The organism is Afipia clevelandensis ATCC 49720, assembly GCF_000336555.1.
Taxonomy (GTDB): domain Bacteria; phylum Pseudomonadota; class Alphaproteobacteria; order Rhizobiales; family Xanthobacteraceae; genus Afipia; species Afipia clevelandensis.
On record NZ_KB375281.1, the window covers coordinates 1051898 to 1109568 of the forward strand.

Here is a 57671-nt window from a genome sequence, read left to right on the forward strand (position 1 = left end):
GCGCCGAGCGTAACGGCGCAGCACAATCCCAAGCCCAAAACGAGATTTCTGAAATGAATGCGCATGACAATGCCCCGTGCCCCGAATATGCCGCGCACTATGGACGCAAACAGGCGCGGGACGCAAGCTGAAGGGGCTTCAAAATGTCCCGATTCGCAGGGCTTTCCGGCGATATCCGCTTAGAGAACCGGCGGCAATTCACGCAGCGCGCCGCCGAATACCTCGCGATCGGACGCCGGCAGGATATCGGTCTCGCTCTCATGGAGCGCGCGCGACGCATACGGTGCTGCGAACAGATTGACGCCACGGCTATCCAGCGTGAACAGCGGCAGGAAATGACGCAGGTCCGCTGTTTCCATCGGCGTATCGCGGCGGTTGTCCAGGACGAGCCAGCGCGCATCGAGGCGGACGGCCAGTACGGCGTGATCCTGACGCACGGCGCGATCCTTCACGAGCAGCAGCCGAAGATCGCTCTCGGCGACCCCTGCCTCGCGCAGCAAAGCATACTTGGCGATGGCGTAATCCTCGCAATCGCCCTGCCCTGCGGCCAAAGTCGCCAGCGGGGCGGTCCAGCGGTCGGCGACGCCATGCTGGGCGTAGTCGCTCACGTAGCGGACAGCGTTGTTGACCATCGCATTGACCCGGTCGATCCGCGCCCGGTCCGGCAACGGACGAACGTTGTCGACGATCTCGACGAAGCGATCGGCGGGCTCCGAGCAGGTTTCGCGAAAGATACGGCAGCGCTCGATCTGGTCGCGCTCGGTCGCCATGGCGTCGCCAATCGCGCGCCACTTGGTCCAGAGCAGGCCTTCCGGTGCACGGAAGACAAACAGCCCGAACGGCTCGTCGCTCGTTTCGGGAACGAGCTTGGACGCCGGAGCATCGCTGACGACATCGCCGTAGACGGCCGAAGCGACTCGCGTCTGCGCCGGCGAACCCGCCTTTGCGTCATGCTTGGCGAGCACGCTGTTGATGGTGAAGAAGCGAAGGGGAGCCGGAGCGGCCATCACCGGCGCTTCGTCGATCATTGCCTTGACAGAACGCGACTTGGCGTCCGCGACGCCAACCGCCGCGAGAGAACAAGCCGCGACAAAAATAAAGCCGAACGCGCGCGGAAAGGCCCGCGAGTGCCTGATACGCAACATGACTGACGCTCCACTGTCCGGAGCATCGGCCGACGATCAAGCGTTGGTCCTGCCCCGGATCTTGTGGGGTCAGGCTTAAGGTACGCCCTGCTTCTCCGCGGTTAAGGGACGTCAACCCTTCCGGGTATTGTCGGAAGCAGGCTGAACCGCTGGGAAGCGAAACCTCTCAAATTTTACGAATATCCCTCAGCGTTCGCGCAGGGCCTCATCCCGCAGCACCCGGGCAGGCTTCACCAGATAGTCGAGAACGGACTTGGAGCCGGTCAGGATTTCCACCGTAGCAACCATGCCCGGCAACACCGGCAATGGGTGCTCGGCCGTGCCTAGATGGTTCTTCTCGGTGCGGATCATCACCCGGTAGAAGGTCTCGCCGCGCTCGTTTTTATCGCCTTTTTCGTCAATGATCGTATCGGCGCTGATGCGCTCCACCTTGCCGTGTAACGATCCGTAAACCGAGGAATCGTACGCGCTCAGTTTGACCACGGCAGGATGGTTCGGACGGATAAAAGCGATGTCCTGCGGACGAATGCGCCCTTCGACCAGCAAGGTGTCGTCGATAGGCACCAGTTCCATCAGGTTGGCCGCCGGCTGAACCACGGCGCCAATAGTGTTCACGTTCAATTTGTTAACGATACCCCGGACAGGCGCTTTCAGCTCTGTCCGGCGCACCTTGTCCTGCGCGTACTTGATGTTTTCGTCGAGCACCGCCAGATCGGCGCGCGATTTCGCCAGATCTTCCTCAGCCTGGGCGACGAAACTCGCCCGAGCCCCCGCAATCCGCGATTGGGATTCCTGAATGGCGGTCTCGGTCTTTACGATGGTGGCCTGCACGACGGACAACTGGCCGCGCATGTCGGTGGCCTGCCTGTCGACGCGCAGCATTTCAATTTCAGGAACCACCCGCTGATTGTACAGATTTCGGGTCAGTTCAACTTCGCGGCTCAACAGCTTCAGCGTGCCCGAGAAGCGGTCCTCGGAGGCGCGCAATTCGTCCACTTCCCGACGCTTCTGCGCTTCCTGCTGCTGAATCACATCAATGTCCTGCGCGAGCTTCCTTGCACGCGCGTCGTACACATTGCGCTCCGCGGCAACGGAACGCGGACTATTCTGTTCGAGGGTCTCCGGAAACTTCAACGGAATTCCCTGGGTTTCAGCCTCCAGACGTAAGACTCGCGCAGCCATTGCGGCCTGACGCTCGCGCACCTCGCCGAACTGAGAGGCAAAACTGGTGTCTTCGATCCGCGCCAAAGGCTGCCCCTGCTCGACGATGGTTCCTTCCGAGACAAGAAGCTCGCTGATGATGCCACCTTCCAGCGATTGCACCACCTGGATCTGTCGCGCCGGCACGACCTTGCCGCTGCCGCGCTTGACTTCGTCAAGTACCGCGAAATGGGCCCAGACAACGAACGTCGCGATCATGGCCAATGAGGCGAACAGCAGCATGCGCGCCGTCCGGGGTGTGCGCATCTCAATCGCCGAGCGGATGTCGTTGGAGAAACTGAAATCAGACTGCTGCATTGCCCGGTCCCGGTTGCGGCGCCTTCATGCGCGCAGTGATCTCTTCACGAGGCCCGTCAGCAACCAGTCGCCCGCGATCGAACACGAGGACCCGGTCCATCAGAGCCAGGACCGAGGGCCGGTGTGTCGCGACAATCAGGGTGTCGTTGCTTTTCGCGAGCCCCTGCAACCGTCCCAGAAATTCGGATTCGCTGCGGACGTCGAAATGCGCCGTAGGTTCATCGAGAAACAGGATTTTCGGCTTGCGGATAAGAATGCGGGCAAGGCCGATGGCCTGCTTCTGTCCGCCGGACAGGCTGCGCCCGCCTTCAGCGATCATCATGTCATAGCCTTCCGGATGACCGGCAATGAACGTCTCGACGCCCGCCAGCCGTGCCGCCGCGATCACTTCCTCGTCGGTCGCGCTCGGCTTTCCATAGGTGATGTTGTCGCGCAGCTTGCCGTAGAACAGGTCGGTGTCCTGCAGCGCGAAGCCGACGCCAGCCCGCAGATCGGCCGGATCGTACTGACGAATGTCGACACCATCGACAAGGATGGTTCCTTCGGTGGGCGCATAGAACCCTGCCAGCATCTTGCCGACTGTTGTTTTTCCCGATCCGATGCGGCCGACAATGCCGACCTTCTCACCCGGCTTGATCCGGAAGGAAACATGATCGAGCGCCTTTGCCGGGCTGTTGCCATAGGCGAAGGTGACGTTCTGGAATTCGATGGCGCCCTGCTGGATTTCGCGGGCGACAAAGATCTTCTCCGGCGGACGCTCACGCTCGAGCGACATCAGCCGGTCGATCGAACGCAGGGCCGAGATGGTTTGCGTGCCGCGCGTGATGACCGCGGCGATCCCCGCAATCGGACCGAGCACGCGGCCGGACAGCATATTCGCAGCAACCAGCGCACCGACCGACAGCTTGCCATCCAGGATTAGGAAAACGCCGATCACGATCAGCAGCAGGCTGGTGATCTGTGTTGCGACACTTGCGCTGGTGAGTGCGAGCGACGACCAGAACTGGACGTCTTCGCTGGAACGGGCCGTGGCGGCGACCGAGCGTTCCCAGCCCGTCTGCACCTTCGCCTCAGCGCCGATCGCGCGCACGGTTTCCAGACCGTTCAGCGACTCGATCAGAATGCCATGGCGCGCGGACGACTCCGCCTGCAGCCGTTTCATCGCGCGCGCCAGCGGACGCTGAAGCAACAGCCCTATGCCGATCATGATCGGCAGCATCAGAAGAGGAATCCATGCCAGCGGTCCTGCGACCATGAACAGCGCTGCGATGAAGATCAGCGCGAACAGCAGGTCCGTCGCTGAAACGACCGTCCCGGACGTGAAGAACTCGCGAACGGAGTCAAAATCGCGCATCTGGTTGGCGAGAATGCCGACCGAGGCCGGACGCTGCGAGAGTTTCAGCGCCATGATATGTTCAAAGATATTGGCGGCGAGAACGACGTCGATCTTCTTGCCGGTCATGTCGATGATGCGCGCGCGGACGATCCGCAAGACGAAATCGAACACAATCCCGAGGCCGAGACCGATACTCAGCGCAACGAGCGAAGGAATGGCGCCGTTCGGAATCACGCGATCGTAAACGCTCATGGTGAAGAGCGGCGTCGCAAGCGCCAGAACGTTCACGATGAAAGCCGCAATGGCGACGTGACTGTAATTCGCGCCGAACTGCTTGACGACCGACCAGAACCAGTGCTTGCGCGGAACATCTCCTGCCGCGACGGCGCGCGGATCGGCCACCTGCGCCGGACGGACAAAATAGGCAAAGCCGGTATATTGCGCGGCGACGATCACGAACGGTTCGATGATATCGCGAACAGCATGCGTGGGATCGGCGAGGGTCACGCGGTTGGCGTCACGGTCGATGCCAAGAAGAATTCGCGTTGATCCGTCGTGCAGCAGAATAACAGCGGGAAGCACGAGAGCCGGAATGTCCTCCAGCGCCCGCTCCATGAGTTGCGCTTCGAGGCCGGCACGCGCGGCAGCCCGCTCATAAAGAGCAGGATGAAGGATACCATCCTCGATCGGGAGTCCGGCAAGCAACGCTTCCCGGCTGATAGCACGGCCGAAATGCGCGGCGAGATAGGTCAGGCTGTCGGCTAGACAGTCTTCGCGGACTGGCGCTTTGGCTGAGACCGGACTGGCGGCCGCGACGGCGGCAGTATTGTTTGCGTGCAAATTCACCGAAGGCCTCGAAATAAACGACGACCACCGTGCCGATCACAGCGGTCGACATAAACGGTAAAATTGAACGACATTTATTCCAAAACGCCACCGACCGCCCGTTAATTCGATGTCACGGGCGGACATGGCTTGATTTAGGGTAAACCTGCTGCGCCAGGTTTAGTGCGGGAAAAGCCGCGTCAGCGCGGTACTCCCGTCCATCGGGCCCCGAACGGATCGGCTGCCGGAGCCGCAGGTGCTGCAAATCCCAAAGCAGAGGTGCCGTAGGCCGGACGGGTGCCGTTATCCGAGGTCTGCCAGCGGTCACTGAAGGTCACGACAGCGGGATTGCTCACATTGGTATTGAACGGCGAGTCCCATACGGGAACCCCCGCTACGTTCAGCGGCTCGGGTCCCGGTTCCGGCGCGCTCAGACGGATCGGCGCAAAGCGAAGCGGGAAAACCGCAAAGGGCTTGGTGTCCAGCGGATCGGCCTCCGGCGGCGGCGCCGTCTTCAGGTAGGCCAGCATCTGCCCCATGGCGGCCAGCAACTGATAGTCGGCGAACACCGTGATGCCCCGCGCCGATGTCAGCGAAACCAGCGCGTTGAAGTACTGGTTCTGCGAGTTCAGCAGGTCGATCAGGGTGCGCTGACCCAGATCGTATTCCTTGTTGTAGGCAACGACGGTCTTGCGAGCGGCTTCAACTTCGCGGACCAGCGCGGCAACGCGATCATTGGTGATCGTCCGCGCGGCCCAGGCCTTGTCGATGGACTCGAGCGCCTCGCGCTGCAGCCGCGCATTGCGGTTCTGCTGCTCGATCATGCGCTCGGCAGCTTCATTGCGGCGCCAGGTATTCTGGCCGCCATTGAAAATATCCCAGCTCGCCACAACCTTGCCGCTGACTTCGTCGCGCTGGCCCGGATACGTGATGGAGTCGGAACCGCGCAGCGCCCGGCCTTCGAGCGATACGGTCGGCATGAAAGCGCCGGCGGTCGCATCAAATGCATGCTTTGACGCATCGACATCGGCCTGCGCGGCGCGCAAGGTTGGGTTGTAGCGATAGGCAAGGTTCAGCGACTCTTCCTTGGAATGAGGAAGACCGCCAAGGCGCGTGGGGAAGCGCAGGTTGTAGGGCTCAAGTCCGACCGTCTTGCGATACTTGGCACGCGCGACGTCGAGCTGGGTGCGGAAATCGGCGAGAATGGCTTCCGCAGCCGCGACACGTTCTTCAGCCTGCTGCAGGTCGCCCTCGCCCGCGCGGCCACCCTGGAAGCGCGCGCGCACATTCTTGCGCACCTCGAAGTGGACTTTGATGTTTTCCTCAGCGAGAGAAACTAGGCGCAGGTAGCGCGTGACGTCGATATAGGCTTCGGCCGCGTCGAGGCCGATCAGTTCGGTCCGTTCGAGCACGCGATGCGACGCCGCATTGACGCGAGCGGCCTGACGCCAGACTTCGTTGACGCTGGCAAAACCATCGAACAGCAACTGGCGCACGACCACCGAGGCCTGACGGCCATTCATGTAGTCGCCGTTGCCGATCGGTGTGGGGGTAACGTAGCGGCGAAGAGACTCCGGACCGGCGCTGGCTTCAAGGCGGATCTGCGGAAGCAGCGTGCCCTGGCTCTGGCGCATCTCGGATTCTGTCGCGCGGCGGTTAGCGGTTGCCTCACCGACGCCCGGGTTTGAAATCACTGCCTGATTAATAGCGTCGTTGATCGAAAACTGATCTGCCTGTGCGGCGGTCGCGATGCTAATGCCCAGCAGTATTGTAAATAATTGAAATATATACATAAGCCACCCCGGGAACCGAACTATCACCATTCAGTGAGGCTCGCAACCGAGGCCCGCCGTCGATTGGATATGCCTCATCTCGCTGAGACGGCCGTGCGCGAATATCGCGAATGGCGTTTTTTCCAGCAATGATAGGGGTTTGAGCGCCTCCGGCCGAACACACCCGCGTACCCGTAGCAATGTGCTCAAAATGTCACGCTTAGCCAAACAATTGTGTTTTGAGTGCATCCTCCGGGGTTCGTAATAATGAATTAGGACATCGCCTCCGTGTTGGGCATGAAAATGAGACGACGCCCGTTTGAAGGGTGGCGATTCCCCTCCGAAGTTCCGGCAATACTTTCGGGCACGGCGTGGCGGGGGGATGCGATGATTTGCCGTTCCGCCCCACACCGCCCCGGGTGATGTCTCCATGACCTTCCCGCCCATTCCGAAATCCGGCCAGCGCCGTCCGCGCTCCTTCGGCCATGACACCCGCCGCTGGACGGTTGGCCTGATCGTCCTGATCGGCTCGCTTGGCGTTTACGCGGCAGAGCGCTGGTTCAAGAGCCCCGAAGCTCCGGTGATCGGCACGGCCTTCGTGGCCGATGGCGATACCCTGACCATTAACGGGACGCGGATCCGCCTGATCGACATCGACGCGCCGGAACTGGAGCAGATGTGCCTCGACGCACAGGACCGCGAGTGGCCATGCGGCCGCCAGGCGTCGGCTCGGTTGCGCAGCCGGGTGCGCGGACACGACTTGAGGTGCCAGCCGAAGTCGATCGACAAGTACGGTCGGACGCTCGCCACTTGCACTCTTCCCGACGGGACAGACATCAACGCCTGGATGGTTCAGCAAGGATTGGCGGTGACGTCGGGCCTCGCGCATGTCTACGGTGCGCAGCAGGACGAGGCGCGATCAGCAAGACGCGGATTGTGGACCGGGTCGTTCACGCCGCCGCGCGAGTGGCGGCATCAACATCCGCGCACGGACAACCGCAAGGATTGATCGCGCTGCATCAACCTGCCTTCGCGAGACACGGTTGCGCGCGCAGATGCCGCTCGGTAGAGGCCGGATATTTGCGGAGCATAGCGGCTGGCCTGATTGGACGCGGGACGAAGTTTCCGCTGCAATTCGGACAGGCTCCGCCAAAAACCGTATCGGCACAGGCCGCGCAGAACGTGCACTCGAAGGTGCAGATCACAGCTTCTGCGCTGTCCGGCGGGAGGTCCTTGTCGCAGCACTCGCAATTCGGCCTGAGCTTCATCATCGCGTTTCTCCCTTGCGCAGAGCGTATGCGGCTGACGGATAGGACGCAAGGCAGCCCCGCAAAGCCGAATGCTTGCGCCTTTGCGGCTTTTGATTTTACCTGCGCGCAGAAAAACGAGGAAACGCAAATGTCAAAGGCCGCAACACTCGCTGAATCTCGCTCTGCGGAATCTGAAGTTCTTTACGCGGTCGATGGCAATATCGCGACCATCACGCTGAATCGTCCGGAGCGATTGAACACCATCTCGCGGCCTATGCTTGCGCAACTCGGCGAACTGCTTTTGCAAGCTGACAACGATCCCGCGGTGCGCGTCGTGATCCTCACCGCAACCGGACGCGCCTTCTGCGCAGGACTCGATGTCGGGAGTGCAGCCAGCGGCTCGGGGATCGGATCGCAGAGCGACGCCGACGGTGCACGCACCACGCTCGACCTCAAAACCGCGCCGCCGACAATCCTGTTCAACATGGAGAAACCGACGATCTGCGCTCTCAATGGCGCGGCCGCAGGCTACGGCATGGACACCGCGCTCGGCTGCGATATCCGCATCATGGCCGAAAGCGCGAAATTTGCCGCAGCGTTCGTCAAGCGCGGCATCGTGCCGGAATCTGGCGGGACATGGTTTCTGCCGCGCATGCTGGGCTGGGCGAAGGCTGCCGAGATCATCTTCACGGGACGCACCCTGTCGGCGCAGGAAAGCCTTGAAATGGGCTTGACCAATCATGTTGTCCCGGACGCCGAATTGATGCCCCGCGCCCGTGCGCTGGCAGCGGAGATCGCAGCCAATGCGCCGCTGGCGGTTCAGTCAGCCAAGCGCATGATGCGCGTCGGATTGTCCGAGACCTTCAACGATCATGTGCATCACGTTTTCCTGCAACTGCTTCCGCTGATGCGGACGCAGGATTTCCGTGAAGGCCTTGCATCGTTTCTTGAAAAGCGCCCCGCGGATTTCAAGGGGCGCTGAAATCAAGCCGCGCCAAGCCGTTGTTCTCTGTTCCGCAGCCAGCGGATCGCGGGCAGCGTCAATAACACCATGATGGCCTTGCCCACGATCTGGCCTGCGAGGAATTGCAGGCTGCCGAAGGCAAGCCAGAGGAACAGCAGCGAGTCCGCGATCAATCCGACCAGGCTGCTCGCCGCGACAGCCAGCACGAGTCCGCGCTTCTGCAACGGAGTGTAGACGGCAAAGTCGGCAAGTTCCGACAGCAGGAACGCAACCGCCGAGGCGATCAACAGCGGCGCGGGCGCAAGCGCCGCTGAAAGCAGCGTGCCTGCCCCGATCGCAACTAGGCCGTAAGTGACCCCAAGGCGCCTCTGCACGAGATCGCGCAGCACCAGGGCAAGTCCGGCCATCAGGACACCACTCGGCGCCATCAGGCCGGGGGCAACCGGGATCAGACACGGGCCATCCGGCGGACACGCGGTGCCAAAGTGCTGGATCAGCCAGTTCGCGACTGGAATGCAAGCGATGTAGCCGGTCAGAAACAGAAAGCCTTCGGCACGAAGGCGGCTGCCAAGTGTCATCGCGCTTCAATCTTGGCTTTCGCCGCGTAGGCCACCCAGCCCCTGGCGCGCAGACTGCAGGCAGGACATTCGCCACATCCGTAGCCCCAATCGTGACGTGCCCCGCGCTCGCCGAGATAGCAGGTGTGGGAGTGCTCGACGATCAAGTCAACGAGTCCCCTGCCTCCGAGCGTTTCCGCAAGCGCCCACGTTTCGGACTTGTCGAGCCACATCAGCGGCGTGTGCAACTCGAACGGACGCGCCATGCCGAGATTGAGCGCGACGTTGAGCGCCTTGATGGTGTCGTCGCGACAATCGGGATAGCCGGAGAAATCCGTCTCGCACATACCGCCGACGATGTGCGTGATGCCGCGCCGATACGCCAACGCTGCCGCGAACGTCAGAAACACCAGATTGCGGCCCGGCACGAAAGTATTGGGCAGGCCATCGTCGTTCATTTCGATCGCGGTTTCGCGGGTCAGCGCGGTTTCCGAAACGTCGCCAAGGGTCGGAATATCCAGCGTATGACTGTCGCCAAGCCTCGCCGCCCATTCGGGCCGCAGCGCTGTCATACCCGCGATCAGCTTTCCGCGGCTGTCGAGTTCGATGGCATGGCGCTGGCCGTAGGAAAATCCGATAGTTTCAACGCGCTCGAAACGCGACAGTGCCCATGCCAGGCAGGTCGCGGAATCCTGTCCGCCGGAGAAAAGCACCAAAGCTGCGTTGTTCGGACCCAATTCTGTCATGGGACTGCACTTAGCACCCGAATAACGCGCCGCCAATTGTCTGAGGGCCGGCGTTCCGGCATAGAAGACCCAATCTGTTCAACTTGCGGTGCGCCATGCCCTCTTCTGCCGAAATTCTCAAACTTATCGACATTATGGCCGCGCTGCGCACGCCCAAAACAGGATGCCCGTGGGATCTGGAACAGACGTTTACGACCATCGCGCCCTACACAATCGAGGAGGCCTATGAGGTTGCCGACGCTATTGCGCGTAACGATCTCGATGACCTGAAGGAGGAACTGGGCGATCTGCTGTTGCAGGTGGTGTTTCATGCGCGCATGGCGGAGGAACAAGGCGCGTTCGCATTCGACGACGTCGCCGAGGCAATCAATACCAAGATGATCCGGCGTCACCCGCATGTGTTCGGTGAGCGGGCCGGACGCATGACGCCAGACGAAGTGAAGGGCCTATGGGGCCGGATCAAGGCGGAGGAAAAAGCAGAACGCGCCGCCCGCCGCGGCGAGCCGGTGAAAGTAAATCCCGGATTGCTCGACAGCGTGAAGAAGAGTCAGCCGGCGCTTGCGCGGGCGATGGACCTGCAACGCACCGCATCGACCGTCGGCTTCGACTGGAACGATCCGCGCGCGGTCTTGGCGAAAATCCGCGAGGAAGCCGACGAGATCGAGGCCGCACTGGACAGCGGCAATGACGCCCACATCTCCGAAGAAACCGGCGACCTGTTGTTCGCCGTGGTCAATCTGGCGCGTCATGCCAAGGCCGATCCCGAAATGGCTCTGCGCGCCACCAACGCGAAGTTCGAGCGGCGCTTTGCCTATATCGAACGCACCCTCGCCGCACGCGGCTCATCGCTCGAGCAGGCGACGCTCGCCGAAATGGATGCGCTGTGGAATGAGGCGAAGACCAGATAGCTTCGCTCCAATTCCTATCCTCATGGTGAAGAGGCGTTGTTGCGCCGTCTCGAACCATGAGCGCCATCTAACCCTCATCCTTCGAGACGCGGCTAACAGGCCGCTCCTCTGGATGAGTGGCACGACTTCAACCATTATGGTCACACGCCCGTCTGGATGATGAACGTCGCATTGAAATGCGCTGCCGCCATTGGTCGGATGAATAGCCGCGGCGGGCTTGCGGACAAGCCCCGTGCTGGCGGCAGGCTCACTGCACACTCGGAACAGCGCCGAATTTCGCAATTGTGATATCACGCTTCGAGATATCGACACGAACGGTCATGGCAAACCGGCCATTCTCCAGATGCTTGTCGAGGACCTCGGCGTTGCGGTGCAGCCAGCTAATGCCCGCGCCGTCGGACGGGTCGATGGTCAAATCCAGCGTAACACGCGTCGCGGCGAGCCGATCCTCGATGGCAGCGAGTAGCGCGTCGAGACCCTCGCCGGTTTCGGCTGACACCGGAAAACACGGCCGTTCCGGCGGCCTGCGCGCGGCGATGTTCATCAGGTTCGCGCGGCCGTCTTCATCGAAACGGTCGATCTTGTTCCAGACTTCCAGAATGCGCTGTCCGCCATCCAGGTCGATGCCGAGCTGGCGCAGCACGCCTTCCACGTCGTGCTGCTGGGCTTCCGCGTCCTCATGCGAGATGTCGCGGACATGCAGAATGACATCGGCTTCAATCACCTCTTCCAGCGTTGCGCGGAAAGCGGCGACCAGCATGGTAGGCAAATCCGAGATGAAGCCGACGGTATCCGACAACATCGCCTTGCCGCCATGCGGCAGTGTCAGCGCCCGCAATGTAGGATCGAGCGTCGCGAACAGCATGTCGGCGGCCTGCACATCGGCGCGCGTCAGGCGGTTGAACAGCGTCGACTTGCCGGCGTTGGTATAGCCGACGAGCGCAACAACACGGTACGGCACCCGCTGACGCCCGGCGCGATGCAGACGCCGGGTCGCCTGCACCTTTTTGAGTTCAGATTCGATTTTCGAGATGCGCTCGCTGATCATGCGGCGGTCGGCTTCGATCTGGGTTTCGCCGGGGCCGCCCATGAAGCCGAAGCCACCGCGCTGACGCTCCAGATGCGTCCATGACCGGACGAGGCGGCTGCGCTGGTAATTCAGATGCGCGAGTTCAACCTGTAGCGTGCCTTCGCGGGTCTTGGCCCGGCGGCCGAAGATTTCCAGAATCAGGCCGGTGCGGTCCAGCACCTTCGCCTTCCATTCCTTCTCCAGATTGCGCTGCTGAACCGGCGACAGCGCGCAGTCCATCACCACCAGATCGACGTCATTAGCCTTGATCAGGCCAAGCATCTCCTCGACCTTGCCCTTGCCGAGATAGGTTGCCGGACGGATGTCGCTCAGGGGAGCGATCACGGCTTCCGCGACCGTCAGGTCGATAGCGCGCGCGAGACCGGCGGCTTCCTCAAGCCGCGCCTCCGGATTACGTATTCCATGGGACATCGATGGCGCGTCCGGGTCGCCCCGCCGCACGCGCCTGTAAGGGCCGATGACCAGCACCCGCCCTGTATCGCCCCTCGCCGACCTTGGACGGTCAGCGTCCCCGCTAAAGTCTCGGGGTTCCAAATTAGTTCAGTCTCAAGCTGGCGAATCCTCGCCGCCCTCGAACAACTGGATCGGAGCGCCCGGCATGATCGTCGAGATCGCATGCTTGTAGACAAGCTGCGAGTGACCATCGCGCCGAAGCAGCAGGCAGAAATTGTCGAACCAGGTGACAATCCCCTGCAGCTTCACTCCATTGACCAGAAAGATCGTCAGTGGCGTTTTGGTTTTGCGAACGTGATTGAGAAACGTGTCTTGTAGGTTTTGTGCGCGGTCTGCCGCCATTTTCTTATCCCGCATTCTTGTTTTTGGGCCAGCCTGCCCTCTTCGGAGCGTGGTCTGGCTGCCGGCGTCCCTGAGATCCCCCTCCGGGTGCTGCAAAGACGATTAAAGGGCACGTCCGGTTGTTAGGCAAGACCACGGTAACCCGTTAAGCCGCCAAACGACGGAAAAACTTATGAAAATGCTGAAAACCGGTGGAATTCTTCCCGCAATCGCAAGGCAATAGGCCCAGGCTTGCCATTTCCGATGTCGCGGCCATCGACCCGGACCACGGGCATCACGATCTGGCTGGACGCGGTGACAAACGCCTCGGCGGCCTCATAGGCTTCCGCCGGCGTAAAGGGGCGCTCCTCGAACTTGATCTGCAGCGAGGCAAGAACTTCCGTCAGCACCGCGCGCGTGATGCCGGCGAGAATGCCGCTCTCCGCCGACCGCGTCACGACCTTGCCGTCCCGGGTGACAATCCAGGCATTGCTTGATGAACCCTCGGTGACATGGCCGTCGTGATCGACGAACCATGCCTCATAGGCGTTGTTCTCACGCGCCTGCTGTTTCGCCAGCACGTTCGGCAATAACGACACGGACTTGATGTCGACACGCGGCCAGCGGTTCTCGGGAATGGTGATAACGCCAATACCCTTCGATGCCGTGTCCTGGTTCTTCTGAAAATTCAGGCCGCGCGCCGTCACCACCAGTGCGGGCTTCACCGGATTGACCGGAAAGGCATGATCGCGACGCGCGACACCGCGCGTGACCTGCAGATAGACGATCCCGTAATTGACGCGGTTTCGCCGAACGGTTTCGTGGATTACGACCTCCAGCGAGGTCAGCGGCATTGGCATGTCGATCCGCAATTCGCGCAACGAGCGCTGCAACCGCGCCAGGTGGCGCGGCATGTCGACAACCTTGCCATTCCTGATCTCGCAGACTTCGTAAACGCCGTCGGAGAACTGATAACCGCGGTCCTCGATATTGACGGTGGCGTCCCGCATGTCGCGGTACTGGCCGTTCACATAGGCGATGCGGGACATGAAGTTATCCGACCCCCAACGCCTTGAGCTTGCGATGTAGTGCCGACCGCTCCATGCCGACGAACTCGGCGGTGCGCGAGATATTGCCGGAGAAGCGGCTGATCTGCGCGATCAGGTAGTCGCGCTCGAACACCTCGCGCGCCTCGCGCAGCGGCAGGCCCATGATGTGCTCGCCATTATTGCCCGTAGGCATCGCGGGGATCATCGAGCCGACATCCTGCGGCAGCATGTCCGCTGTAATGGCGGCATCGGGATCGCCGCCCGCCAGAATCATGACGCGCTCGACGTTGTTGCGCAGTTGCCGGACGTTACCCGGCCAGACGTGCGATTGCAGGACCGCCATCGCGTCTTCGCCGATCCGCCGTTTAGGCAGGCCCGTCGCGGACGAAATCTGATCCATGAAGTATTCAACCAGATCAGGAATATCCTCACGGCGCTCGGACAAGGGAGGAACGCGGATCGGCACGACGGACAGGCGATGGTAGAGATCCTCACGGAACTTGCCTTCGGCGATCTCGGCTTCAAGATTGCGCGCCGTCGAGGACACGATACGCACATCGACACTGACCTTGGTGGTGCCGCCTGCCCGCTGGAACGTCTGATCCACCAGAACGCGCAGAATGCGGTTCTGGGTTTCCCGCGGCATGTCCGCGATCTCGTCGATAAACAGCGTACCGCCGTGCGCCTCTTCCAGCGCGCCCGGTTTGCGGCCGGTCTCGCCGTCGGACAATTCGACGCCGAACAGTTCGACTTCCATCCGTTCCGGCGTGATCGCCGCGGCATTGATGACCACAAACGGTCCATCCGCGCGGCTCGACATCGCATGGAGTGTGCGTGCGACAAGTTCCTTGCCGCCTCCTGAAGGGCCGACGATCATGATGCGGCTGTTGGCCTTGGCGGCGCGATCAATGGTCTGGCGCAACTGGTTCATGCAGGGCGACTTGCCGACCAGCGTGGCGGATGACGGCGCATGCTGCTTGAGTTCACGCACCTCACGTTTCAGCCGCGAGGTTTCCAGAGCGCGGTTCGCCACAAGGATAAGCCGGTCCGCCTTGAAAGGCTTCTCGATGAAATCATAGGCGCCGCGCTTGATTGCAGCGACCGCCGTTTCGATATTGCCATGCCCCGAAATCATGACGATCGGCACCTCGGGATGCTCGAGCTTGATCTGCTCCAGCAGTTGCAGCCCGTCCAGCTTGCTGCCCTGAAGCCAGATGTCGAGGAAGATCAGATTTGGGCGGCGGCCCGCAATCTCCGCAAGCGCGCTGTCGCTGTCGCGCGCGGTGCGTGTCTTGAATCCCTCGTCCTCGAGAATACCTGCAACGAGGTCCCGAATATCGGCTTCGTCATCGACGATCAGAATATCGTTGGCCATAAATCACGCCCGTTCTGTCAACTGCCGGTTACGGCTTCTGTTTTTGTTTCGCTGGCTTCTTCGGTGCTGGCATCATTCGCCTTGCCGAAGACAGAGAAGCGCATTCTCACCCATGCTCCCCGCGCACCGGGGCGAAGGGCGGATGCGTCGTTCAGTTCGATACGTCCTCCGTGATCTTCGAGAACACGGCCGACAATGGCGAGTCCAAGGCCTGTGCCCTTCTCGCGCGTAGTCACATATGGCTCAAGCAGGCGCGCGCGGCTTTCTTTTGGCAGGCCGATTCCATTGTCCACAATATCAATGAGGATATCGTCGTTCTCGCGCGCCGCGATAACATCAATGTGTCCGCGTTCGATCTCGCCGGCAGGAACCGCGGCAATGGCCTCGGTTGCGTTCTTGATGATGTTCGTCAAGCCTTGCGAAATCAGACGACGGTCGAACTTCGCATGCATCGGCTCCTGCTTGATATCGACGTTAATGTCGATATCGGGATAACCGACGCGCATAAGGAACACGGTCTGACGAACGGTGTCGGCGACATCTTCGCCCTCGATCACAGGTTTCGGCATGCGCGCGAATTTGGAGAACTCATCAACCATCCGGCGAATGTCGTCGACCTGGCGGATGATCGTATCCGTGCACTGGTCGAACACCGGACGGTCTTCCGTAATGACCTTGCCGAACTTGCGGCGGATACGTTCGGCGGACAATTGAATCGGCGTCAGCGGATTCTTGATCTCGTGCGCGATACGGCGCGCCACATCCGCCCATGCCGAGGTCCGTTGCGCTGTTACAAGCTCTGTGATGTCGTCCAGCGTAATGATGTAGCTTTCGTTGGACTGGCCGGTCTGTTCGGAACTGACCCGCACCGAAAGCTGGCGCTCTATGCTGTCGCGGCTGATCTCGATCTGCCCCTGCAACAAGCGCTGCGCGCTGCCGCGCGCCGTCGCCATCAGTTCGTTCAACTCCGGAACGATCTCGGACAGCGGCTTGCCCAGGACTTCCGATTCCGAATGGCCAATCAGCTTTTCCGCCGAACGGTTGAGAACCGCGATCTTGCCCTCGCCGTCCACACCGATAATGCCGGCGCTGGCGGATGAGAGCACCGCTTCGATGAATCGCCTGCGGCTGTCGATCAGCCCGCTTGCATTGACCAGATCGTCGCGCTGGGTCCGCAACTCCTGCGTCATCTTGTTGAATGTTTCGCCGAGGCTGGCGAGGTCACCTTCCGATTTGTTGACCGGCACCTGAACGTGAAGATCGCCGGTGGAGACCAGATTGGCCGCGCTCATAAGCCGCCGGATCGGCGTAACAAGCCAGTTGGCGAAGTTAAGTCCGATCAGCACCGACGACATCAACACGGTCAGCGCGATCACCGTGAACATCAACGCGAAGGCGACCTGAATTCCGAGGCGGCGAGATTCAAGTTCGGCATATTCCTTCACGCTGGCCTGCGTCTGCTGCAACTGCGCGACAACGCGCGGATCCAGCAGGCGTGCGACGTAGAGAAACGTATCCTGAAATGCGCGCAGGCGAATGACAGCCGCGACATAGTTCTGCTCGATGAACACACCGATCTGCGGCTCGTCTTCCGCGACATTCTTGAGAAAATCCGGCGCGGGTGTCTGGAAATCCTGACGAATGCCCGTCGCCGCGGTTTCAAGGATATGGCGATCCTTGTCGATGATCATGGCGCCGGGAAGATTTCGCGAGGTCGCGCTTGAAGTCAGAAGGTTACGAAATGTCTGGCGGTCCTGATCATAGAGCGGCCGCGCCCGCGCAATGTCGTTCGCCATCCCGATGATGTCGCCGCGAATGAGCTGGGCATGCTCGTAGACATAGGCGTTGGCCACGATGAGCGAATTCTCGATCACCGCGCGGGTACGCACCGAGAACAGGCGGTCGAGACCGCGATCCAGCGTGACGTTGGCCACAATCGACACCAGCACCGCCGGCAGCACGGCGATCACCGAAAACAGGCTGACGATCTGGACGTGGAGCCGTGCCGCGGCCCGCCCCCGGCGGCGGGCCTGAATCACCTGCCAGAGCTCACGGGCGATAATCGCCAGCAGCACCAGGATCGTCGCGCCATTAATTAGAAGGAAGGTGACCACGACCTGGTGGGTCGGCGCGATCGGGGTCAGCCCGGTCAACACCACAAAGGTCAGAAAAGCCGAAAACAGCGCGAGAGCGACGGCAAACGGAGCCAGCAGCCGATGCCAAGGCCTGCTGGCCGGCTCGGCGATGGACGGTTCAAGCGACTGGGCCGACGCCTCTGCTGCGCTCATGCGGGGATCGTGTCAGGCCAATTGTGTGCGGGACAGCGGCGACGGCCGCATCCAGTGATGCATTCATATCACAATGTTGCCCAATTGCGACAATTCCTTGGCGCATTGGACGGCAAAGCCACACCTTCTACGGGTTCTCTACCGGAAAGGGCGTCGGCAGTGCTGCGCAGCCAAGTCCCACATTCGGTGGCGCGGCACGGTCCCGGAATCCGGTTCTAGCTGCCGCTGCGGTAGACCTGGATGTCGAGGTCACGGATCTTCTTGCGCAGCGTGTTCCTGTTCAAGCCAAGCAAGTCCGCAGCCCTGATCTGGTTGCCGCGGTTGGCCGCCAGCGCCGCGGTGAGAAGCGGAATCTCGATTTCCTTCAGGATGCGATGATAAAGGCCTGGCGGCGGCAAGCCATTCGGAAACCCGGCGAAGTGGGAGGCGAGATACATCTCCACCGCGCCGCCGAGATTGTCGACGCTCTGCGGCATGCTGCCGCCGGACACAACGGCAGGCGGCGCCAGTTCGCCTTCGATCACCGAGCCGGTGATGACATCCTGCGGATAAAGCGCAGCAAGACGGCGCGCGAGGTTCTCCAATTCGCGAACGTTGCCGGGCCAGCGATGCTGCTTGAGCCGTTCGAGCGCCTGTGCGTCGAGCTTCTTGGGCGGCAAGCCGTCCTTCTCTGCCAGAGCGAAGAAATGCCGGATCAGATCGGGCAAGTCTTCAATGCGCTCGCGCAGTGGCGGCAGCCGCAGCGGCACCACGTTGAGGCGGAAGAACAGGTCCTCGCGGAACAGGCCCTGCTGGATCAGAATGCGCAGATCCTTGTTCGACGCCGCCACGATGCGCACATCCGTCTTGATCGGGGTACGGCCGCCGACAGTGGTGTACTCACCTTGCTGCAAGACGCGCAGAAGACGGGTCTGTGCCTCCATCGGCATGTCACCGATTTCGTCGAGGAACAGCGTGCCGCCTTCGGCCTGCTCGAAGCGCCCGGTCGCGCGGGCATTCGCGCCGGTAAAAGCACCTCGTTCGTGGCCGAACAGTTCCGATTCGATCAGGTCGCGTGGAATCGCAGCCATGTTGACGGCGACGAACGGGCCGTTGCGCCGCTTGCCGTAATCATGAAGCGCGCGCGCAACCAGTTCCTTGCCGGTCCCGGACTCGCCGGAAATCATCACCGTCAGGTCGGTCTGCATCAGCCGCGCAAGCACGCGGTAGATTTCCTGCATCGCCGGTGAGCGGCCGACCAGCGGAATGGAATCGAACTCACCGTCGTCCTTGGACGCGGCTGGCCGTTCCTTCGGCTCCGACAACGCCCGGCCGACGATGGCGATCAGCTCCTTGAGGTCGAACGGCTTGGGCAAATACTCGTAGGCGCCCCGCTCCGACGCGCGAATGGCCGTCATGAACGTATTCTGCGCGCTCATAACGATGACCGGGAGATTTGGACGCATCTTCTTGATCCGCGGCAGCAGATCGAAGGCGTTCTCGTCCGGCATGACAACGTCGGTGATGACCAGATCACCCTCGCCTTGGCTGACCCAGCGCCACAGCGTGGCGGCGTTCCCGGTCAGACGCACCTCGTATCCGGCGCGTGACAGCGCCTGATTGAGTACGGTGCGGATGGCTGTGTCGTCGTCAGCGACAAGTATACTACCTGCGGGCATTGTTATTCCTCATCTGCATTCTGTGAGGCAGGCGACGGCGTTCCCGGGCGCGCGTCGCCGTTGCTGTGGTTCTGGGCTGGATTGAACATCGGCAACAGCACGCGGAATGTCGTCTTCCGCGGCTGCGATTCACATTCGATGATGCCGCCGTGATCGTTGACGATCTTGGCGACAAGCGCGAGACCGAGGCCGCTTCCCGTCGGCTTTGTCGTCACAAACGGATCGAACAGATTCGGCAGAAGATCGTCCGGAACACCCGGACCGTTATCCTTCACGCAAAACTCGAGCGGCAGCGACACCCGCGATTTCTTGCCCGGAATGGAGAGACGCACACCCGGGCGAAACGCCGTAGTGAGATGAATCTCCGCATCGGTGCCAAGATCACCCACGGCCTCGGCGGCATTCTTCACCAGATTGAGGAATACCTGAATCAGTTGGTCCTGATTGGCAAGGACCGGCGGCAGCGAGGGATCGTATTCCTCGATGAACTTGACGTTACGCGCAAAGCCGGACTGCGCGAGCCGCTTCACATGATCGAACACCGAATGGATATTGACCGGCCCGCGCGCCACGGGCCGCTCGTCACCGAATACTTCCATGCGATCGACAAGGGTGACGATGCGATCCGCTTCATCGCAAATGAGCCGGGTGAGTGTGCGATCTTCCGGAGAGGCAGCCTGTTCAAGCAACTGTGCCGCGCCGCGAATACCCGACAGCGGATTCTTGATCTCATGCGCCAGCATGGCGGCCAGCGCCGTCACCGATCGCGCGGCGCTGCGATGGGTCAACTGCCGGTCCATCTTGTCGGCGATCGAGCGCTCCTGAAGCATCACAACAATATGGCCCGGATGTTCACCAAGCGGCGCGACGTGAAGGTCAACTTGCCGATCGCCGCCGATCCGCGGCGTGCCGAGATCGACCTTGTACTCGTTCACAGCGGCATTGGTCCGGCGCACCTGATCAATCAGCGCCAGCAACGGGCTGCCGAACGGCACCAGTTCGCGCAGCATTTGCCGCCGCAGATGCGGGATGGATGTCTCGAAGAAGGATTCGGCGGCGATGTTCGCATCGAGAATCTTGCCGTCCGGCGCAATCAGCATCACCGGGTTGGGCAGCGCGTTCATCATCGCATCGCTGTTGGCGAGCTGTGGCGTGCGCTTTTCGGCGACATTGCTCATGCGGCGGCGCTCCAGGAAAATTCACCGAAGGCATCGTGCAGCGAACGGCGTACCTGTGCTGGCTCGGTCGCGGTCAGAATGACCTGCCGCCAGCGCTTGAGTGTTTCGGCGGAGGCCGCGCTGCCCTTCGCCGCAACATCGAGAGCCCAGCCGAGATGCTTGCGAGCGTGACGCGTGCCGACACGCGATCCGTAATGCTCCACGACATGATCGTAGAGATCGCAGACGTGATTCAGTTGGGTGCCGAGTTCAGGTTCCGGCTCGATCTCGCCGCCTGCAAGTCGCCGCGCGATCTGTCCGGGCAGCCAGGGCTGTCCCTGTGCACCGCGCCCGATCATCACGGCGTCCGCGCCCGATTCCTCAAGCGCCGTTGTCGCTTGCTCGAACGAGGTGATGTCGCCATTGACTACCACAGGCACCCTCACCGCATCCTTGACCGGACGAATGGCAGCCCAACTCGCGCTTCCCTTGTAGAACTGGCAGCGCGTGCGGCCGTGAACTGTGATCATTTTCACGCCCGCCTCTTCCGCACGGCGCGCAAGCTCGGGCGCATTGAGGGAGTTATCGTCCCAGCCGAGACGCATTTTTAATGTCACAGGGACATTGACTGCCGACACCGTGGCGTCGATCAGCCGCAAGGCGTGATCGAGATCGCGCATCAGCGCGGAGCCGGATTGGCCGCCGGTCACATGACGCGCCGGGCATCCCATGTTGATGTCGATAATGTCGGCGCCGCCGCCTTCAGCAATTCGCGCGCCCTCGGCCATCCAGTGGGTCTCGCAGCCAGCAAGCTGAACTACATGCGGGCCGATACCGGTGGCCTCACAGCGCAGCACGGACATCGGGCGGCCACGGGCCAGATCATCGCTGGCCGTCATTTCGGAAACAACGAGACCGGCGCCCAGTTCGGCGGTCATGCGCCGGAACGGTGCGTCGGTAATACCGGACATCGGCGCAAGCAGCACGCGATTGGCGATCTCGATATCGCCAATCGTAATTGTGTCTTGGCGGGCCGGAGGCTTAATCACCCTTATTTCGCTTTCTGACAGTCCCCGCGTCATTGCGGGGAGCGCATAGCTCAATTTCTAAGCACCAAAGAACCATGCCTACAGTTTAGCCAATTGTCCACAGCTTGCAAGTGCGATGCAACAATTCTTCCAAATTCTTCACAGGGTTGCGGATTTATGCTGTTCCCGGCCCGAATGTGGTAAGGGCAGCACCCAAACCGCCAATATCGTGGCCAATTCACTCGTCCGGACTTGTCGTTACCGCCTATGCCAACACCAAAACGGACTGCCGCCATTGTCGTTGCCGCCGGCCGCGGACTTCGCGCCGGGGCCGGAGGTCCCAAGCAATACCGGTCAATCGGGGGAAAAACGGTCCTCGCGCGAGCGATGGAGCCGTTTTGCACCCATCCTGACGTGTTTGCCGTCCAGCCGGTTCGCAACCCCGACGATACCGATATTTTCGATCAGGCGGTATCACACCTGACCTATCAGACGCCGGTCAATGGCGGGGCGACCCGGCAGGCGTCTGTCCGCGCCGGGCTCGAAGCGCTGGCATCTCATGCACCGGACATCGTCCTGATCCACGATGCCGCCCGCGCCTTTGTCACTGGCGAGGTGATCTCGCGCGCGATCGATTCCGCGCTGATCACCGGCGCAGCGATTCCCGTGGTCCCCGTAACCGATACTATCAAGGTGGTTGATGGATCGGGCGCGATCACCGCGACGCCGGATCGTGCGGCCCTGAGGATCGCGCAAACGCCGCAGGCATTCCGGTTCGACGCCATTCTCGAAGCGCATCGCCGCGCGGCGCGCGAAGGCCGCGATGATTTCACCGACGATGCCGCGATTGCTGAATGGGCGGGATTGACGGTGACGACGTTTGAAGGCGATGTTGCGAACATGAAGCTGACCACTCCCGAAGACTTTGCACGCGAGGAAGCGCGCCTCGGTGCGATGCTGGGCGATATCCGCACCGGCACCGGCTATGACGTGCATGCGCTGACGGACGGCGATCACCTGATGCTGTGCGGCGTGCGCGTGCCGTTCACCAAAGGCTTCCTAGCGCATTCCGATGGCGACGTCGGCCTGCATGCGATCGTCGATGCAATTCTCGGCGCACTGGCGGACGGCGACATCGGTTCACACTTCCCGCCGAGCGATCCGAAGTGGAAGGGCGCGGCGTCCGACCAGTTCCTCAAACACGCCGTCAGCCTTGTGCATCAGCGCGGCGGCCGCATCGCCAATCTCGAAGTCACCATGATCTGCGAGGCACCGAAGATCGGCCCGCTGCGCGATGCGATGCGCGCCAAGATCGCCGAGATCACCGCACTTCCTCAGTCAAGAATTGCCGTGAAAGCGACCACCAGCGAACGCCTCGGCTTTACGGGACGCCAGGAAGGCATCGCGGCGACTGCTGCCGCAACGATCCGCCTGCCCTGGGATGACACCCTGACCGGACCAGCCGCATGACCGCCAGCACCATCCGTGCCCTCTCCCGCTCGTTGCTGGATCTGTGCCGGATGCGTAAGCTGACCATTGCAACGGCGGAGTCCTGCACCGGCGGACTTGTCGCTGCTGCGCTCACCGAAATCCCTGGGTCGTCGGACGTGGTCGATCGCGGCTTCGTCACCTATTCCAACGACGCCAAGCACGCGATGCTCGGCGTCGAGACCTCCACGCTCGAAACCTTCGGCGCGGTGAGCAAGGAAACCGCGACCGCAATGGCGTTCGGCGCACTTGAACACGCCGATGTCGATCTCGCGGTGTCGATCACCGGCATTGCCGGTCCCGGCGGCGCAACGCCGGGCAAGCCTGTAGGGCTGGTTCATCTCGCCGTCGCCGGGCGCGATGGCCGCATCACCCACAAGGAATGTCGCTTCGGCGCGGTCGGGCGCAACAACGTGCGCGAGCAGTCGGTGATCGAGGCGCTGAAGATGCTGACCGAGATGGCGCGCGGACCGCAGCCGCCGATCAAGAAGCGCCCACGCGCGGCGGCCCATAGACCGCATCCGCGCGTTTCTCGAACGCCGCGGCGAAGCGCTGGAAAGCGGCGTCGAACATCGCGCCCATCAGCACCGCGAGCATCCGACTCTTGAACTCGTAGGCGATGAAGAAGCCGACATCGCAGGAGTTCTCCGATTTCGCCTCGAAGGTCCAGCGGTTTTCCAGTTTGCTGAACGGCCCCTGCAGATACTCGACAAGGATTTTTAGGTTCGGCCTGTCCAGCGTGACACGGCTGGTGAAGGTTTCACGCACCACCTGAAACGAAACGGTCATGTCGGCGACAATGACTTCGCTCCCGTCCGGCTTCTGCGTGCGCTGACGGACTTTCAGGGCCTGGCACATTGGCACGAATTCAGGATAGCGCTCGACATCCGCAACGAGGTCGAACATCTTGTCGGCGCTGTGACCGACACGGCGCTTGTTGGAGAACTGCGGCATCCGACGTTAGCGGTTCGCCGCCGCGCGCGCTGCCTGCAGCTTGGCGAAATCCTCGCCGGCGTGATGCGATGAGCGCGTCAGGGGGCTTGCCGACACCATCAGAAAGCCCTTGGTATAGGCGACCTTCTCGTAGCCGCCGAACTCATCAGGCGTCACATAGCGCATCACCGCATGATGCTTGAGGCTCGGCTGCAGATACTGGCCGATGGTGAGGAAATCCACGTCCGCCGAACGCAGGTCGTCCATCACCTGCAGCACTTCGTGGCGTTCCTCGCCAAGGCCGACCATGATGCCGGACTTGGTGAAAATGGTCGGGTCCATTTCCTTGACCCGCTGCAGCAGCCGGATCGAATGGAAATAACGCGCGCCGGGCCGCACCGTGAGATAGCGCGACGGCACGGTTTCAAGGTTGTGGTTGAACACATCGGGCTTCGCCGCCACCACCTGCTCCAGCGCCCCGTCCTTGCGCAGGAAGTCCGGGGTGAGGATTTCAATGGTCGTGGTCGGGCAACTCGCACGAATGGCGCGGATGGTCTTGGCGAAGTGATCAGCGCCGCCATCGGCGAGATCGTCGCGGTCGACCGACGTAATCACAACATGGTGCAGGCCGAGCTTCTGCACGGCCAGCGCGACATGCTCCGGCTCCGACGCATCGAGCGCATTCGGCAGCCCCGTCTTCACGTTGCAGAAGGCACAGGCGCGGGTGCAGGTGTCACCCATGATCATAAAGGTCGCGTGCTTCTTGTCCCAGCACTCGCCGATGTTCGGACAGCCCGCTTCCTCGCACACAGTAACGAGGCCGTTCTCTTTCACGATGTTGCGGGTGTTGGCATAGCCGCGCGAGGTCGGCGCACGGACGCGAATCCAGTCCGGCTTGGCCGGTGACTTCGCGTCCGGCCGGTTGACCTTCTCCGGATGCCGCGGGCGCACCTGATTGGGTGACACCGTATCGATCAGAGTGACCATGAAAAGTCCGAGATTTCCTGTAACTTACCTAAGCCTGCTGATCCCTTGGTGCAAGCCGCGGGGATGGTGATACTCTGGAATGAATATCACGTTTCCATCCCGGTCCGCACGGCTTCGCGCGCTCATCCCCTGCCCATAAATGCCTGAACTCCGTTCCCCGCCCTCCCTTGGCCGTCCTCTTGGCCGCCTGCTGACGAAGAAGTTCTTCGCGCGCAGCGTCCATGAGGTCGCCCCCGGCCTGATCGGCGCGACGCTGCTGGTGGATGGCGTCGGCGGGATCGTCACCGAGGTCGAGGCCTATCACCACACTGAACCGGCTGCGCACTCTTTCAACGGACCGACCCCGCGCAACATGGTGATGTTCGGCCCGCCCGGCTATCTCTACGTCTACCGTTCTTATGGCATCCACTGGTGCATGAATTTCGTGTGCGAGAAGGAAGGTTCGGCCAGCGCGGTGCTGATCCGCGCGCTCGAACCGACTCACGGCATCCCGGCGATGCGGCGGCGGCGCGGACTGCACGACGAGCGTTCGCTCTGCACCGGCCCCGGCAAACTGTGCGAGGCGATGGGCGTGAACATCAAACACAACACGCTGCCGCTCGATGCGCCACCGATCGCGATCTACGCGCGCAGGCACAAGCCGGAGATCGTCAGCGGCATCCGCATCGGGATCACCAAGGCAGTGGGGCTGCCGTGGCGTTACGGATTGAAGGGCTCGCGCTTCCTCAGCAAGCCGTTTCCCCCATAAGGCGACACGGTGACGAACTTCGCTGCAAACGGCGAAGCGGTGACGAAAGCGCGGCGGCGCGATTGTCCGGTTGTTGGCGCTGCGAAGGCTGCAATCGGCGCACGCCATGCGTTATTAGCATGGCAATGAGAGTGTCTTAGCCAAGAGAATAAGCATCCATCAAAGGAAAGGCACTTCGTCATTGCGAGCGAAGCGAAGCAATCCACTCTTGACCCGGAAAGCTGGATTGCTTCGTCGCTTCGCTCCTCGCAATGACGAAAGATAAGATCCGATCCATTCACACGGCCGCGTGACACACCGCTTCGATCCGGTTGCCATCGGGATCACGCAGGAAGGCGGCATAGTAAGATGTGTGATAGCTGCGCAGGCCAGGTGCGCCCTCGTCGCTGCCGCCTGCGGCGATGCCCGCGTCCCAGAACGCATCGACCTGCGTCTGCCACTTTGCCTTGAAGCACCAGTGGCGGCCCGGCGCGTCGTCCGGCTTCGCGCCCTTGCGGATCGAAATGTATACCCGATCCGGATACGACGCGCGTGAGCGTTCGCCGTAGCCGAGCCAGTCGTCGCGCCGTCCGACCTTGACGATGCCGAGCGCGTGCATGATCGCGTCGTAGAATTTTTCCGCGGCGGCAATGTCGGAGACGGTAATCGAAACGTGGTCGAGCATCTGGCGTTCCCGGATTGAAACAATCAAACCCGGAGCGGAGTTTCAATGCAAGCCGCCTCAGGCGCGGCGCTGGGAAAAGTCGGTAGCGAAAATCAGCGCAACGGCCGGCAGCAGCCAGACCGTCACCGGCAGAAACGCGAACACAGCTTTTCCGCTGATGTCCCAGGCGATGCCGCCGAGGATCGACATCACCATCGCAAAGCCATAGCCGAGCGTGAACACGCCCGCCGACATGCGCGGCACATCATCCGGCGCAACGAGCAGTGCCGGGAGCGCAAGCACGAGCGTCAGCGTGACGGCACAGGCGAAGCCGATCAGGGCGGCGGACGTGACGACGCCCCACGAACCCGAGAAGGAAAGCATGCCGGCGATCCCGGTCAGGCCGATCGCAACGGCGGCGAGCAGCGGCCACTTCTTCCGTTCCCACCGGCTCGCCATCGCAAGCAGAATGAAGGATGCGGGCAACTGCCCGACATTGAGCGCGGTGAGCGCCGGGCCGATCAGGTCGGTGCGTCCTGTCTGCAGCAGGTATCCGGGAAGGAAGGCGTTGGTGCAGAAGTAAAGCTGGTTGGCGGCGCTCATGATGATGCCGACCTTCCAGAGCAGCGGATCGCGCCAGTCCGGCATCCACAGATGATGACGCGACACCGGCGCACTCTTGCCGCCGGGCTGAAGCAGGAAGATGACAACGGCAATCGCGACAAGCGGGATCGACCACAGCACGAGGCTGGCGCGCCAGCTTCCCGCCAGCAACGGCAGCAGGAATCCTGCGAGGGCCACGGGGAAAATCTCACCGCACAGAAGACCGTTGGTATAGACCGCGGTGGCAAAGCCGATGCGGTCCGGCACCCACTGGCGCACTGTGGGCGGCAGCGACGGCTGCATCACCGCGATGCCCGCCGCCATGACGACGGTTGTGATGTAAAGCATCCACGGATCGGATGCGAAGCCGCGCAGCGCCGAGCCTGCCGCCGCGATCAGAAGACCGATGATCAGCGCCGGCACCGCGCCGACGCGCGCGATCAGCAGCGAACCCGGCACGGCGACCAGCGCGAACAGGCTGACCGGAATGGCGTTGAGGATGCCGACCTGCGTGCCCGACAGCTTGAGATCGACAATGATCAGCGCCAGCACCGGCGGGATCGCAAGGATCGTCAGCCGCAAGCCGTTTCCGGCCAGCCAGAGCAGAAGCAATGCCTTGAACGAGGATGACCGCTGCGGAATCATTCCGCGCCCTTGAGACGCTCCAAAGCCTCGAGGATCTTCGCCTTGCGGCTTTCGGCTTCCTCGCGCTTTTCACGCTGTTCTTCGATGACGTCTTCCGGCGCGTTGGCAACGAACTTCTCGTTGCCGAGTTTGGCATCGACGCGCTGAATGTCGGCGGTCGCTTTCGCAAGCTCCTTGTCGAGACGGACCTTCTCGGCGCCGAGATCGATCACGCCCTTGAGCGGGATTGCGGCCACTTCGCCGCGGACCAGCAACTGCACCGAACCATCCGGCGCACGATCCGCAAACGAAATGTCGCCGAGGCGCGCGAGCCGCTTCATCACATCGCTCCAGCGTTCCGCACGCGCCTTGATGTCAGCGGACGCGCCGACCAGCACCAGCGGAAACAGCGTCGCGGGCGGAATGTTCATTTCCGCGCGAACCGATCGGATCGACGAGATGAGTTCGACCAGCCAGCCGATTTCGGCTTCGGCCGCCGGATCGCTGAACTGTTCGACCTCGGGCGCGGGCACGACAACCACCGGCATCGCCAGCGGATCGCCGGAGATCGCAGGCTCGATGATCGGTTCGGCGGGCGCCTTCAGCGGCCAGGCAGCCAGCGCGAGCAGGCCATCGCGCTGTGCCGTCACCGCCCACAGTTCCTCGGTGAGGAACGGCATGAACGGATGCAGCAGTTTCAGGATCTCATCGCGCGCCCAGGCGATGCTGGCCTGCGTCTCGGCCTTGGCGGGCGAGTCCGGCCCCATCAGCACGGGCTTGGCGAGTTCGAGATACCAGTCGCAGAAGATGTTCCAGACGAAGCGGTACATGCTGTTTGCCGCATCGTTGAAGCGATAGGCCTGGATCGCTTCGGTGACGTCTTGCGTGGCGCGTGCGGTTTCATGCGCAATCCACCGGTTGAGCGTTTCCTTGGCATTGGCCGGATCGAAGCCCTCGGCCAGCGCGCAGCCGTTCATTTCGGCGAAGCGCGAGGCGTTCCACAGCTTGGTCGCGAAGTTGCGGTAGCCTTCAACACGCTGGGTCGAGAGCTTGATGTCGCGGCCCTGCGCCGCCATCGCCGCCAGCGTGAAGCGTAGCGCGTCGGCGCCGTAGTCGTCGATCAGGTGCAGCGGGTCGATGACGTTGCCTTTCGACTTCGACATCTTGGCGCCCTTCTCGTCGCGGACGAGGGCGTGGATGTAGACGGTCGGGAACGGAACGTCCTTCATGAAGTGCATGCCCATCATCATCATCCGGGCGACCCAGAAGAAGATGATGTCGAAGCCGGTCACCAGCACGTTGGTCGGATAGTAGCGCTTCACGTCGGCGTCGGTGTCGGGCCAGCCGAGCGTCGAGAACGGCCACAGCGCCGACGAGAACCAGGTGTCGAGTACGTCTTCGTCGCGGGTGATGAAGCCCTCGCGCTTGGCGGGATCGAGCGCCATTTCACGGCCCTGCTCCGCCGTGATGACGTCCTGCTCGACGTAATAGCCGAGCGCCTTGCCGACCGCTTCGTCTTCGGTCTCGGCGACGAACACCTTGCCGTCCGGCCCGTACCACGCCGGAATCTGATGACCCCACCAGAGCTGGCGGGAGATGCACCATGGCTGGATGTTCTCCATCCACTCGAAGTAGGTCTTCTCCCAGTTCTTCGGCACGAACGCCGTCTCGCCGCTGCGCACCGCCGCGATCGCGGGCGCGGCCAGCGTCTTGGCGTCGACGTACCACTGGTCGGTCAGATACGGCTCGATGACGACGTTCGAGCGGTCGCCATGCGGCACCATGTGGGTGTTCGGCTCGATCTTCTCGAGGAAACCTGCCTCCTCCAGCTTCGCGACGATCAGCTTGCGCGCGGCGAAGCGGTCCTTGCCATGGAGTTCTTCGGCAAAGATCAACGCGGCTTCCGGCAGGTCGCGCAGATAGTCCTCGTTGGCAGACAGCGACATCCGCGCTTCCTGATCGAGCACGCTGATGAGCCGGAGATTGTGACGGCGTCCGACCTCGAAGTCGTTGAAATCGTGCGCCGGCGTGATCTTCACCGCGCCCGACCCCTTCTCCGGATCGGAGTAATCGTCGGCGACAATCGGAATGAGACGGCCAACCAGCGGCAGCACGACGTTCTTGCCGACCACGCTCCTGTAGCGGTCGTCCTCGGGATTCACCGCAACAGCGGTGTCGCCGAGCATGGTTTCGGGCCGCGTGGTCGCGACCACGATGAAGGTGGACGGGTCTTCCGGATTGAACTGTTTGCCTTCCAGCGGATAGCGCAGATGCCAGAGGCTGCCCTTGACCTCGATCTGCTGCACTTCGAGATCGGAAATCGCGGTCAGCAGCTTCGGGTCCCAATTGACCAGCCGCTTGTCCTTGTAGATCAGGCCTTGCGCATAGAGTTCGACGAACACTTTGGCGACGGCGCGCGACAGGCCTTCGTCCATGGTGAAGCGCTCGCGCGACCAGTCGCACGATGCACCGAGGCGCTTGAGCTGGTTGACGATGGTCCCGCCGGACTCCGCCTTCCACTGCCAGACACGCTCAAGGAATTTGGCGCGGCCCATGTCGCGGCGAGCCGGCTCCTGCCGTTCCATCAACTGCCGCTCGACCACCATCTGCGTGGCGATGCCCGCATGGTCGGTGCCCGGCTGCCACAGCACGTCACGGCCGCGCATGCGCTCGAACCGGCAGAGAATGTCCTGCAGCGTGTTGTTGAGCGCGTGGCCCATATGCAGCGAGCCGGTGACGTTCGGCGGCGGGATGACGATCGTGAAGGGTTCGGCGTCCTTGCGCTCGGGCCGTCCGGCCTTGAATGCGCCGGCGTCTTCCCACGCCTTCGCGATACGGTTCTCGATCTCGGCGGGCTGGTAGTTTTTCTCGATCATCGTGCGTGCAATCGTCAGTTTGTCCGCGCTGGAACGCATCCGGCGCGCTCTTATGCGCGCTCTAGCGTGTTTTCAGGCGTCGTGAAATCCGGAATGCGCTGGGAAACGCGGCGGGACTATATGAGGTGTCGCCCCTGAAAGCAAAACCTGCAGGATCACAGGGGCTTGAGAGGCGAAAGCCGGGTTTTTGATGAGGCTCGTCAGAACGAGCGATCAGCGGCCGCGCGAAACCCGCTCGATCTCGGCCTTGACGATCCGCTCGACCAGATTGGGCAGATTGTCATCCAGCCAGGATTTCAGCATCGGCCGCAGCATTTCCTTGACCAGATCTTCCAGCGTGCGGGCGTTGTTGCTCAAAACCGTGTTCTGCAGCGCGTTGAAGGCGGACTCGACCGCCGACACTGTCGAACCCGACATGATCTGCTGGACCGGCGTCTCGCGCACAGGCTCGCGCTCGAAGGACCGTGGCGGTGTTGGACGGGGTGCGGGAATTTCGGCCACTGGCGTTTCGGCAAATTCGAGGTCGTCGTCGGGTTCGATCTTGTTGAACACTGGCTGTGGTGCCGGTTCAGGCACGGCCATCTGTTCGGTCAGTTCGAAGACATCGTCTTCGGGTTCCGGCTCGGGCGCCTTCGCAGGCGCGGCCGGGGCATCGAAGCTCGCCATCATGGCGTCGATCTCGGCCTGGCTGTTCTTCGCAGCAGGCGCAGGCGCAGGTGCCGGGGCGGAACGCGCGGGAGCAATCTTGGACGGCGGAATCCCCGTCATCACCGTGCGCGCGGGCGCAGCAGCCGGACGGGCCATTTCCGCTTTTGGAACTTCGGTCTTTTGAGGGGCGGCAGGTGCCGGAGCCGCAGCAGCAGCGCCCGCAGCCGGCTTAGCTTCGTCATCGGAAATGATGCGCCTGATCGACGCGAGAATCTCCTCCATCGAGGGCTCCTGCGCCTTTGCCGGTTGCGTCATCTCGGACTCCACATCAGCGGCCCGGATCCAAAAATCAGATCAACAGAAAGCCGCACACCCTCGTCACGAATCGCTTTGGCGATCTCTCTGACGGTATGTCATGGCAACAATTGATTGCAAGCAACGGCCGTTGTGCGCAGACGGTTGATCACAGCACTGATGTGACAGGGTTAACCGGACACCGCTCGAACCTGATCCGCATTCGCGCCGCCACAAGGCAAGCGCGAATGCGGAGGATCGGTTAGCGGCCGTCTGGGGTACGAACGCCGAACCAGCTATCGCGGATCTCGTGATAGTGGACGCTCGGATCGTAGACGTTGGTCGCGAGCTTGAGCGTGCTCGGCGACAGGCGGCCGATGGAGTTCAGCACGCTGTAGGAGGCGACCACGCGGTCATGCTGCGCGGTGACAAGCGCGACGCGCGCGTTCACCAGTGCCTGCTGCGCGTTGAGGACGTCTAGCGTGGTACGCTGACCGACCCTCGCCTCTTCGCGGACGCCGTTGAGCGCGATTTCAGACGCGGTGACCTGCGACTGCGCCGACTGCACCTGCGCCTTGCCGGCGACAAGCTGGCCCCAGGCCTGCGCGACGGTGGCGCGGGTCTGGTCACGGACCTGCTCAAGGTTCAGACGCTGCTGGGCCAGCGTCTCTTTCGACTGGCGGATCAGCGAGTATTCCGCGCCGCCCTGATAGACGGGCACGGTCAATTGCGCGACAGCGGATGCACCGAAAGCCCGGTAGGTGGCCATTGTGCTTTCATAGGATTGCTGCACGCTGCCCTGCAGGGTCACGGTCGGGAACAGCGCACCCTCGGCCACCTTCACCTGCAGGAAGCTGACGTCGATGCCGTACATGGCGGCGGTGACATTGGGATTTTCCAGCAGGCTGAGATCGACCGCGCCCGCCAGCGACGGCGGCAGATAACGATCGACCGGCGAACCCGGCGCGAGATTGCCGGGATCGTTGCCGATGATGCGGCGGAAATTCGCGCGCGTCGTGGTCAGGTTGGATTCGGCGGTCAGCAACTGCGTCTTGCCGGCGGCGAGCTGCGCCTGCGACTGCGCCACGTCGGTGCGGGTGACTTCGCCGACGTTGAAGCGGTCCTGGGTCTGCTTCAGGGTTTGTTCGAGCACGCGGACGTTGCTCTTCTGCACCTCGACGATCGCCGAGTCGCGCAGATAGTCCATGTAGACGGTTGCAGCCGAGAACAGCACGGTCTGTTCCAGGACGCGCAGACCTTCGCGCGCCGCCGAGACCTGGCTTTCCGCAGCGCGGGTGCGGTTGCCGGTCTGCCCGCCGTTATAAAGCGTCTGGCTGATGGTGGCGCCGACCGAGCGCGGTGCGTTGACACCAGCGAGGCTGGTGGTCGCCACACGTCCGCCGGTGTTCGTGTTCTGCTGGCTGTCGGTGTACTGCGTTCCGGCGCTGGCAGTGACCGCGATGCGCGGACGGTAGCCGGACAAGGCCTGCGGGACGCTTTCGTCGGTGGCGCGAACCGAGGCACGCTGGGCATTCAATTGAGGGTTGTTTTGATAGGCACGCACCAGAGCGGCCTCGATGGTGTCGGCCATGACCGGAGTGGCCACAACCGAAGTCATCAAGAGGGCCGCTAGCGCGACGCCCGCACTGAGTTTCTTCCGATAGTTAGCTTGCATACGTTGTCCCCAACCGGCAGCCGCTCGCCATCAAGAAGGCGCGCGAAAGCCGGGTCTCTGAGTCGCCTGTGCCCGTTCCGCGTAAGTCTATGCATCGCCAAGCCGGGGTGAAACCCTTTCAGGGCCGCCGCAGGCGAAACAGTGTGGATGGGACATTGTAGCCACACTTGATCAAATTAAAGGAAGCTAGTCCTAGAAAACGAACGCCGGGCGGCGCTCCAGACCGGCCAAAACAGGCGCCGAGGCGTCGAAGAGCACCCGGCTCCCGAAATCCGCTGGGGACCGGGTCACGAGGGTCGCACGCGACGGCCGGCGGGTTGCGAACACGCCCACGAGCCGCCCCCCCATCTTCAATTGCCCGTAGAGCGCCTCCGGTTCGCGTTCCGTGGCGCCATCCAGCACAATAACGTCATACGGGCCGTGGGCGGGGTCGCCGTCCGCCGGGGCGGCGGCGGTCACCGTCACATTGGACAGGCCGGCGAGATTGGCCTTCGCGGTGGCGGCCAGTTCCCCATCTGATTCCGTGGCAAAAACCTCGCCTGCCAGGCGTGCGACAACCGCCGCCGAATAGCCGCTGGCACAGCCGACCACGAGCACACGGTCGGTCTCGGAAATATCGGCCGCCTGCAGCATTCTGGCGAGCAACGCCGGCTGGATCAGACAGCGCTTCGCCTGCCCCTGCGCAGCGACGTCGATATCCATGTCGAGATAGGCAATGGCGCGCTTGTTGTCCGGCACAAAACGCTCGCGCGGAACGGCCAGCATGGCGTCGATGACGCGCAGGTCCGTCACATCGCTCGGACGCACCTGACAGTCGACCATCGTCCGCCGCAAGGCCGTGAAATCTGACATGACATAACCTCTTGAGAGCAAAGACCTGACCGCCGGATTCTCATCCGTATGGGGGCATATTTGCTGCAAGGCCGAATGGGTTGCAAGCCTGTCCCGCACTGGGCTTTCCCTCCGGGACGGCATATGTCGAGGACGGAGCCCGTGAGGCTTTCGGCCCGTTTGGAATTTGCCGATCGGTGAACAGGATCAGATGAGCAAAGCCCCGCGCAAACCTGGCCGTGTGCCGCCGCCTCCCTCAGAACCGGACTCCGAAAATGGTTCGCTGTCGGCCCATGGTTTGTCGCGCATGCGCAAGCAGATGGACGAGTTCGACGATCTTCCGGCGGAAGTGCGCGCCGCGCTGATGTCGGCGGTCGAGCCGAGCGATCAGATGATCGACGTGCTCTGCGCCATGAATCGCGGCGGGTTTCCGGTCGCGGACATGATGAAGGTGATCGAGACGAGCAACGCCAAGAGCGGTGGTTGAGAGCTGCGGCAGGCCGTTGCGCGCGCTGATTGGAGGCCACGACCGGAATTGAACCGGTGTACACGGTTTTGCAGACCGTTGCGTAACCACTCCGCCACGTGGCCTCACAGGCCGGACTAGTTACAAGGGCATAGGTCGTTATGCAATCGTCCCCGCTCAGGTTTCGCGCTTCCGGCGCAAAGGGCTCTGGAAAGTTGCCGCTTTCATCCCATTTTCACTTTAGGGCGATTTACGCTTTGCAAGACTCGGGGCCTTTGCTATAGGCGGCCCCATTGCTGCTTCAGCAGTCTTCCTCGGTAGCTCAGCGGTAGAGCATTCGACTGTTAATCGAATGGTCGCTGGTTCGAATCCAGCCCGGGGAGCCAGCAAATTCAATCACTTAATTGCCACTCTTCCAGTTCCGCCTTGCGGGCGGTCAGCCGTGTGCATAGCTCTGGCGTCAGGATACCCTCCGGAGTGTTTTCGGGGTGATTCCAGGATGGAACAGGCGGTTTTGACGTGAGCGCGCAAGCCAAGGCTGAACTCGACCGCCACTTCGACTGGATCGCGGACCGCCTGCCCGACAAGGGCGCGCGTTTTGTCCGCTGGGTGCGGCAGCCGTCCTCGCGATGGGTGCGAATCCCCCTCGCCGTGCTGCTGGTCCTCGGCGGCGTTTTCAGTTTCCTGCCTGTTCTCGGTCTCTGGATGCTGCCCCTCGGCCTGCTTCTGATCGCGCAGGATTTGCCGTTCCTGCAGCGGCCGCTGGCCCGTGGGCTGGGATGGGGCGAGCGCAAATGGATGGAGTGGCAAAACCGGCGCCGCCCGTCCCCGACTGAAACCGAAAAATGAATTCGCCCCTCGACATCATCGTCCCCATTGTGATGGGCGCGGCGCTGTTGTGGTGGATCGGCCGCGGCATGGGCGGCCGCGCCATGCTGATTGCGACCGCCGCAACGCTCGCCGTGATCGTGGGGGTGCTGCTTGTGCAGCATGCCGGCGGGCGCTGAAGCGCGCCGTAAGCTCTTATTGCAAAAATGTCGCAGCCGCCGGGAGACTGCCGCGCCCCGGTTGCATCCGCTTGCGGCTGCAACGCCGCTCGGCAAAACTCCCCACACGATACCTTTGGGGGCTGAGTCGATGCGGATCGGGCGTTTAGGACAATGGGCCCTTGGTGCGGCTGCAAGTCTCGCGATCGCAACCGGCGCGCAGGCCGCCGATCTTCCTGCGAAAGCCAGGGCGGTTCAGTACGTCAAGATCTGCTCGCTGTACGGCCCGGGCTACTACTACATCCCCGGCACCGACACCTGCATCAAACTGAGCGGCTATATTCGCGCCGACTGGAATCTCAACGGCGGCAACTACGACAAGCCGGGCTGGGATCAGGGTAACGCCCAGGGCACCAAGTCGCGCGACCGCGACTACTTCACCACCCGCGTGCGCACCGAACTGCAGATCGATACCCGCACCCAGACCGAATATGGCGTGCTGCGCACGTACACGAATCCGCGCTTCCAGTTCGACACCGGCGCAGGTCCGTCGAGCGGCGTGCTGACTCTCGACTACGGCTTCATCCAGTTCGCCGGATTTACCCTCGGCAAGGCGGTCTCGATCTTCCAGACTCCATGGGGATCGTCAGGCGCCAACAGCCTCACATCGTACCTGATCGGCGGATACGACAACGTCAACGGCATTTCGCAGATCGCCTACACCGCGCAATTCGGCAACGGCGTTTCGGCATCGGTCGCTATCGAAGACAACCGCGTCATCAATCGCGCGCAATTGCTCAACGCCAGCCTGACGCAGCCTGCCACCGGTGTGTTCACCGGCGTGTTCACCAATTCCTATGGCGGCAATGTCTCGCCGGATTTTGTCGGCAACATCCGTGTTGAGCAAAAGGCCTTCACCGCGCAGCTTTCGGGCGCCGCGCACAACATTCACGCCAACTACTATGCGGGACCCGGCGGCGCGGCCCCGGTCGAAACCGACGGACACCCGAACGACACCTGGGGCTTCGCGGTGATGGGCGGCCTGCAGTTGAGGAATTTGCCGACGGGCCCGGGCGACAAGCTCTCGCTCGATGCAAGCTATGTGAACGGCGCGCTGAAATATCTTCTCAGCGGCGTCACCGGCACGGCCTTCGATTCGTTCGGCGGCGGCTCGCCGGTTTTCGCAGGCAGCTATCAGACCATGGCGGTGCTGTCGCTGATGGACGGCGTCTACTCCACGGGCGGCAGCATCGAGAAAACCTCCGGCTGGGGTTTCCGTGGCGGCTTCGTGCATAACTGGTCGCCGACATGGGAAACCGGCATTTTCGGCAGCTATTCCCGCATCGAATTCAGCAGCAACGGCGCGGCGGCCTTCTGCACGGCGTTCACCGCACTGTCGCCGAAGTCGAACGGCTATAGCTGCAATCCGAATTTCAGCATCTGGCAGGTTGGTCAGCGCACGGCGTGGACGCCGGTCAAGAACCTGACCTTCTCGGCGGAAGTGCTCTATACCTATCTCGACCAGTCCCACACCGGCTCGCAGACGCTGACCAATCCCGGCCAGTTGACCGGCAGCTTCAAGCCGACGGCCGTGTATGATTTCAAGGATCAGGGCGTGATTTCCGGCCTTGTCGGGGTGCGCCGGACGTTCTGAAACTAGGCAGGCGCGTTGACGGCCAACTGGGCCGCGAAGGCCCGCGCGTAAGCGGGACGCGCCTCGCCGCGCGCGACATAGGCCGCAAGGCCCGGATATTCCCCGAGAAGACCCGACGGCCTTAACCGCAGAAGCACCGATACCATCATCAGGTCGCCCGCATTGAATGCGCCGTCGAGCCAGTCGGCCTCGCCGAGCCGCGCGGACAACTGGTTCAGCCGCTCGCGGATGCGATCCATGACCAGAGGCAGCCGCTCCTTGCTCCAAGGCCTGTCGCCTTCCAGGATTCTGGCGGTGACCAGATCGAGGATCGGCGGCTCCACGGTGTTCACCGCCGCGAACATCCATGCGATCGCACGCGCTCTTGCATGGGCATCAACCGGCAGGAGGCCCGCATGGCGATCGGCGATGTGGAGCACGATCGCGCCGGTCTCGAACAGGGCAAGACCGTCTTCTTCAAAAGTCGGAATCTGCCCGAACGGATGCAGCGCCAGATGCGCCGACTGCTTCATCGCCTGAAAGGATACCAGACGAACCTCGTAAGGCAGACCGGCCTCTTCGAGCGCCCAGCGCACGCGCGTATCGCGCGCCAGTCCCTTGCCGCCGTCGGGCGACCGCTCGAAGGCGGTAATGACAATGGTCATCGCACGAGCCTCCCGACGAAAAATACCTAGACCTTCGCGCCCTTGCCGCGCCGGTTTTCCGGGCGGCGATAGTCGCGCTTCTTCGGCTTGGGCGCGAGTTCGGGCATGGATGATTGAACCTCGCGATACTGCGCCAGCATCCGCTGGAATGTCGCGTTCAATTCGGTTTCGATCTCCGGCCGTCCTTCAAGCCGGCTCAGAACCATTCCGGCAGCTTCGATGGTGGAAAGCCCGTCGCGCCGCGGCTCCTTGCGCAGCTTGCCGTAGAGCGAGGGCTGCTTTGGCCCGAGGATGATACGGCGGCAGCGGAGCATCCAGGCATTGCGCCACCACAGCGCCTTGGCCTGGCTCCAGGTGCCGTCGAGCAGCACCACGCCTTCGAGGTCCTTCAGAATCTGCCGCTGATGGTCCTCGATTTCGCCCTGACGGTTGATCGCGACCAGATCCTTGTCGGTGGCAAGATCGGCGACCTTGGCGGAGCCGAGATAGAGAATGGCCCAGTCCTGCGGATCGACGGTGCGGCCCAGCGCCTTGGACAGGCTCGGCCACGACAGGCCGATCTTGTGGGTCACTTTCGTGAAGTGCTGTGCGGTCAGCCGCGCCGTGCCGAGCGCCCTGTCCTGCTCCTGCGGATGCTGCAGGATCAGAAGTTCGACGCGATTGTCGATCGGCGCAACGCTGTCGCAGATGCACAGCGGCAGCGGCTTGCCGCAACGCGGGCATTCTTCGATCTCGTCGGCGGCGACAGCTTTGGGGGATTTGGACATTGCCCGGCTATACGCTGCGCGCCAGTGAACGGCAACCTGCGATGCTGTTCACTGCGATATTTCCGTCAGGCTGCATCGGAAGCCGGGGCACGCCTCTTTCGGAGCCAGCCGCCAAGCAAGCGACGCTTGCCCTTGCGCGGAATGAGGTCGATGTCGCTGACCAGTTTCGCCCCGCCCTTGCGGCGTTCCAGCGTGATCTTGCGGCTGTGAAATTCTTCCAGCTCCGTGCGGTGAGCGACACTGATGATCGTGGCGTCCTTCAGTTCGTCATGAAGCAGTTTCATCATGTTGTCCTGCCCGGTGTCATCGAGCGCGGACGTCGCCTCGTCCAGCACAATGATGTCGGGTTTGTGCAGCAGCAGGCGCGCGAAGGCGAGACGCTGCTTCTCGCCGCCGGACAGTGTCTGATCCCACGGCGCATCTTCTTCGATCTTCTCTTTGAGGTGCGCCAGCCCGGCCCTCTCGAGGCTCTCGGCCACCTGTTCAACGGTCCAGTCCTCGGCAGACCCGGGATAGGCCACGGCACGCTGCAATGTTCCGGACGGCACATAGGGCTTCTGCGGCAGCATGAAGATGCGGCGATCCGGATGGAAATCGACACTGCCGCCGCCCCACGGCCAAAGTCCGGCGATGGCGCGGACCAGCGTGCTCTTGCCGGAGCCGGACTCGCCCGCGACAAGCACACGCTCGCCGGGTTCGATCACCACTTCGGATTCGCCGACCACCGCCGTGCCGTCGTTCAGCGTCACCGAGAGATCGTTCAGCCGCAGCATGGCGTCGTCGGTCGTTTCGCCGCGTTCGATACGATTTGCGCCCTCGCCCCTTTCCGCCCGCTCCAGGCCGTCGAGCGACATCATCAGCGATGCGATGCGCCGCGCGCCTGCGTTCCATTCCGCAAGGCGCGGATAGTTGTCGACCAGCCAGCCGAACGCCGCCTGCACGATGGTAAAAGCGGACGCGGCCTGCATGACTTGTCCCAGCGTCATGCTGCCTTCGAGGAATTTCGGCGCGCACAGGAGAATTGGAATCACCGGCGCGATCAGACTCGATCCCTGCGAGACAATGGTGGTGCGCATATGTTGCCCGCACAGCCGCGCCCATTGCTTCAGGACATTGCCGAACGACTTGTCGATGCCGGAGCGCTCTTCTTCTTCGCCGCCGAGCAGTGCGATGCTCTCGCCGTTCTCGCGCACGCGGGTCAGCATGTAGCGAAACTCGGCCTCGGTCTGGTTCTTTGCTTCGGAGACAGAAACAAAGTTCCTGCCGATGACGACCATCGAGCCGCTGGCAATGGCCGCATACACGATGGCGGCAATGACAAGAAACCCGGGAATGGTGATCGTGCTGCCGCCAACCGTGACTGTGAGCGCGCCGCCGATGGTCCACAGCACGACGATGAAGGTGGTCGCGGACAGGAATGCCTGCGTGACACCGGCGGCGAAGTCCACGGGTGCGTCGGTGGCGACGCGCAAATCCTCGGCGATCCTGTATTCAGGATTCTTGTGATCGCCATCCACCAGATTGAGCTGGTAATAGCGCCCGTTGGCCAGCCAGCGTGACACCACAGCATCCGTCAGCCACGCGCGCCAGCGCCGCTGGATGCTCATGCGCGCAAACACCTGCGTGACGCCGAGCACGACGCTGCCGATCGCCAGCGGGAAAAATATCCCGGTCAGATACAGGACACGCGCGGCATCCTTCTTCTCGATGCAGTCGAAGATTGCCCTGTTCCAGACGTTGATGCCGTACTGAAAGGTGATCTGCAGCACGATCAGCGCGAACAGCCCGACAGTGAATATCCATGCAAGCCGGCCGCCGCCGGATCCCCAATAGCCACGTGCGCTGATCCAGAACCGCGTCAGCAGGTAATCGCGCCTGAGTTGTTCGACCTCTTCCGGCGAGAGCCCTGGATCGGGCTCGAGCATTTCGGGCGGAGGGGCTTCAATTTTTTCGCCGTTTTCGGCGAGAACTTCCTGGATGGGCGGTTTCTTCATACCGCTTCAACGTGATCGGAACCGTCAGGTTCCCGCCTCCGCGTTGCACCGCCGCAATTTATTCTGCGGGTGCGGCGTCCGGCACGGTGCGCCCCTGTCTTTCGGCCCCACGCAGCCGGTCGATCAGAAGATAGATCACCGGCGTCGTGTAGAGCGTCAGGACCTGAGACACGATCAGTCCGCCGATGATGGTGATGCCGAGCGGCCTGCGCAGTTCGGTGCCCGGCCCTGTCGCCAGCACCAGCGGCACGGCGGCGAGCAGCGCCGCCATGGTCGTCATCAGGATGGGGCGAAAACGCGCGATGCAGGCCTCGAAGATCGCCTCTTCCGATCCAAGGCCGCGGTGACGTTCCCCTTCAAGCGCGAAGTCGACGATCATGATGCCGTTCTTCTTCACGATGCCGATCAGGAGAATGATGCCGATGAACGCGATCACCGTTAGCGGCGTATTGGTCAGTTGAAGCGCAAGCAGCGCGCCGAGGCCCGCGGACGGCAACGTCGAGATGATGGTCAGCGGATGCGCGAGACTTTCGTAGAGAACGCCGAGCACGATATAGACGGCGATCAGCGCGCCGAGAATGAGCAGCGGCTGCTTGCTCGCGGTCTTCTGGCTGTCGGCGGCGTTGCCTGCGAACTCGCCCCGGATGCCAGCAGGCATGTGCAGTTCCTCGACCGCGCGCAGAATGTTGTCGGTCGCGGTCTGCAGCGGAACGCCGTCGGGAACATTGAATGAAATGGTGTTCGACGGGAACGAAGCCTGATGGAACACGGAGAGCGGCGACAGGCCGCGCTCCATCCTGACCACGGCCGACAGCGGCACCTGCGCGTCCCCATTGCCCGCGACATAAATCCGATCCAGCGCGGAAGGATCGCCCTGCAGGCGCGGATCGACTTCGAGCACAATTTTATACTGGTTGCGCTGGGTGTAGATGGTCGAAATCTGACGCTGCGAAAAGGCGTTGTTCAGGGCGTTGTCGATGTCCTGAACCTGCACGCCGAGGCTGGCGGCGGTTTTCCGGTCGATCGAGAGATTGAGCGCGAGGCCCGCGGCGTCGCGGTCGCTCGACACGTCCGTAATGCCTTCGACGCTCTCAAGCCGTTTCGCGACAATAGGCGCCCACTTCGCCAGCAAATCGAGATCGGAACTGATGAGCGTATACTGGTAGTTGGAGTCGCTCTGGCGACCGCCGGTCCGCAGATCCTGCGCCGCGAACATGAACAGCCGGATGCCCGGCACCATGCCGAGTTTCCGCCGCAGCCGGTCGATCACCTGCGTGGTGGTCAGCCCCTCGCGCTCTTCAAGTGACTTGAGGCTGATGAACATGCGGCCGGTGTTGGAGCCGCCAAAGCCGTTGCTGCTGCCCAGACTTGAACCGACACCGGCGACCGCCGGGTCCGCCATCACGATATCGGCGATCCGCTGCTGCAGACCGAGCATGGCCTGAAACGACACGTCGGGGGACGCGCGCGTGGCGCCGATCACCAGGCCACTGTCGTCGGTCGGGAAGTATCCCTTGGGCGTCTTGATGTAGAGCGTGACTGTCAGCGCGATGGTCGCGAAGAACACCAGCAGCGTCAGGATCGGAAACCGCAGCACCACATGCAGCGTCCGCTCATAGAACCGGACCGTCCGCGACAGACTGCCTTCCACCAGACGGTCGAACCAGGTCTCGTCCGCCGATACCGTGCCCTTGATGTAATGCGCGCAGATCATCGGCGTGACGGTGAGCGAGACCACCATCGACACCAGAATGGCGAACGTGAGTGTCAGCGAGAATTCGCGGAACAGGCGGCCGACGATGCCGTCCATGAAAATCAGCGGAATGAACGCGGCGACCAGCGAAATGCTGATCGACAGCACGGTGAAACCGATCTGCTTCGCGCCCAGGATCGCGGCCTGATACGGCTTCATGCCCTCCTCGAGATTTCGGTACATGTTCTCGATCATGACAATGGCGTCGTCGACCACGAAGCCGACGCACACCGCCAGCGCCATCAGGGACAGGTTGTTGATCGAGAACCCGGCCACCCACATCGCCGCGCAGGTGCCCGCCAGCGCCAGCGGCACCGAGATTCCGGCGGCGACGGTCGGCGTCATCCGGCGCACGAACACGAATACCACCAGCATGACCAGCACGCAGGTCGCGCCCAGCGTCCATTCCATGTCCTCGACATTGGCGCGGATGGTGCCGGTGCGATCCGAGAGGATCGACACTTCGACGCCGCCGGGAATCCACTGCTTCAGTTCCGGCAGCAGCGCCTTCACCCGGTCCACGGTCTCGATAACGTTGGCGTCCTGCTGCTTGGTAATGAGGATCAGAACCGCAGGCTGCTTGTTGAACCAGGCGATGGAGCGGCTGTTGCGCGTGGCATCGAGCACGGTGGCGACGTCGGAGAGTTTCACGAAGTTGCCGTTGGCGGCCTTGATGACGATATCGCGGAACTGGGCGGCCGTGCGCATCTGCGGGTTGGCGGCCAGCGTCTCGCCCAGAACCTGTCCGTCGAAGGTGCCGACCGGCCCGATGGCGTTGGCATTCACGATCGCGGTGCGGACATCGTCGCTCGATATCCCTGCCGTCGCGAGCGCACCGGGATTGAGCTGGATGCGAACCGCCGGCTGATCCGCACCGCTGACGGTCGCCTCACCAACGCCCGGCACCTGCGAGATGCGCTGTGCGATCACGGTGTCCGCGACGTCGTAGATCGCGCTCGGCAGCATCGTTTTGGAGGTGAGCGCGATAATGAGAACGGGCGATGCCGCGGGATTGGCCTTGCGGAAATTCGGCAGCGTCGGCAGGTCGGTGGGCAGATCGGCGAGCGAGGCGTTGATCGCCGCCTGCACGTCACGCGCGGCGCGGTCGATATTGCGGCCGATGGCGAACTGCATCGAGATGTTGGTTGAGCCGAGCGAACTGGTCGAGGTGATCTGGTCGACGCCGGCGATTTCGCCGAGGCGGCGCTCAAGCGGCGCGGCGACGGTCGAGGCCATGATGGTCGGATCGGCGCCCGGACGCGATGCGCTGACGCGGATCAGCGGGAAGTCGACCGAGGGAATGCTGGCGACCGGCAGGAAGTTGTAGGCCACCGCGCCGACCAGAAACAATCCGATGGCCAGCAGCGTGGTGCCGACCGGCCTGCGGATGAACGGTTCGGAGAGCGAGGCCATTTTACCGGTGCGCGTTGAGTTTGGATAAAGGGAACAACGGCGGAATCGTCATCCTGAGGTGCGAGCCGTCTTCGGCGAGCCTCGAAGGATGGCGATGTGAAACGCCGTCGCCCTTCGAGGCTCGCAAAAGCTCGCACCTCAGGGTGACGGCGTGCGCCGCATAGGATGGCTGTCTCGTCACTGTATGCCCTCCGTGGCTCCAGCGGTCGGCGAGGACGGACCGGCGGCTTCATCGGGCGGCACGACCGCTTCGATCCGGCGGTTGATACGGTCGAGCGCGAGATAGATCACGGGCGTGGTGTAGAGCGTCAGCACCTGCGACACCAGAAGGCCGCCGATGATCGACACGCCGAGGGGAAAGCGCAGTTCCGATCCGGTGCCGCTTTCGAGCGCCAGCGGCAGCGCGCCGAACAATGCGGCCAGCGTGGTCATCATGATGGGGCGGAAGCGCAGCAGACACGCCTTGACGATGGCATCGTAGGACGACAGCCCCTGATGCCGCTCCGCCTCCAGCGCGAAGTCGATCATCATGATCGCGTTCTTCTTCACGATGCCCATCAGCAGAATGATGCCGATCAGGCCGATCACCGACAGGTCCTGACCGCACAGGACCAGCGCAAGGATCGCGCCGACGCCTGCCGAGGGCAGCGTCGAGAGAATGGTGATCGGGTGGATGTAGCTCTCGTAGAGCACACCGAGCACGATGTAGATCGTCACCAGCGCGGCGATGATCAGCCACGGCTGGCCGGACAGCGACTTGGCGAACTCCGCCGCATCGCCCGAATACACACCGACGATATTGCCCGGCATGCCGATCCGCTTTTCGATCTCCGCGACACGCTGGACCGCATTGCCGAGCGCTTCGCCGGGCGCGAGATTGAACGACAGCGACACGGCCGGGAACTGCGACTGGTGCGAGATCGACAGCGGCGCCGTGGTGCGCGTCAAGGTGGCGACGGTCTCGATCGGCACCTGCGCGCCCGCCACTCCGGGCACATACAGCTTGGACAGCACCGACGGATCGCGCTGATATTCCGGCAGGGCTTCGAGCACCACGCGATACTGGTTGGCCTGCCCGAAGATCGTGGAAATCTGGCGCTGGGCGAAGGCATCGTTCAGCGTGTCGTTCACGGCCTGCACCGAAACGCCGAGCTGGCCCGCGCGCTGGCGGTCGACGGTGACGAGCGCGCGCAAGCCGCCCTCCTGCCCGTCCGACGACACGTCACGGAACAACGGATCGCGGCGCATCTCCTCCACCAGTTTCTTCGACCATTCGTTGACGGAAGCCGCGTCCGTCGCGGTCAGGGTGTACTGATACTGCGAGCGGCTGGCGCGCGTGCTGATCTGCACGTCCTGCACCGCCTGGAAATAGACCGTCATGCCCGGCACGGTCGCGACGCGCTGCTTCAGCCGGTCCACGACCACGGCCATGTCGGTCTTGCGTTCGCCGCGCGGCTTCAGGGTCATGACAAGACGGCCGACATTCGTGGTCGGGTTCACCGCTCCCGCGCCGATCACCGACACCACGCCGACAATGTCGGGATCGGCCCTGATCGCATCCGCGACCTGGGTCTGCCGCAGCTTCATGTCGGCGAACGAGACTTCCGGCCCGGCCTCCGTCACCGCCGTGATCGAGGCAGTATCCTGCAGCGGCAGGAAGCCTTTCGGTGCGACGACATAGAGAACGAGCGTCGCCACGATGGTCAGGAACGTCACGAGCAATGTGGCGCGCTGATGCCGCAGCACCACCAGCAAGGTGCGCTCGTAGAACGCCACCATCCGGTCGATCCAGCCACTCAGCGTGGCCAGACCCGGCACCTGCATTTCCTCGTGATGCAGTTTCAGCAGCCGCGAGCACATCATCGGCGTGAGCGTCAGCGACACCACGGCGGATGTGACCACCGCAATCGTCAGTGTCAGCGCGAACTCGCGGAACATACGGCCGACAAGACCGGACATGAACAGCAGCGGAATGAACACCGCGATCAGCGAGACCGTCAGCGAGATGACGGTAAAGCCGATTTCGCTGGCGCCTTTCAGCGCCGCCTCCATCACGCCTTCGCCGTCCTCCATATGGCGGACGATGTTCTCGATCATGACAATCGCGTCGTCCACCACGAATCCGGTGCCGATGGTCAGCGCCATCAATGAGAGATTGTCGAGGCTGAAGCCCGCGAAATACATCACGCCGAAACTGGTGATGAGCGAGAGCGGCAGCGCGACGCCTGCGATCAGCGTGGCGCGCAGCGAGCGCAGGAAGATCAGCACCACCAGCGTCACCAGCACGACGCTCAAGATCAGCGTGAACTGCACGTCATGGACCGATGCGCGGATAGTGACGGTGCGGTCGCTGACCACCTGCAAATCGACGCCGGCGGGAACCGCCTTTTGCAGCTTCGGGATTTCCGCCCGTATCTGCTTCACCACGTCGATGACATTGGCGCCGGGCTGGCGCTGGATTTCGATCACGACGGCGGGCTTGCCCTGATACCAGGCACCGGTCTTCTCGTTTTCAAGCCCGTCGACAATCTGCGCCACGTCGCCAATGGTGACCGGTGCGCCGTTGCGATAGGCAATGATGATCGGCTTGTAGGCGTCGGCGGTGGCGATCTGGTCGTTGGCCGCGATGGTATAGGCCTGCTGCGCACCGTCGAGCGAGCCTTTGGGGCCTGAGACATTCGCGCCCGCGATTGCGGTGCGCAGGTCTTCCATCGAAATGCCGTAGGCGGCGAGCCGTGCCAGATCGGCCTGCACGCGCACGGCGGGTTTCAGGCCGCCGAGGATCGAAACGCGGCCAACGCCGGAAATCTGCGCAAGGCGCTGCGCCATCATGGTGTCGGCGAGATCGCTCATCGCACGCAGCGGCGAGGTTTCCGATGTCATCGCCAGTGTCAGCACCGGCGCGTCTGCCGGATTGACCTTCGCATAGGTCGGCGGATAGGGCAGGTTTTTCGGCAGCACACCGGCTGCGGCATTGATTGCCGCCTGCACGTCCTGCGTCGCACCGTCGATGTCGCGGTTCAGATCGAACTGCAGCGATATCTGGCTGACGCCGTAGGAACTGGTCGAGGTCATCGCGACCAGCGACGGGATTTGCCCAAGCTGGCGTTCCAGCGGCGCGGTAATCAGCGAGGCCGCCACGTCTGCGCTTGCACCCGGCAATTGCGTCGTGACCTGCACCGTCGGAAAGTCGACCTGCGGCAGCGCCGACACCGGCAGCGCCCAGTATCCGAGCGCGCCACCGATCATCAGCGCGACGCCGAGCAGCGAGGTCGCGATGGGCCGGCGGATGAATGGCTCAGACACGCTCATGGATGCGCGCTCACAGGTTGGACTCTACTCTAGAACATGGTGGAGCGGGTGGACTTTCCATCGTCATTGCGAGCGAAGCGAAGCAATCCATCCTTTCGATGTGAGAAGCTGGATTGCTTCGTCGCAAGAGCTCCTCGCAATGACGGTGAATCCTGTTTCGATCGCAGTTCACTGCGGCGCTTTCGCGCCGTTGCCCTTTTGGCCCTTCTCGCCTTTGGGCGCAGCCCCCTGCTCCTTCTGATCGCTGCGCGCTTCGCCCCGCCGCGGCCGTTGCTTGCGCGGCGCAAGGTCCGGCGTCGGCGCCTGAGACTCCTTGCTGATCGACACCTTCGCGCCCTCGGACAGGTTGGCGAAGCCGGTCGTGACCACACGATCCTCAACCGTCACGCCTGAGGCGATCACGGCAATGGTTTCATTTTGCTGTGTCACGGTCACAGGATGGGCGGTGACGGTGTTGTCCTGATTGATGACATAGACGAACGTCCCGGCGGGGCCGCGCTGAACCGCTGCCGTCGGAATCACCGTCGCCTTGTCGAGCGTATCTACCTTCAGCCGCACATTGACGAACTGTCCGGGCCAGAGCTGGAAGTTGCCGTTGGGGAACTCCGCCTTCACCTTCACGGTGCCGGTGGTCTGATCGACCTGGTTGTCGACGCCCATCACCTTGCCGGTGTCGGCGACGGTCTTTCCGTCATTTGCAAACACATCCACCGCGAGCGGCGCTTTGGCCAGCGCGGTGTTGACGCGGAATATCTGCTGCTGCGGCAGGCTGAACTGAACCGCGATCGGCTGCAATTGCGTGATGACAACGACGCCCGTCGTATCCGAGGTCTGGACGATGTTGCCCGGATCGACCTGACGCAGGCCGACGCGCCCGGACAGTGGCGCCACGATTTTGGTGTAGCCGAGCGTGGCCTGCGCATTGTCGATGGCGGCCTGATCGGATTTGACCTGCGCTTCGAGCTGCGCGACCAGCGCCTTCTGCGTGTCGGCCTGCTGCGCGGAGCCTGCCTTGGCCGTGGCCAGTTGCTGATAGCGGACCAGATCGGTGCGCGCGTTGGCGAGCGTAGCCTCGTCCTGCGCCTTCTTGGCGACGGCCTGATCGTACTGCGCCTGATAGATCACGGGATCGATTTCAGCCAGCACGTCGCCGGCCTTGACGTCCTGACCTTCCTTGAAGTTGACGGTCAGCAGCTTGCCGTTTACCTGCGCGCGCACGGTGACGTTGTTGAGGGCGCGAACGGTGCCGACGCCGTCGAGATAGACCGGCACGTCTTCGATGCGCGGCGTCGCCGCGAGGACGGGAATGCCGAAATCGGGTCGCGTGCGCGTCGCCGTCTCGGTTTTCTTGAAGTAACCCCAGCCGAGATAACCAAGACCGCCGAGGATCAGAAGCCAGACAATGATCGAGACCGTGCGCCGCCGCGCGCCCGATGCAACGCGCGCGACGCCTTCTCCCGCCGCTTTGGCCTTTTCATTCAGATCGGGCTTAAAGAGCATTCGCCGGACCTTCCACCGTCTTTGGCGACCAGCCGCCACCTAATGCCTGATAGAGACTGACAACCGCGAGCAGCCGGGCGAGCTGGTATTGCGCCAGCGAATCTTCAGCCTGAAATAGCGTCAATTGCGTGTTTAGCACAGTCACGATGTCAGCCGTGCCGGCCCGGAGCTGTCGTTCCGAAAGTTCAAAGGCCCGGCGGGACGACGTCACCACGATGCGTTGCAGCCGCAGCCGTTCATTGGCCTGTTTCAGGGTCGTCAGCGCCGTATTCACATCCGCGAAGGCCGAAATCACGGTCTTGCGATAGGTCTGCAGCATTTCATCCTGCCGCGCCTGCATCAGATCGAAATTGGCCTGGATCCGGCCCGCATCGAAGATCGGCTGGGTCAGCCCCGCCGCCATGTTGAAGAACGCCGATTGAGGCGTGAACAGCGCCGCCAGCGCCGCGCTCTGATAGCCGCCCGATGCCGTCAACTGAATGCTCGGGAAGAACTGCGCCCGCGCGCTGCCGACATTCGCAGTCGCCGAGGCCAACTGGTTTTCCTGCCGCCGAATATCGGGCCGCTGGGTCAGGAGGTCGGACGGCAGGCCCGGCGTCACGCGCGGGATGGCGATGCTGCCGAGCGAGCCGCCCGCCAATCGCACCCGCTCGGGGGGACGCGACACCAGCGTGGCGAGGATATTGGCGTTCTGCGCCAGCGCCTGCCGCAGCGGTGGAATCGCCGCTTTCTGGTTCGCCAGCAGGCTCTCCTGCTGCGCGAGGTCGAGTTCGGAGCCGGTGCCGGCATCGACCCGCGCCTTGATCGCATCGTAGATGCGCTGGGCGCTGGCGATGTTGCGGGTTGCGATGTTGATCCGCTCCTGCGAAGCGACCACGTTGAAATAGGCGTTGGCGACACTCGCCAGCGTGGTCAGCGCCACAACGTCGCGGTCAAAGCGATTGGCGTTGGCGGTTTCCTCGGCAGCCAGCAGCGCGTCGCGGTTCTTGCCCCAGAAGTCGATTTCGTAGCTCGCGCTCATCGAAGCGACATGGTTGGTCACCTCGCCCCGGCCAATGGCGCTGCCCGAGGTCACCACGCCGGTGTTGCTCGACGATCGTGAACGCGAACCGGAGAATGTGCCGGTGACATTCGGCAGTAGCGATGCGCCTGCGGTCTGGGCCAGCGCATCCGCCTGCCGGATGCGCGCCACGGCGGCGGCGATATCGAGATTGACGGTCTGCGCCTCCTCCATCAGGACCGTGAGTTCCTGCGAGCGGAAGCCGCGCCACCAGTCGAGCGACGGTGTCGCGGTTTCGGGCGCGGCTGACGCGGCCTTGTAGTTCGCGGGAATGTCCAGCGCAGGGTCCGGCAGATCGGCTGTCAGGATGCAACCACCCGAAGTCGCCGCAAGGGCTAGCGCCGCGCACAGCGCGAACGACAGCCGCGGAGGTGCTCCACGTCTCGACCTGAGGGGCAGTTCAAACACCGGTGTAAACCATTCTCCGATAGCCAGAATCCATATTAGCTGGCCGTTATCGCGGCGCACAGGGATGTTCAATCACCCTCCCCAGGACAAGAGCGACCTGTGTCTCTTCGGTGTCAGGTCCGGAATCCGACTTCTCCCCATAAAATGGGCATTTCTCGCTGCTACTGAAAATCACTGGCCAGGGCTTACGAAGATTTCATCTGAGATTTGCTCAAACCGGTCACCGCCACTGGCCGCATCTGCAGCACGGCGCCGGGTTCCCGGCTCTTGCGGATTCGGGCCAAAGACGCAAGAATTGTGGCAAGGCCAACAGCGAAGGACAGTTCGGCAACGAAAGCCGGTACACTCGAGCAGAGAATCTGGACGCAGGGCTGCATCACACAGATGGATTTGCGCGATGCCTGACGTGATCACCGTGACCCCCGACACCGTCGATGCGGTCTTGCCGGACGTGACCAAACTGGCCCGATTGGCCATCAAGTTCGCATCCAGCCTCAGGCGCGGCACCCTGGACATAACGCTGCCGGATGGCCGCGTGGTGCGCTGCGGGGGGCTGGAGCCCGGCCCGGCCGCGCAGATGACAGTCCATAACTACAATTTCGCCTGGCGGCTGGCGCATGGTGGCGACATCGGCATCGCCGAAGCCTATCTGCGCCGCGAATGGGATACACCGAACCTGACGCAGTTTCTGTACGTGTTCTGCGTCAATCACGAGTTGATCCAGGGCATGCTCGGCGACAAGCCGGTCGCGCGGTTCGTGCAATCGGTCCGGCACTGGTTCAACCGCAACACCAGGAAACAGGCGCGGCGGAACATCTACGCGCATTACGACATCGGCAACTCGTTCTACTCCGCCTGGCTCGATCCGAGCATGACCTACTCGTCCGCGCTGTTCGAGGACGGCACAAATGATCTCACCTCCGCGCAAACCAACAAGTACAAACGCCTTGCAGAAGCGATCAACCTTCAGCCGGGACAGAGAGTACTGGAAATCGGCTGCGGCTGGGGCGGCTTCGCCGAATATGCCGCGAAGCATTATGACGCGAAGGTTGTGGGCCTGACCATCAGCAGTGAGCAGCGCGACTTCGCATTGAAGCGGATGCAGGCGGCCGGGCTGAACGAGAAGGTCGAAATCCGGTTCCAGGACTATCGCGACGAACGCGGGCAATATGACCGCATCGCTTCCATCGAAATGATCGAGGCTGTCGGCGAACAGTTCTGGCCGCAGTATTTCTCGCAGCTTCGCGACCGCCTCGTGCCCGGAGGCTTCGCCGGCATTCAGGCCATCACCATTCAGGACAAGTTCTTCAACGCCTACCGGCGCGAGGTCGATTTCATCCAGCGGTACGTTTTTCCCGGCGGCATGCTGCCCTCGCCGCAGGTGCTGAAATCGCTTGGTGAGAAGTTCGGCGTGCCTGTTATCCGCGAGCGCATTTTCGGAGAAGATTATGCCAAGACGCTCGCGACATGGAGAGACAACTTCCGTGCGGCATGGCCGAACCTGATGCCGCTTGGATTCGACGAGCGCTTCCGCCGGCTCTGGGAATACTACCTCGCCTATTGTGAAGCCGGATTCCTCTCCGGCAACATCGACGTTCGTCAGGTGGTGTTCGCCAAATCGGGTTAACCACGGCGGACATACCGCAGATCAAGCCTGCAGGCGTCACCCTTGTGGGAACGGCGGGTGGCCTCTAGGTTGACGGCTCACTCCTTCGTCTCCTGACACAGCCGGTCCTTCCAAATCATGCCCATTCGCAACGACGTCATCGAAGCCATTGGCCACACGCCGCTCATCAAGCTGAAACGCGCCTCTGAAGAAACCGGCTGCACCATTCTCGGCAAGGCCGAGTTCATGAATCCCGGCCAGTCGGTGAAGGACCGCGCCGGCAAACAGATGATCCTCGAGGCTGAGAAGCGCGGCGACCTCAAGCCCGGCGGCCTCGTGGTTGAAAGCACCGCGGGCAACACCGGCATCGGTCTTGCGCTGGTCGCGGCCGCGCGCGGCTATCGGACGATCATCGTGATTCCGGAAACGCAGAGCCAGGAAAAGAAAGACGTGCTGCGCCTGCTCGGCGCTGAACTCGTCGAAGTGCCTGCGCTGCCGTTCAGCAACCCGAACAACTATCAGCATGTCGGCCGCCGCCTCGCGGATGAACTGCGCAAGACCGAGAAAAACGGCGTGCTGTTCGCGGACCAATGGAACAATCTCGACAACCGCAAGGCCCACTACGTTTCCACCGGCCCGGAAATCTGGGATCAGACAAACGGCAAGGTCGATGGCTTCATCTGCTCCATCGGCAGCGGCGGCACGCTTGCGGGAACGTCGATCTATCTGCGCGAGAGGAGCAAGGACATCAAGATCGGCGTTGCCGATCCGCGCGGGGCTGCGATGTACAACTACTTCGACCACGGCGAAATCAAATCGACCGAGGGGGGCTCGATCACCGAAGGCATCGGCCTTGGCCGCGTCACCCCGATCATCGAGGGTGTGCATGTGGACAAGGCCTATCTGATCGAGGACTCCGAGGCCGTGCCGATCGTGTTCGATCTGCTTGAGAACGAAGGCATCTGTGTCGGCGGCTCGTCGGGCGTGAATATCGCGGGCGCCATTCGGCTGGCGAAGGATCTCGGTCCCGGCCACACCATTGTGACCATCCTGTGCGACTACGGCACGCGCTATCAGTCGAAGCTGTTCAATCCGGACTTCCTGCGCTCGAAGAATCTTCCGGTTCCGGCATGGCTGGAGCGCAAGAGCACGATCAAGCCACCGATTGTGTAAGGGATAAAACGATCCGGGATGTAGCCGGACGCAAGATCGTTATACGCGGGCTTGACCCGCGTATCCATCGCTTTTCATGAAATGCATTTTGCGAAGAAGATGGATGGCCGGGTCAAGCCCGGCCATGACGGTGAGAGACTTTTGTTGTCATTGCGAGGAGCGCTTGCGACGAAGCAATCCAGCTTTCCTAAGAGTGGATTGCTTCGCTTCGCTCGCAATGACGATGGAGCTAAGTCACCGCAAAATCTGACTCAAAAACAGCTTGGTCCGCGCGTGCTGCGGATTGGAGAAGAAGCGGTCCGGCGTGTTCGCTTCAACGATCTGTCCCGCGTCCATGAACACCACGCGGTCGGCGACCTCACGGGCAAAGCCCATCTCGTGCGTCACCACCAGCATGGTCATGCCTTCCCTGGCGAGATCGACCATGGTGTCGAGCACCTCCTTGACCATTTCCGGATCGAGCGCCGAGGTCGGCTCGTCGAACAGCATCACCTTCGGGTTCATGGTCAGCGCGCGCGCAATCGCCACCCGCTGCTGCTGGCCGCCGGAAATCTGGCCGGGATACTTGTTCGCCTTGTCGGGGATCCGCACCCGCTCGAGATATTTCATCGCGGCGGCTTCGGCGTCTTTCTTCGGAATGTTGCGCACCCAGATCGGCGCCAGCGTGCAGTTTTCCAGCACTGTGAGATGCGGAAACAGGTTGAAGCTCTGGAACACCATGCCGACCTCGCGGCGCACGTCATCGACGCGGCGCAGGTTTGGACCAAGCTCAATGCCGTCGACGTTGATGCGGCCTTCCTGAAATTCCTCCAGCGCGTTGATGCAGCGGATCAGCGTCGATTTGCCGGAGCCTGACGGGCCGCAGATCACAATGCGCTCACCGCGCCCGACATTCAGATCAATGTCGCGCAGCACATGGAAGTCGCCGTACCACTTGTTGAGGCCCGAGATGCTGACAATGGAATCTGCGCTCATGTTTTCATCTCAGACATTCTTGTGGACATTCAGCCGCCGCTCCACGAACAGCGAATAGCGCGACATTCCAAAGCAGAACACAAAGTAGATGATGCCGGTGAAGGCAAAGCCGGTGAACAGTGTGGTCGGCGTCGCCCAGTTCGGATCGGCAAACGACGCGCGCAGTTGTCCGAGCAGATCGAAGATCGCCACGATCAGCACCAGCGTGGTGTCCTTGAACAGCGCGATGAAGCTGTTGACGAGGGCCGGAATGACATTGCGCAGCGCCTGCGGCATCACGATCAGGCCGGTTGTCTTCCAGTACGAGAGACCGAGCGCGCTGGCGGCTTCCGCCTGCCCGCGCGGAACCGCCTGCAGACCGCCGCGGATGACCTCGGCATTGTAGGCGCCCGCGAACAGCGCAATGCCGATCAGGACGCGCACGAGGCCATCCACCGTGAAGTTGCCGGGCAGGAACAGCGGCAACATGTAGGTCGCGAAGAACAGCACGGTAATCAGCGGCACACCGCGCCAGAACTCGATAAAGGCGATCGAGAACAGGCGGATCAACGGGATGGTCGAGCGCCGCCCGAGCGCCAGGACCATGCCGACCGGCATCGAGGCGACAATGCCGGTGACCGACACCACGAGCGTGACCAGCAGGCCGCCCCATGAGCGTGTATCCACAATCGGCAGGCCGCCGCCATCGAGGCCCATGATTGCGATCACCGCTGCGATACCGGCAAAGGTCGCGATGCTGGTGAATAGCGCACGCCAGCCGTTGCGGAACCCACCCGTGATGAAGAACGCGATCAGCGAGACGATGATGGCTGTGAGGACCAGATCGGCCCACAGCGGGGAATGGAATTTTTCGGTATAGTCCCGCAGCCATTCGAGCGGCCACACCAGCCAGCCGAGCGCGCGGCCGATCCACGCCAGCGCCTCTCCGATCCATGCGGCGGGCTGGCTGAAAAGGCCCCGGTTCATGTTCGTCCCGGCGTTTGCCAGTCGCGTTCCGGCATCGACGATGCTGGCGGCAAAGCCCGATCCGAGATCGGCCAGCCAGTGAATCGCGAAGCCTTTCAGCCCTCCGCCACGCAGCAGGAAGAAGCCAACGACGGGATAGGCGAAAAAGAACAGGCCGGAGTTCAGTGTCTTGGCAGGCGCGCGCGGGATCAGCAGCGGCAGCAACAGCAGCGCACCGAGCGCGAAGGTCAGATTGACCCGCCAGCGCTGATCCTCCGGATAGAAGCCGTAGATGAACTGGTCGAACTTGGCCTGCACGAACGGCCAGCACGCGCCCACGACACGCCCGACATTGGCTTCAAGGCATGCGTTGCGGTCGCTGCCCTGCCAGACCGCATCGACGAAAAGAAATTTCACGACAGGAACGAGGATCAGCCACAGCAGCGCCGCGCCGATCAGGGTGATCATGATGTTGAGCGGCGAATTGAACAGCCGTTCGCGCGCAAAGCCGACGATACCTGTGGTCCGCACCGGCGCGCGGCGCTGCTCGACCATGTCCGTCCGGACGAATGCGGCCTGCTCCGTCATGCGGCAAGGCTCCGGTTCAGACGCCAGCCGTAGAAGCTCATGATCGCGCTCGTCACCAGCGAGATCAGCAGATACACGCCCATGGTGAGCGCGATGATTTCCACCGCCTGCCCGGTCTGGCTCAGTGTCGTGCCGGCGAAGACCGAGAACAGGTCGGGGTAACCGATGGCCACCGCGAGCGACGAGTTCTTGGTGAGATTGAGATACTGGTTGGTCAGCGGCGGCAGGATCACGCGCATGGCCTGCGGCATGACGATCAGCCGCATCGTCTCGCCGCGCGACAGACCGAGCGATGCGCCCGCCTCCATCTGGCCCTTCGGCACGGACTGCAATCCGGCGCGGACGATTTCAGCAATGAAGGCCGCGGTGTAGGTCGAAAGCGCGATGGTCAGCGCCGCAAATTCCGGCAGCACTTTCGCGCCGCCCGCGAAGTTGAACCCTTTCAACTGCGGCATGTCGAGCGCGAACGGCGCGCCGAACGCGAGGACGGCGAGCAGCGGCAGGCCGAACAGCATCGCCAGCACGAATGGCCAGATCGCCAGCTTTTCGCCCACCGCGTAGAGTTGCCGCCGCGCATAGAGCCGCATCAGCAGCGACGCGCCAATGCCGATGACGATGGCAGCAATGAAGACACCGAACGGCGGCTGCGGAACGAGGTCAGGAACAATCAGCCCGCGATTGCTGAGGAACACCGTGCCAAACAGCGAAATGCTCTGGCGGGGACTAGGCAGCGTCGCCAGCACGGCGAGATACCAGAACAGGATCTGGAACAGCAGCGGCAGGTTGCGGATCAGTTCGACATAGCCGCCTGCGATCCTTGCGAGCAGCCAGTTCGGCGACAGCCGACCCAGCGCGACGATCACGCCGAGAATGGTCGCGATAACGACGCCGACGATCGACACCAGCAGCGTGTTCAGCAGTCCGACCAGAAAGACCCGGGCATAGGTGTCGGTTTCCGAATACGGGATCAGCGCCTGACTGACGGCAAAGCCCGATGTGTTGGACAGAAATCCGAAACCCGAGGCGATCCGCTGCGCCTGCAGGTTGGCGCGCGCGTTCTCGACAATCTCGTAGCCAATCCATACGACGACAGCGACGAAAAGGATCTGCACGATCACGCCGCCCCACCCGGCCTGCCCGCCGAGCGCACGGCGGAGCCGTGCAGCCAGTTGGAGCGGAGGCTTTCGGGGTTGGTCTGCCATTGCCGGGGCCGGCAACGCCGTCAGCGGATCGGCGGCGCGTATTGCAGCCCGCCCTGATTCCAGAGCTTGTTCAGTCCGCGCGCGATACCCAGCTTGGAGCCCGCGCCGACATTGCGATCGAACGATTCGCCGTAGTTGCCGGTTGCCTTGATGATCCGCGTCACCCAGTCCTTGGTCAGGCCGAGCTGCTCGCCGAGATTACCGTCGGTGCCGAAGATACGCTTGAGTTCGGGCTTGGACGATTTCGCCATTTCATCGACGTTCTTCTGGGTGATCGCATACTCCTCGGCGTTGATCATCGCGAACAGCGTCCACTTCACGATGTCGAACCACTGGTCGTCGCCATGACGCACCACCGGGCCGAGCGGCTCCTTGGAGATCACTTCAGGCAGCACGGCATGATCGTTCGGCGAAGCGAGCTTGAGACGTTCGGCATAAAGCTGCGAGACGTCCGAAGTGAATACGTCGCAGCGGCCGGACTCGTAGGCCTTGATCGCTTCGTCGGCGGTGCCGAACGCGATCAGCTCATACTTCATGTTGTTGCCCTTGAAGTAGTCCGAGACGTTCTGCTCGTTGGTGGTGCCGGTCTGCACGCAGATCGACGCACTGTTCAGCTCAAGGGCGGAATTCACCTTGAGTGACTTGCGGATCATGAAGCCCTGCCCGTCATAGTAGGTGATGCCGGTGTAGTTCAGGCCGAGCGAGGTATCGCGCGACAGCGTCCAGGTCGAATTGCGCGACAGCACGTCGATCTCGCCGGACTGCAGCGCCGTGAAGCGGTCCTTCGCCGACAGCGGCACAAACTTCACCTTGCTCGGGTCGTTGAAAATCACCGCGGCAAGAGCGCGGCAGACATCGACGTCAAGCCCGGTCCAGTTGCCCTTGTCGTCGGGCGCGGAGAAGCCGGGCAATCCCTGGCTGACGCCACATGACAGGGTCCCCCTGTCCTTCACCCCTTGCAGCGTTCCGCGATCCTTGGGCTTCTCCTGCGACTGGCCGAAAGCAGGCGCGACAGCGAGAGCAGCAAGAGTCGAAATAAGAGCAAACGAGACCCGTTTCATGGAAAGACCTTTCCCGACAGTTCGGCACAATCGACGGACAACGTCGTATCGGGCCAAACGATCCTTTTGATGCGCGATAATCCCAGCTAAATATCTGGTCTGCATAACAGAACGCCGAGCGCCACGGGTCAAGGGGTTGACGTCCGCCATCGCGGTCAGCTTACTGAGCATACCATTCGCGAGCCGCGCTTCGATCATTTCGGACAACGCTGCGGCAAGATGTCTTCCAAAGTGACCATCACATGTCCCGAAACGACAATCGGCCTTCCACCCCGCTCGATCCGCAGACCGAACTGGTCACCGCCGGCCGAGATACGGTCGCGCAAAAGGGCTTTATCAATCCCCCCATCGTGCGCGGCTCGACGGTGCTGTAT

46 protein-coding genes, 2 tRNA genes and 1 pseudogene (1 of these 49 cut by a window edge) are annotated in these 57671 nt (G+C 62.5%); 14 read left to right on the top strand and 35 right to left on the bottom strand.

Annotated features, from left to right (window positions below; all coding sequences use genetic code 11):
• Positions 1-179: 179 nt before the first annotated feature.
• The 4 genes from HMPREF9696_RS04790 to HMPREF9696_RS04805 all read right to left on the bottom strand — a co-directional run bounded on the left by HMPREF9696_RS04790 (position 180) and on the right by HMPREF9696_RS04805 (position 6647).
• Positions 180-1145: a transglutaminase-like cysteine peptidase gene (locus HMPREF9696_RS04790; protein ID WP_002711828.1), complete on the bottom strand. Its 966-nt coding sequence runs from the start codon at positions 1143-1145 to the stop codon at positions 180-182.
• A gap of 186 nt (positions 1146-1331) precedes the next feature.
• Positions 1332-2663 (bottom strand): HlyD family type I secretion periplasmic adaptor subunit, encoded by a 1332-nt coding sequence (locus HMPREF9696_RS04795; protein WP_002711829.1) that lies wholly within the window; start codon positions 2661-2663, stop codon positions 1332-1334.
• Positions 2650-4845, bottom strand: a complete 2196-nt coding sequence (locus HMPREF9696_RS04800) for a type I secretion system permease/ATPase (RefSeq protein WP_002711830.1) — start codon at positions 4843-4845, stop codon at positions 2650-2652. The genes HMPREF9696_RS04795 and HMPREF9696_RS04800 overlap by 14 nt, the downstream gene beginning before the upstream one ends.
• A 179-nt stretch (positions 4846-5024) precedes the next feature.
• Positions 5025-6647, bottom strand: a complete 1623-nt coding sequence (locus HMPREF9696_RS04805; protein WP_002711831.1) for a TolC family outer membrane protein — start codon at positions 6645-6647, stop codon at positions 5025-5027.
• Between the two features lie 379 nt (positions 6648-7026).
• On the opposite strand from HMPREF9696_RS04805, the gene HMPREF9696_RS04810 reads away from it, so the two are divergent.
• Complete coding sequence (locus HMPREF9696_RS04810) at positions 7027-7605, top strand: thermonuclease family protein (RefSeq protein WP_002711832.1); 579 nt, start codon at positions 7027-7029, stop codon at positions 7603-7605.
• A 10-nt stretch (positions 7606-7615) separates the two neighbouring features.
• Here HMPREF9696_RS04810 and HMPREF9696_RS21190 read toward each other — a convergent pair whose 3' ends face one another.
• The gene (locus tag HMPREF9696_RS21190; protein WP_002711833.1) at positions 7616-7867 is read right to left on the bottom strand and encodes a DUF1272 domain-containing protein; all 252 of its coding nucleotides are present in this window, start codon (positions 7865-7867) and stop codon (positions 7616-7618) included.
• A gap of 127 nt (positions 7868-7994) precedes the next feature.
• Between HMPREF9696_RS21190 and HMPREF9696_RS04815 the strand changes: the two genes are divergently transcribed.
• Complete coding sequence (locus tag HMPREF9696_RS04815; RefSeq protein WP_002711834.1) at positions 7995-8828, top strand: enoyl-CoA hydratase/isomerase family protein; 834 nt, start codon at positions 7995-7997, stop codon at positions 8826-8828.
• A gap of 2 nt (positions 8829-8830) precedes the next feature.
• Here the strand turns inward: HMPREF9696_RS04815 and HMPREF9696_RS04820 are convergent, their stop codons facing one another.
• Both HMPREF9696_RS04820 and queC read right to left on the bottom strand, forming a co-directional pair.
• Positions 8831-9388 (bottom strand): VUT family protein, encoded by a 558-nt coding sequence (locus HMPREF9696_RS04820; RefSeq protein WP_002711835.1) that lies wholly within the window; start codon positions 9386-9388, stop codon positions 8831-8833.
• Positions 9385-10113 carry a 7-cyano-7-deazaguanine synthase QueC gene (queC, locus tag HMPREF9696_RS04825; protein WP_002711836.1) on the bottom strand — a complete coding sequence of 243 codons (729 nt, stop codon included), beginning with the start codon at positions 10111-10113 and terminating at the stop codon, positions 9385-9387. The genes HMPREF9696_RS04820 and queC overlap by 4 nt, the downstream gene beginning before the upstream one ends.
• A gap of 95 nt (positions 10114-10208) precedes the next feature.
• Between queC and mazG the strand changes: the two genes are divergently transcribed.
• Complete coding sequence (gene mazG / locus HMPREF9696_RS04830) at positions 10209-11021, top strand: nucleoside triphosphate pyrophosphohydrolase (protein ID WP_002711837.1); 813 nt, start codon at positions 10209-10211, stop codon at positions 11019-11021.
• Between the two features lie 247 nt (positions 11022-11268).
• Here mazG and hflX read toward each other — a convergent pair whose 3' ends face one another.
• From hflX to dusB, 8 genes are all read right to left on the bottom strand, one after another.
• Positions 11269-12645 carry a GTPase HflX gene (gene hflX, locus HMPREF9696_RS04835; protein ID WP_040301172.1) on the bottom strand — a complete coding sequence of 459 codons (1377 nt, stop codon included), beginning with the start codon at positions 12643-12645 and terminating at the stop codon, positions 11269-11271.
• A gap of 12 nt (positions 12646-12657) precedes the next feature.
• The gene (gene hfq, locus HMPREF9696_RS04840; RefSeq protein WP_002711839.1) at positions 12658-12906 is read right to left on the bottom strand and encodes an RNA chaperone Hfq; all 249 of its coding nucleotides are present in this window, start codon (positions 12904-12906) and stop codon (positions 12658-12660) included.
• A gap of 170 nt (positions 12907-13076) precedes the next feature.
• Positions 13077-13934, bottom strand: a complete 858-nt coding sequence (locus HMPREF9696_RS04845) for a D-amino-acid transaminase (protein ID WP_002711840.1) — start codon at positions 13932-13934, stop codon at positions 13077-13079.
• A 4-nt stretch (positions 13935-13938) separates the two neighbouring features.
• Positions 13939-15309 (bottom strand): nitrogen assimilation response regulator NtrX, encoded by a 1371-nt coding sequence (gene ntrX, locus HMPREF9696_RS04850; protein WP_002711841.1) that lies wholly within the window; start codon positions 15307-15309, stop codon positions 13939-13941.
• A 17-nt stretch (positions 15310-15326) separates the two neighbouring features.
• Positions 15327-17597 (bottom strand): sensor histidine kinase NtrY-like, encoded by a 2271-nt coding sequence (locus tag HMPREF9696_RS04855; RefSeq protein WP_002711842.1) that lies wholly within the window; start codon positions 17595-17597, stop codon positions 15327-15329.
• 215 nt (positions 17598-17812) lie between these two features.
• Positions 17813-19255, bottom strand: a complete 1443-nt coding sequence (ntrC, locus tag HMPREF9696_RS04860; protein ID WP_002711843.1) for a nitrogen regulation protein NR(I) — start codon at positions 19253-19255, stop codon at positions 17813-17815.
• Positions 19256-19257: 2 nt separating this feature from the next.
• On the bottom strand, positions 19258-20433 hold the full coding sequence (locus HMPREF9696_RS04865; protein WP_002711844.1) for a two-component system sensor histidine kinase NtrB: 1176 nt from the start codon (positions 20431-20433) through the stop codon (positions 19258-19260).
• Positions 20430-21494 (bottom strand): tRNA dihydrouridine synthase DusB, encoded by a 1065-nt coding sequence (gene dusB, locus HMPREF9696_RS04870; protein ID WP_002711845.1) that lies wholly within the window; start codon positions 21492-21494, stop codon positions 20430-20432. Before dusB ends, HMPREF9696_RS04865 begins: the two co-directional genes overlap by 4 nt.
• Before the next feature lie 213 nt (positions 21495-21707).
• On the opposite strand from dusB, the gene HMPREF9696_RS04875 reads away from it, so the two are divergent.
• On the top strand, positions 21708-22910 hold the full coding sequence (locus HMPREF9696_RS04875) for a bifunctional 2-C-methyl-D-erythritol 4-phosphate cytidylyltransferase/2-C-methyl-D-erythritol 2,4-cyclodiphosphate synthase (protein ID WP_081602384.1): 1203 nt from the start codon (positions 21708-21710) through the stop codon (positions 22908-22910).
• Positions 22907-23377: pseudogene (locus HMPREF9696_RS21195) on the top strand (CinA family protein); the annotation flags it as partial. The gene HMPREF9696_RS04875 and the pseudogene HMPREF9696_RS21195, both read left to right, overlap by 4 nt.
• A 34-nt stretch (positions 23378-23411) precedes the next feature.
• On the opposite strand, the gene HMPREF9696_RS04880 reads toward HMPREF9696_RS21195, so the two are convergent.
• Together HMPREF9696_RS04880 and lipA are read right to left on the bottom strand one after the other, a co-directional pair.
• The gene (locus HMPREF9696_RS04880; RefSeq protein ID WP_002711848.1) at positions 23412-23882 is read right to left on the bottom strand and encodes a type II toxin-antitoxin system RatA family toxin; all 471 of its coding nucleotides are present in this window, start codon (positions 23880-23882) and stop codon (positions 23412-23414) included.
• A 6-nt stretch (positions 23883-23888) separates the two neighbouring features.
• Complete coding sequence (gene lipA, locus HMPREF9696_RS04885; RefSeq protein ID WP_002711849.1) at positions 23889-24848, bottom strand: lipoyl synthase; 960 nt, start codon at positions 24846-24848, stop codon at positions 23889-23891.
• A 139-nt stretch (positions 24849-24987) separates the two neighbouring features.
• On the opposite strand from lipA, the gene HMPREF9696_RS04890 reads away from it, so the two are divergent.
• Positions 24988-25596 (top strand): DNA-3-methyladenine glycosylase, encoded by a 609-nt coding sequence (locus HMPREF9696_RS04890; protein ID WP_002711850.1) that lies wholly within the window; start codon positions 24988-24990, stop codon positions 25594-25596.
• A 277-nt stretch (positions 25597-25873) separates the two neighbouring features.
• On the opposite strand, the gene HMPREF9696_RS04895 is transcribed toward HMPREF9696_RS04890, so the two are convergent.
• From HMPREF9696_RS04895 to HMPREF9696_RS04920, 6 genes are all read right to left on the bottom strand, one after another.
• Positions 25874-26260, bottom strand: coding sequence for a VOC family protein (locus tag HMPREF9696_RS04895; RefSeq protein WP_002711851.1), 387 nt, complete (start codon positions 26258-26260; stop codon positions 25874-25876).
• A gap of 57 nt (positions 26261-26317) precedes the next feature.
• Positions 26318-27487, bottom strand: coding sequence for an MFS transporter (locus HMPREF9696_RS04900; protein ID WP_002711852.1), 1170 nt, complete (start codon positions 27485-27487; stop codon positions 26318-26320).
• Entirely contained in the window at positions 27484-30342 is a 2859-nt protein-coding gene (locus tag HMPREF9696_RS04905; protein ID WP_040301177.1) for a valine--tRNA ligase, read from the bottom strand. The genes HMPREF9696_RS04900 and HMPREF9696_RS04905 overlap by 4 nt, the downstream gene beginning before the upstream one ends.
• A 213-nt stretch (positions 30343-30555) precedes the next feature.
• Entirely contained in the window at positions 30556-31305 is a 750-nt protein-coding gene (locus HMPREF9696_RS04910; protein ID WP_002711854.1) for a PopZ family protein, read from the bottom strand.
• 241 nt (positions 31306-31546) lie between these two features.
• Positions 31547-32959 carry a TolC family outer membrane protein gene (locus HMPREF9696_RS04915; protein WP_002711855.1) on the bottom strand — a complete coding sequence of 471 codons (1413 nt, stop codon included), beginning with the start codon at positions 32957-32959 and terminating at the stop codon, positions 31547-31549.
• A gap of 192 nt (positions 32960-33151) precedes the next feature.
• On the bottom strand, positions 33152-33811 hold the full coding sequence (locus HMPREF9696_RS04920; protein ID WP_002711856.1) for a protein-L-isoaspartate O-methyltransferase family protein: 660 nt from the start codon (positions 33809-33811) through the stop codon (positions 33152-33154).
• Between the two features lie 190 nt (positions 33812-34001).
• On the opposite strand from HMPREF9696_RS04920, the gene HMPREF9696_RS04925 reads away from it, so the two are divergent.
• A complete protein-coding gene (locus HMPREF9696_RS04925) occupies positions 34002-34277 on the top strand; it encodes a hypothetical protein (RefSeq protein WP_002711857.1) in 276 nt (91 codons plus the stop codon).
• A gap of 30 nt (positions 34278-34307) precedes the next feature.
• On the opposite strand, the gene HMPREF9696_RS04930 is transcribed toward HMPREF9696_RS04925, so the two are convergent.
• Positions 34308-34381 (bottom strand) — tRNA-Cys (locus HMPREF9696_RS04930).
• Positions 34382-34567: 186 nt separating this feature from the next.
• Here HMPREF9696_RS04930 and HMPREF9696_RS04935 point away from each other — a divergent pair.
• The 4 genes from HMPREF9696_RS04935 to HMPREF9696_RS04945 all read left to right on the top strand — a co-directional run bounded on the left by HMPREF9696_RS04935 (position 34568) and on the right by HMPREF9696_RS04945 (position 36896).
• Positions 34568-34642 (top strand) — tRNA-Asn (locus HMPREF9696_RS04935).
• Positions 34643-34775: 133 nt separating this feature from the next.
• Complete coding sequence (locus HMPREF9696_RS04940; RefSeq protein WP_002711858.1) at positions 34776-35105, top strand: hypothetical protein; 330 nt, start codon at positions 34776-34778, stop codon at positions 35103-35105.
• Positions 35102-35263, top strand: a complete 162-nt coding sequence (locus HMPREF9696_RS21780) for a hypothetical protein (RefSeq protein ID WP_002711859.1) — start codon at positions 35102-35104, stop codon at positions 35261-35263. The genes HMPREF9696_RS04940 and HMPREF9696_RS21780 overlap by 4 nt, the downstream gene beginning before the upstream one ends.
• Positions 35264-35393: 130 nt before the next feature.
• Positions 35394-36896 (top strand): porin, encoded by a 1503-nt coding sequence (locus tag HMPREF9696_RS04945; RefSeq protein ID WP_002711860.1) that lies wholly within the window; start codon positions 35394-35396, stop codon positions 36894-36896.
• Positions 36897-36898: 2 nt separating this feature from the next.
• Here HMPREF9696_RS04945 and HMPREF9696_RS04950 read toward each other — a convergent pair whose 3' ends face one another.
• The 7 genes from HMPREF9696_RS04950 to HMPREF9696_RS04980 all read right to left on the bottom strand — a co-directional run bounded on the left by HMPREF9696_RS04950 (position 36899) and on the right by HMPREF9696_RS04980 (position 49819).
• Positions 36899-37540 carry a glutathione S-transferase family protein gene (locus HMPREF9696_RS04950; RefSeq protein ID WP_002711861.1) on the bottom strand — a complete coding sequence of 214 codons (642 nt, stop codon included), beginning with the start codon at positions 37538-37540 and terminating at the stop codon, positions 36899-36901.
• Between the two features lie 26 nt (positions 37541-37566).
• Positions 37567-38307, bottom strand: a complete 741-nt coding sequence (locus HMPREF9696_RS04955) for a tRNA-uridine aminocarboxypropyltransferase (protein WP_002711862.1) — start codon at positions 38305-38307, stop codon at positions 37567-37569.
• A gap of 65 nt (positions 38308-38372) precedes the next feature.
• The gene (locus tag HMPREF9696_RS04960; RefSeq protein ID WP_002711863.1) at positions 38373-40301 is read right to left on the bottom strand and encodes an ABC transporter ATP-binding protein/permease; all 1929 of its coding nucleotides are present in this window, start codon (positions 40299-40301) and stop codon (positions 38373-38375) included.
• A gap of 58 nt (positions 40302-40359) precedes the next feature.
• A complete protein-coding gene (locus HMPREF9696_RS04965) occupies positions 40360-43467 on the bottom strand; it encodes an efflux RND transporter permease subunit (RefSeq protein ID WP_002711864.1) in 3108 nt (1035 codons plus the stop codon).
• 177 nt (positions 43468-43644) lie between these two features.
• Positions 43645-46779: an efflux RND transporter permease subunit gene (locus HMPREF9696_RS04970; RefSeq protein ID WP_002711865.1), complete on the bottom strand. Its 3135-nt coding sequence runs from the start codon at positions 46777-46779 to the stop codon at positions 43645-43647.
• 168 nt (positions 46780-46947) lie between these two features.
• Positions 46948-48279: an efflux RND transporter periplasmic adaptor subunit gene (locus tag HMPREF9696_RS04975; RefSeq protein ID WP_002711866.1), complete on the bottom strand. Its 1332-nt coding sequence runs from the start codon at positions 48277-48279 to the stop codon at positions 46948-46950.
• Positions 48269-49819 (bottom strand): efflux transporter outer membrane subunit, encoded by a 1551-nt coding sequence (locus HMPREF9696_RS04980; RefSeq protein WP_002711867.1) that lies wholly within the window; start codon positions 49817-49819, stop codon positions 48269-48271. The genes HMPREF9696_RS04975 and HMPREF9696_RS04980 overlap by 11 nt, the downstream gene beginning before the upstream one ends.
• A gap of 325 nt (positions 49820-50144) precedes the next feature.
• Between HMPREF9696_RS04980 and HMPREF9696_RS04990 the strand changes: the two genes are divergently transcribed.
• Both HMPREF9696_RS04990 and HMPREF9696_RS04995 read left to right on the top strand, forming a co-directional pair.
• A complete protein-coding gene (locus tag HMPREF9696_RS04990) occupies positions 50145-51374 on the top strand; it encodes an SAM-dependent methyltransferase (RefSeq protein ID WP_002711868.1) in 1230 nt (409 codons plus the stop codon).
• 117 nt (positions 51375-51491) lie between these two features.
• The gene (locus HMPREF9696_RS04995) at positions 51492-52526 is read left to right on the top strand and encodes a cysteine synthase A (protein ID WP_002711869.1); all 1035 of its coding nucleotides are present in this window, start codon (positions 51492-51494) and stop codon (positions 52524-52526) included.
• Between the two features lie 234 nt (positions 52527-52760).
• On the opposite strand, the gene HMPREF9696_RS05000 is transcribed toward HMPREF9696_RS04995, so the two are convergent.
• The 4 genes from HMPREF9696_RS05000 to HMPREF9696_RS05015 are packed head-to-tail and all read right to left on the bottom strand — an operon-like array spanning position 52761 to position 57297.
• Complete coding sequence (locus HMPREF9696_RS05000) at positions 52761-53501, bottom strand: amino acid ABC transporter ATP-binding protein (RefSeq protein ID WP_002711870.1); 741 nt, start codon at positions 53499-53501, stop codon at positions 52761-52763.
• A 9-nt stretch (positions 53502-53510) separates the two neighbouring features.
• Entirely contained in the window at positions 53511-55034 is a 1524-nt protein-coding gene (locus tag HMPREF9696_RS05005) for an amino acid ABC transporter permease (protein ID WP_002711871.1), read from the bottom strand.
• Positions 55031-56236, bottom strand: a complete 1206-nt coding sequence (locus tag HMPREF9696_RS05010; RefSeq protein WP_002711872.1) for an amino acid ABC transporter permease — start codon at positions 56234-56236, stop codon at positions 55031-55033. Before HMPREF9696_RS05010 ends, HMPREF9696_RS05005 begins: the two co-directional genes overlap by 4 nt.
• A gap of 20 nt (positions 56237-56256) precedes the next feature.
• Entirely contained in the window at positions 56257-57297 is a 1041-nt protein-coding gene (locus tag HMPREF9696_RS05015; protein WP_002711873.1) for an amino acid ABC transporter substrate-binding protein, read from the bottom strand.
• Positions 57298-57539: 242 nt separating this feature from the next.
• On the opposite strand from HMPREF9696_RS05015, the gene metC reads away from it, so the two are divergent.
• Positions 57540-57671, top strand: partial view of a cystathionine beta-lyase gene (gene metC, locus HMPREF9696_RS05020; protein ID WP_002711874.1) — the 5' portion only. Its footprint extends 1062 nt past the window's final position; 132 of the gene's 1194 nt are visible here — the first part of the coding sequence; the start codon lies at positions 57540-57542; its stop codon lies off the right edge, out of view.

Excerpts from the sequence above, each read along its gene's own strand:
- queC (WP_002711836.1), bottom strand. The coding sequence starts at position 10,113 with ATGACAGAATTGGGTCCGAACAACGCAGCTTTGGTGCTTTTCTCCGGC.
- ntrC (WP_002711843.1), bottom strand. The coding sequence starts at position 19,255 with ATGCCCGCAGGTAGTATACTTGTCGCTGACGACGACACAGCCATCCGC.
- HMPREF9696_RS04815 (WP_002711834.1), top strand. The coding sequence starts at position 7,995 with ATGTCAAAGGCCGCAACACTCGCTGAATCTCGCTCTGCGGAATCTGAA.
- HMPREF9696_RS05000 (WP_002711870.1), bottom strand. The coding sequence starts at position 53,501 with ATGAGCGCAGATTCCATTGTCAGCATCTCGGGCCTCAACAAGTGGTAC.
- dusB (WP_002711845.1), bottom strand. The coding sequence starts at position 21,494 with ATGACGCGGGGACTGTCAGAAAGCGAAATAAGGGTGATTAAGCCTCCG.
- HMPREF9696_RS21780 (WP_002711859.1), top strand. The coding sequence starts at position 35,102 with ATGAATTCGCCCCTCGACATCATCGTCCCCATTGTGATGGGCGCGGCG.
- HMPREF9696_RS04865 (WP_002711844.1), bottom strand. The coding sequence starts at position 20,433 with ATGAGCAATGTCGCCGAAAAGCGCACGCCACAGCTCGCCAACAGCGAT.
- HMPREF9696_RS04820 (WP_002711835.1), bottom strand. The coding sequence starts at position 9,388 with ATGACACTTGGCAGCCGCCTTCGTGCCGAAGGCTTTCTGTTTCTGACC.
- HMPREF9696_RS04900 (WP_002711852.1), bottom strand. The coding sequence starts at position 27,487 with ATGATTCCGCAGCGGTCATCCTCGTTCAAGGCATTGCTTCTGCTCTGG.
- HMPREF9696_RS05005 (WP_002711871.1), bottom strand. The coding sequence starts at position 55,034 with ATGACGGAGCAGGCCGCATTCGTCCGGACGGACATGGTCGAGCAGCGC.
- HMPREF9696_RS04915 (WP_002711855.1), bottom strand. The coding sequence starts at position 32,959 with ATGCAAGCTAACTATCGGAAGAAACTCAGTGCGGGCGTCGCGCTAGCG.
- HMPREF9696_RS04905 (WP_040301177.1), bottom strand. The coding sequence starts at position 30,342 with ATGATCGAGAAAAACTACCAGCCCGCCGAGATCGAGAACCGTATCGCG.
- HMPREF9696_RS04950 (WP_002711861.1), bottom strand. The coding sequence starts at position 37,540 with ATGACCATTGTCATTACCGCCTTCGAGCGGTCGCCCGACGGCGGCAAG.
- HMPREF9696_RS04875 (WP_081602384.1), top strand. The coding sequence starts at position 21,708 with ATGCCAACACCAAAACGGACTGCCGCCATTGTCGTTGCCGCCGGCCGC.
- HMPREF9696_RS04795 (WP_002711829.1), bottom strand. The coding sequence starts at position 2,663 with ATGCAGCAGTCTGATTTCAGTTTCTCCAACGACATCCGCTCGGCGATT.
- HMPREF9696_RS21190 (WP_002711833.1), bottom strand. The coding sequence starts at position 7,867 with ATGATGAAGCTCAGGCCGAATTGCGAGTGCTGCGACAAGGACCTCCCG.
- HMPREF9696_RS04895 (WP_002711851.1), bottom strand. The coding sequence starts at position 26,260 with ATGCTCGACCACGTTTCGATTACCGTCTCCGACATTGCCGCCGCGGAA.
- HMPREF9696_RS04945 (WP_002711860.1), top strand. The coding sequence starts at position 35,394 with ATGCGGATCGGGCGTTTAGGACAATGGGCCCTTGGTGCGGCTGCAAGT.
- hfq (WP_002711839.1), bottom strand. The coding sequence starts at position 12,906 with ATGGCGGCAGACCGCGCACAAAACCTACAAGACACGTTTCTCAATCAC.
- HMPREF9696_RS04960 (WP_002711863.1), bottom strand. The coding sequence starts at position 40,301 with ATGAAGAAACCGCCCATCCAGGAAGTTCTCGCCGAAAACGGCGAAAAA.
- HMPREF9696_RS04845 (WP_002711840.1), bottom strand. The coding sequence starts at position 13,934 with ATGTCCCGCATCGCCTATGTGAACGGCCAGTACCGCGACATGCGGGAC.
- HMPREF9696_RS04995 (WP_002711869.1), top strand. The coding sequence starts at position 51,492 with ATGCCCATTCGCAACGACGTCATCGAAGCCATTGGCCACACGCCGCTC.
- HMPREF9696_RS04805 (WP_002711831.1), bottom strand. The coding sequence starts at position 6,647 with ATGGTGATAGTTCGGTTCCCGGGGTGGCTTATGTATATATTTCAATTA.
- HMPREF9696_RS04965 (WP_002711864.1), bottom strand. The coding sequence starts at position 43,467 with ATGGCCTCGCTCTCCGAACCGTTCATCCGCAGGCCGGTCGGCACCACG.
- mazG (WP_002711837.1), top strand. The coding sequence starts at position 10,209 with ATGCCCTCTTCTGCCGAAATTCTCAAACTTATCGACATTATGGCCGCG.
- HMPREF9696_RS04990 (WP_002711868.1), top strand. The coding sequence starts at position 50,145 with ATGCCTGACGTGATCACCGTGACCCCCGACACCGTCGATGCGGTCTTG.
- HMPREF9696_RS04955 (WP_002711862.1), bottom strand. The coding sequence starts at position 38,307 with ATGTCCAAATCCCCCAAAGCTGTCGCCGCCGACGAGATCGAAGAATGC.
- lipA (WP_002711849.1), bottom strand. The coding sequence starts at position 24,848 with ATGGTCACTCTGATCGATACGGTGTCACCCAATCAGGTGCGCCCGCGG.
- HMPREF9696_RS04970 (WP_002711865.1), bottom strand. The coding sequence starts at position 46,779 with ATGAGCGTGTCTGAGCCATTCATCCGCCGGCCCATCGCGACCTCGCTG.
- HMPREF9696_RS04925 (WP_002711857.1), top strand. The coding sequence starts at position 34,002 with ATGAGCAAAGCCCCGCGCAAACCTGGCCGTGTGCCGCCGCCTCCCTCA.
- HMPREF9696_RS05015 (WP_002711873.1), bottom strand. The coding sequence starts at position 57,297 with ATGAAACGGGTCTCGTTTGCTCTTATTTCGACTCTTGCTGCTCTCGCT.
- HMPREF9696_RS04880 (WP_002711848.1), bottom strand. The coding sequence starts at position 23,882 with ATGCCGCAGTTCTCCAACAAGCGCCGTGTCGGTCACAGCGCCGACAAG.
- HMPREF9696_RS04890 (WP_002711850.1), top strand. The coding sequence starts at position 24,988 with ATGCCTGAACTCCGTTCCCCGCCCTCCCTTGGCCGTCCTCTTGGCCGC.
- HMPREF9696_RS05010 (WP_002711872.1), bottom strand. The coding sequence starts at position 56,236 with ATGGCAGACCAACCCCGAAAGCCTCCGCTCCAACTGGCTGCACGGCTC.
- ntrX (WP_002711841.1), bottom strand. The coding sequence starts at position 15,309 with ATGGCCAACGATATTCTGATCGTCGATGACGAAGCCGATATTCGGGAC.
- HMPREF9696_RS04810 (WP_002711832.1), top strand. The coding sequence starts at position 7,027 with ATGACCTTCCCGCCCATTCCGAAATCCGGCCAGCGCCGTCCGCGCTCC.
- HMPREF9696_RS04975 (WP_002711866.1), bottom strand. The coding sequence starts at position 48,279 with ATGCTCTTTAAGCCCGATCTGAATGAAAAGGCCAAAGCGGCGGGAGAA.
- HMPREF9696_RS04855 (WP_002711842.1), bottom strand. The coding sequence starts at position 17,597 with ATGAGCGCAGCAGAGGCGTCGGCCCAGTCGCTTGAACCGTCCATCGCC.
- HMPREF9696_RS04910 (WP_002711854.1), bottom strand. The coding sequence starts at position 31,305 with ATGACGCAACCGGCAAAGGCGCAGGAGCCCTCGATGGAGGAGATTCTC.
- HMPREF9696_RS04790 (WP_002711828.1), bottom strand. The coding sequence starts at position 1,145 with ATGTTGCGTATCAGGCACTCGCGGGCCTTTCCGCGCGCGTTCGGCTTT.
- HMPREF9696_RS04920 (WP_002711856.1), bottom strand. The coding sequence starts at position 33,811 with ATGTCAGATTTCACGGCCTTGCGGCGGACGATGGTCGACTGTCAGGTG.